General features: G+C 62.0%; 48 protein-coding genes and 2 riboswitches (2 of these 50 running past the window's edge). Of the genes, 22 read left to right on the forward strand and 26 right to left on the reverse strand.

What is annotated here, in order from left to right; genetic code table 11:
* From dusA to GSQ88_RS26780, 5 genes are all read right to left on the reverse strand, one after another.
* On the reverse strand, positions 1-824 hold the 5' portion of the coding sequence (gene dusA, locus GSQ88_RS26760; RefSeq protein WP_174248112.1) for a tRNA dihydrouridine(20/20a) synthase DusA. The gene continues 166 nt to the left of window position 1, outside the view; the window shows 824 of its 990 coding nt (coding positions 1-824); the start codon lies at positions 822-824; its stop codon lies beyond the left edge, outside the window.
* 566 nt (positions 825-1,390) lie between these two features.
* Positions 1,391-1,732 carry a hypothetical protein gene (locus tag GSQ88_RS26765; RefSeq protein ID WP_159010761.1) on the reverse strand — a complete coding sequence of 114 codons (342 nt, stop codon included), beginning with the start codon at positions 1,730-1,732 and terminating at the stop codon, positions 1,391-1,393.
* A gap of 148 nt (positions 1,733-1,880) precedes the next feature.
* Complete coding sequence (locus GSQ88_RS26770) at positions 1,881-2,489, reverse strand: hypothetical protein (protein ID WP_159010980.1); 609 nt, start codon at positions 2,487-2,489, stop codon at positions 1,881-1,883.
* Positions 2,482-3,156: a DUF2135 domain-containing protein gene (locus tag GSQ88_RS26775; RefSeq protein WP_159010979.1), complete on the reverse strand. Its 675-nt coding sequence runs from the start codon at positions 3,154-3,156 to the stop codon at positions 2,482-2,484. The genes GSQ88_RS26770 and GSQ88_RS26775 overlap by 8 nt, the downstream gene beginning before the upstream one ends.
* The gene (locus GSQ88_RS26780; RefSeq protein WP_159010762.1) at positions 3,146-3,904 is read right to left on the reverse strand and encodes a MotA/TolQ/ExbB proton channel family protein; all 759 of its coding nucleotides are present in this window, start codon (positions 3,902-3,904) and stop codon (positions 3,146-3,148) included. Before GSQ88_RS26780 ends, GSQ88_RS26775 begins: the two co-directional genes overlap by 11 nt.
* On the opposite strand from GSQ88_RS26780, the gene GSQ88_RS35055 reads away from it, so the two are divergent.
* Genes GSQ88_RS35055 through GSQ88_RS26790 form a run of 3 tightly spaced genes read left to right on the forward strand, consistent with a single transcriptional unit; the run spans position 3,864 to position 6,152 of the window.
* Entirely contained in the window at positions 3,864-4,073 is a 210-nt protein-coding gene (locus GSQ88_RS35055) for a hypothetical protein (RefSeq protein WP_174248103.1), read from the forward strand. The two genes, GSQ88_RS26780 and GSQ88_RS35055, sit on opposite strands and share 41 nt — an antisense overlap.
* Positions 4,074-4,115: 42 nt before the next feature.
* Entirely contained in the window at positions 4,116-5,486 is a 1,371-nt protein-coding gene (locus tag GSQ88_RS26785; protein WP_159010763.1) for a histidine kinase, read from the forward strand.
* Between the two features lie 15 nt (positions 5,487-5,501).
* On the forward strand, positions 5,502-6,152 hold the full coding sequence (locus GSQ88_RS26790; protein WP_159010981.1) for a response regulator: 651 nt from the start codon (positions 5,502-5,504) through the stop codon (positions 6,150-6,152).
* 778 nt (positions 6,153-6,930) lie between these two features.
* Here the strand turns inward: GSQ88_RS26790 and GSQ88_RS26795 are convergent.
* Positions 6,931-8,049 carry a glycosyltransferase gene (locus GSQ88_RS26795; RefSeq protein WP_159010764.1) on the reverse strand — a complete coding sequence of 373 codons (1,119 nt, stop codon included), beginning with the start codon at positions 8,047-8,049 and terminating at the stop codon, positions 6,931-6,933.
* Here GSQ88_RS26795 and GSQ88_RS26800 point away from each other — a divergent pair.
* On the forward strand, positions 8,023-10,206 hold the full coding sequence (locus GSQ88_RS26800; RefSeq protein WP_159010765.1) for a hypothetical protein: 2,184 nt from the start codon (positions 8,023-8,025) through the stop codon (positions 10,204-10,206). The two genes, GSQ88_RS26795 and GSQ88_RS26800, sit on opposite strands and share 27 nt — an antisense overlap.
* A gap of 390 nt (positions 10,207-10,596) precedes the next feature.
* On the opposite strand, the gene GSQ88_RS26805 is transcribed toward GSQ88_RS26800, so the two are convergent.
* Positions 10,597-11,622 (reverse strand): histone deacetylase family protein, encoded by a 1,026-nt coding sequence (locus GSQ88_RS26805; RefSeq protein ID WP_159010766.1) that lies wholly within the window; start codon positions 11,620-11,622, stop codon positions 10,597-10,599.
* 72 nt (positions 11,623-11,694) lie between these two features.
* Positions 11,695-12,399, reverse strand: a complete 705-nt coding sequence (locus GSQ88_RS26810; RefSeq protein ID WP_246785022.1) for a GntR family transcriptional regulator — start codon at positions 12,397-12,399, stop codon at positions 11,695-11,697.
* A gap of 128 nt (positions 12,400-12,527) precedes the next feature.
* Between GSQ88_RS26810 and GSQ88_RS26815 the strand changes: the two genes are divergently transcribed.
* From GSQ88_RS26815 to GSQ88_RS26855, 9 genes are all read left to right on the forward strand, one after another.
* Positions 12,528-13,301, forward strand: a complete 774-nt coding sequence (locus tag GSQ88_RS26815) for a class II aldolase/adducin family protein (RefSeq protein ID WP_159010767.1) — start codon at positions 12,528-12,530, stop codon at positions 13,299-13,301.
* A 56-nt stretch (positions 13,302-13,357) separates the two neighbouring features.
* Complete coding sequence (locus tag GSQ88_RS26820) at positions 13,358-14,908, forward strand: ABC transporter substrate-binding protein (RefSeq protein ID WP_159010768.1); 1,551 nt, start codon at positions 13,358-13,360, stop codon at positions 14,906-14,908.
* Positions 14,909-14,995: 87 nt separating this feature from the next.
* Complete coding sequence (locus tag GSQ88_RS26825; protein WP_159010769.1) at positions 14,996-15,967, forward strand: ABC transporter permease; 972 nt, start codon at positions 14,996-14,998, stop codon at positions 15,965-15,967.
* A complete protein-coding gene (locus GSQ88_RS26830) occupies positions 15,964-16,803 on the forward strand; it encodes an ABC transporter permease (protein ID WP_159010770.1) in 840 nt (279 codons plus the stop codon). The genes GSQ88_RS26825 and GSQ88_RS26830 overlap by 4 nt, the downstream gene beginning before the upstream one ends.
* Complete coding sequence (locus tag GSQ88_RS26835; protein WP_174248113.1) at positions 16,800-18,449, forward strand: ABC transporter ATP-binding protein; 1,650 nt, start codon at positions 16,800-16,802, stop codon at positions 18,447-18,449. Before GSQ88_RS26830 ends, GSQ88_RS26835 begins: the two co-directional genes overlap by 4 nt.
* Before the next feature lie 2 nt (positions 18,450-18,451).
* Entirely contained in the window at positions 18,452-19,387 is a 936-nt protein-coding gene (locus GSQ88_RS26840) for a 2-hydroxyacid dehydrogenase (protein WP_159010772.1), read from the forward strand.
* Positions 19,388-19,413: 26 nt separating this feature from the next.
* A complete protein-coding gene (locus GSQ88_RS26845; protein WP_159010773.1) occupies positions 19,414-20,478 on the forward strand; it encodes a phosphotransferase in 1,065 nt (354 codons plus the stop codon).
* A 5-nt stretch (positions 20,479-20,483) separates the two neighbouring features.
* Positions 20,484-21,773 carry an aspartate aminotransferase family protein gene (locus tag GSQ88_RS26850; RefSeq protein ID WP_159010774.1) on the forward strand — a complete coding sequence of 430 codons (1,290 nt, stop codon included), beginning with the start codon at positions 20,484-20,486 and terminating at the stop codon, positions 21,771-21,773.
* Positions 21,774-22,751: 978 nt separating this feature from the next.
* Positions 22,752-25,070, forward strand: coding sequence for a molybdopterin guanine dinucleotide-containing S/N-oxide reductase (locus GSQ88_RS26855; RefSeq protein ID WP_159010775.1), 2,319 nt, complete (start codon positions 22,752-22,754; stop codon positions 25,068-25,070).
* A gap of 129 nt (positions 25,071-25,199) precedes the next feature.
* Here the strand turns inward: GSQ88_RS26855 and GSQ88_RS26860 are convergent, their stop codons facing one another.
* On the reverse strand, positions 25,200-28,181 hold the full coding sequence (locus tag GSQ88_RS26860; protein ID WP_246785023.1) for an autotransporter domain-containing protein: 2,982 nt from the start codon (positions 28,179-28,181) through the stop codon (positions 25,200-25,202).
* Positions 28,182-28,469: 288 nt separating this feature from the next.
* On the opposite strand from GSQ88_RS26860, the gene GSQ88_RS26865 reads away from it, so the two are divergent.
* Positions 28,470-29,393 (forward strand): LysR family transcriptional regulator, encoded by a 924-nt coding sequence (locus tag GSQ88_RS26865; protein WP_159010777.1) that lies wholly within the window; start codon positions 28,470-28,472, stop codon positions 29,391-29,393.
* A 172-nt stretch (positions 29,394-29,565) separates the two neighbouring features.
* Here the strand turns inward: GSQ88_RS26865 and dcuC are convergent, their stop codons facing one another.
* From dcuC to GSQ88_RS26900, 7 genes are all read right to left on the reverse strand, one after another.
* Entirely contained in the window at positions 29,566-30,942 is a 1,377-nt protein-coding gene (gene dcuC / locus GSQ88_RS26870) for a C4-dicarboxylate transporter DcuC (protein ID WP_159010778.1), read from the reverse strand.
* A gap of 19 nt (positions 30,943-30,961) precedes the next feature.
* Positions 30,962-31,786: an alpha/beta fold hydrolase gene (locus tag GSQ88_RS26875; protein WP_159010779.1), complete on the reverse strand. Its 825-nt coding sequence runs from the start codon at positions 31,784-31,786 to the stop codon at positions 30,962-30,964.
* A 293-nt stretch (positions 31,787-32,079) separates the two neighbouring features.
* Positions 32,080-33,324: a Zn-dependent hydrolase gene (locus tag GSQ88_RS26880; RefSeq protein ID WP_159010780.1), complete on the reverse strand. Its 1,245-nt coding sequence runs from the start codon at positions 33,322-33,324 to the stop codon at positions 32,080-32,082.
* A 4-nt stretch (positions 33,325-33,328) separates the two neighbouring features.
* The gene (locus GSQ88_RS26885) at positions 33,329-34,210 is read right to left on the reverse strand and encodes an alpha/beta fold hydrolase (protein ID WP_159010781.1); all 882 of its coding nucleotides are present in this window, start codon (positions 34,208-34,210) and stop codon (positions 33,329-33,331) included.
* Between the two features lie 13 nt (positions 34,211-34,223).
* The gene (locus tag GSQ88_RS26890) at positions 34,224-35,369 is read right to left on the reverse strand and encodes a pyridoxal phosphate-dependent aminotransferase (protein ID WP_159010782.1); all 1,146 of its coding nucleotides are present in this window, start codon (positions 35,367-35,369) and stop codon (positions 34,224-34,226) included.
* A 12-nt stretch (positions 35,370-35,381) separates the two neighbouring features.
* On the reverse strand, positions 35,382-36,161 hold the full coding sequence (locus GSQ88_RS26895; protein WP_159010783.1) for an SDR family oxidoreductase: 780 nt from the start codon (positions 36,159-36,161) through the stop codon (positions 35,382-35,384).
* Positions 36,162-36,228: 67 nt separating this feature from the next.
* Positions 36,229-36,942 carry a GntR family transcriptional regulator gene (locus GSQ88_RS26900; protein WP_210253897.1) on the reverse strand — a complete coding sequence of 238 codons (714 nt, stop codon included), beginning with the start codon at positions 36,940-36,942 and terminating at the stop codon, positions 36,229-36,231.
* A 267-nt stretch (positions 36,943-37,209) separates the two neighbouring features.
* Between GSQ88_RS26900 and GSQ88_RS26905 the strand changes: the two genes are divergently transcribed.
* The 6 genes from GSQ88_RS26905 to GSQ88_RS26930 are packed head-to-tail and all read left to right on the forward strand — an operon-like array spanning position 37,210 to position 42,773.
* Positions 37,210-38,037, forward strand: coding sequence for an ABC transporter ATP-binding protein (locus GSQ88_RS26905; protein ID WP_159010983.1), 828 nt, complete (start codon positions 37,210-37,212; stop codon positions 38,035-38,037).
* Positions 38,034-38,828 carry a class II aldolase/adducin family protein gene (locus GSQ88_RS26910; RefSeq protein WP_159010784.1) on the forward strand — a complete coding sequence of 265 codons (795 nt, stop codon included), beginning with the start codon at positions 38,034-38,036 and terminating at the stop codon, positions 38,826-38,828. The genes GSQ88_RS26905 and GSQ88_RS26910 overlap by 4 nt, the downstream gene beginning before the upstream one ends.
* Positions 38,829-38,856: 28 nt before the next feature.
* Complete coding sequence (locus GSQ88_RS26915) at positions 38,857-39,891, forward strand: ABC transporter substrate-binding protein (protein WP_159010785.1); 1,035 nt, start codon at positions 38,857-38,859, stop codon at positions 39,889-39,891.
* A complete protein-coding gene (locus GSQ88_RS26920; RefSeq protein WP_246785025.1) occupies positions 39,888-40,709 on the forward strand; it encodes an ABC transporter permease in 822 nt (273 codons plus the stop codon). The genes GSQ88_RS26915 and GSQ88_RS26920 overlap by 4 nt, the downstream gene beginning before the upstream one ends.
* Positions 40,706-41,464 (forward strand): ABC transporter permease, encoded by a 759-nt coding sequence (locus GSQ88_RS26925; RefSeq protein ID WP_159010786.1) that lies wholly within the window; start codon positions 40,706-40,708, stop codon positions 41,462-41,464. Before GSQ88_RS26920 ends, GSQ88_RS26925 begins: the two co-directional genes overlap by 4 nt.
* A gap of 4 nt (positions 41,465-41,468) precedes the next feature.
* Positions 41,469-42,773 carry an LLM class flavin-dependent oxidoreductase gene (locus tag GSQ88_RS26930; RefSeq protein WP_159010787.1) on the forward strand — a complete coding sequence of 435 codons (1,305 nt, stop codon included), beginning with the start codon at positions 41,469-41,471 and terminating at the stop codon, positions 42,771-42,773.
* A gap of 1,046 nt (positions 42,774-43,819) precedes the next feature.
* Here the strand turns inward: GSQ88_RS26930 and GSQ88_RS26935 are convergent.
* From GSQ88_RS26935 to GSQ88_RS36015, 3 genes are all read right to left on the reverse strand, one after another.
* Positions 43,820-45,364, reverse strand: a complete 1,545-nt coding sequence (locus GSQ88_RS26935) for a GMC family oxidoreductase (RefSeq protein ID WP_159010788.1) — start codon at positions 45,362-45,364, stop codon at positions 43,820-43,822.
* 37 nt (positions 45,365-45,401) lie between these two features.
* Complete coding sequence (locus GSQ88_RS26940) at positions 45,402-47,027, reverse strand: ABC transporter substrate-binding protein (RefSeq protein ID WP_159010789.1); 1,626 nt, start codon at positions 47,025-47,027, stop codon at positions 45,402-45,404.
* A 271-nt stretch (positions 47,028-47,298) separates the two neighbouring features.
* A riboswitch (glycine riboswitch) is annotated at positions 47,299-47,414 on the reverse strand.
* Between the two features lie 3 nt (positions 47,415-47,417).
* A riboswitch (glycine riboswitch) is annotated at positions 47,418-47,527 on the reverse strand.
* Positions 47,528-47,766: 239 nt separating this feature from the next.
* Positions 47,767-47,892, reverse strand: a complete 126-nt coding sequence (locus GSQ88_RS36015) for a hypothetical protein (RefSeq protein ID WP_283810705.1) — start codon at positions 47,890-47,892, stop codon at positions 47,767-47,769.
* Positions 47,893-48,469: 577 nt separating this feature from the next.
* On the opposite strand from GSQ88_RS36015, the gene GSQ88_RS26945 reads away from it, so the two are divergent.
* Entirely contained in the window at positions 48,470-50,464 is a 1,995-nt protein-coding gene (locus GSQ88_RS26945; protein ID WP_246785026.1) for a TonB-dependent siderophore receptor, read from the forward strand.
* 215 nt (positions 50,465-50,679) lie between these two features.
* On the forward strand, positions 50,680-51,852 hold the full coding sequence (locus GSQ88_RS26950; RefSeq protein ID WP_159010791.1) for a PepSY-associated TM helix domain-containing protein: 1,173 nt from the start codon (positions 50,680-50,682) through the stop codon (positions 51,850-51,852).
* Positions 51,853-51,898: 46 nt separating this feature from the next.
* Here the strand turns inward: GSQ88_RS26950 and GSQ88_RS26955 are convergent, their stop codons facing one another.
* The 7 genes from GSQ88_RS26955 to GSQ88_RS26985 form a co-directional block, all read right to left on the reverse strand.
* Complete coding sequence (locus GSQ88_RS26955; protein WP_159010792.1) at positions 51,899-52,141, reverse strand: hypothetical protein; 243 nt, start codon at positions 52,139-52,141, stop codon at positions 51,899-51,901.
* 39 nt (positions 52,142-52,180) lie between these two features.
* Complete coding sequence (locus tag GSQ88_RS26960) at positions 52,181-53,206, reverse strand: aromatic ring-hydroxylating dioxygenase subunit alpha (RefSeq protein ID WP_159010793.1); 1,026 nt, start codon at positions 53,204-53,206, stop codon at positions 52,181-52,183.
* A 30-nt stretch (positions 53,207-53,236) separates the two neighbouring features.
* A complete protein-coding gene (locus GSQ88_RS26965) occupies positions 53,237-54,598 on the reverse strand; it encodes an amidohydrolase family protein (protein WP_159010794.1) in 1,362 nt (453 codons plus the stop codon).
* The gene (locus GSQ88_RS26970; RefSeq protein ID WP_159010795.1) at positions 54,595-55,395 is read right to left on the reverse strand and encodes an ABC transporter permease; all 801 of its coding nucleotides are present in this window, start codon (positions 55,393-55,395) and stop codon (positions 54,595-54,597) included. The genes GSQ88_RS26965 and GSQ88_RS26970 overlap by 4 nt, the downstream gene beginning before the upstream one ends.
* Positions 55,392-56,246, reverse strand: a complete 855-nt coding sequence (locus GSQ88_RS26975) for an ABC transporter ATP-binding protein (RefSeq protein ID WP_159010796.1) — start codon at positions 56,244-56,246, stop codon at positions 55,392-55,394. Before GSQ88_RS26975 ends, GSQ88_RS26970 begins: the two co-directional genes overlap by 4 nt.
* Before the next feature lie 8 nt (positions 56,247-56,254).
* Positions 56,255-57,235: an ABC transporter substrate-binding protein gene (locus GSQ88_RS26980; protein WP_246785027.1), complete on the reverse strand. Its 981-nt coding sequence runs from the start codon at positions 57,233-57,235 to the stop codon at positions 56,255-56,257.
* 223 nt (positions 57,236-57,458) lie between these two features.
* A protein-coding gene (locus GSQ88_RS26985) for an isopenicillin N synthase family dioxygenase (RefSeq protein WP_246785028.1) crosses the window boundary here: on the reverse strand, positions 57,459-57,671 show its 3' portion. It continues 765 nt past the right edge of the window; only the last 213 of its 978 coding nucleotides appear in the window; its start codon lies off the right edge, out of view; the stop codon is at positions 57,459-57,461.

Genomic DNA, 57,671 nt, shown 5'->3' on the forward strand with positions numbered 1-57,671 from the left:
TGCAGCCGGACGCCTTGCGCGAGCTGACGCTCGATGTAAGGCGCCATCGCCTCGAACACGTGCTTCATCGCGGTGTGCGGCGCGCTCTCGCCAAACAGTTCGGAATCGACCGCCAGCAATCGCCAGGGGTCGTGATAGGCAGCGCGTCCCAGCATGACGCCATCGACATGACCAAGATGTTGCTTCGCCTCATCGAGGCTTGCGATCCCACCATTGATGATGACCGGTACATCCGGCATCGCGGCTTTCAGCCGATAGACCCGGTCGTAATCCAGCGGCGGGATGTCGCGATTTTCCTTCGGCGATAATCCGTTCAGCCAGGCCTTGCGGGCGTGGACGATCAGCGCGTCGCAACCCGCGGCAACGACATCGCGCGCCAGCACATCCAGCGCCACTTCCGGATCCTGGTCGTCGATGCCGATCCGGCATTTGACCGTGACGGGAATCCGCACCGCTCGCTTCATCGCATCGACGCCGCGCGCAACAAGGCCAGGCTCCGCCATCAGGCAGGCGCCGAAGCGGCCGTCCTTCACGCGATCCGACGGGCAGCCGACATTGAGATTGATTTCGTCATAACCAAAATCCTCACCGATCCTGGCCGCGATCGCGAGGTCGCCCGGATCCGAACCGCCGAGTTGCAGCGCGACCGGATGTTCGCTCGGATCAAACCCGAGCAGCCGCTGCCGATCGCCATGGATGATCGCCCCGGTCGTCAGCATCTCGGTATAAAGCCGCGCCCGCCGCGTCATCAAGCGATGGAACACCCGGCAATGCCGGTCGGTCCAATCCATCATCGGGGCCACGGAAAAGCGGTGAGTTAACATATTGATTTAATTTAGTTTTATGGCCTAAGGCCGTCCAACCGATTTCTCGGCCGACAAATGACCGGAGCGATAGACCTAAAGCATTTTCCTTTCTTTTCAACTGGTTAAACTAGCTCCCGGCTTCTTCACGTATTTCGTCTTCGTCGATCCTTCCTCGATCCAGTACTGCATTGCCGTACCGGTTGGGCCCGTGCAGTACCGCGGTGTTGCGCGCTGCCGGCTACGACTTCGACCACCGCGGTCTCAATAGCATCGCACAAGCGAAAGCCGATCAAGTCAGAAGCAAAGTAGCCCTGCGCTTTGTCGGTGCCTAGGCCCGCAATGCTCGGATCGTAGTTTCGGCGGTCACGTCGTATGACAAGTTGCACTCGGGGCGCACGATCATACGGACCAAACGTCGTGGGTTGAAACCTCCGACCCGCAACAGACGCCCCCACAGACTTAAGCCGATCGTAATTTCCTTGAGCATGAGGCGATTACTTGGGGGACATAAGAACATCGGCGCAAGTGCCGTTCGCCAGGTTTCAGAACCATCCGACCGGCTGCCAGCAACGCCTGACTGAAGTTCAGTGTGGACCGGGAACGTACTCCGCATGAGGCACCGGTCTGATTTCTTCAGGCCGCATGCGTGTCGCTTCGCTGAATTGCCTGAAGTTCATCGGCATACGCTTCATGGCATAGCCGGTAAGTTCCTTCCGAATCGCCTTGTTTAGTTTGTCTTTCTCCAGTCCGATGCCTTCGCTTGCGACAGTCGGCCTGATAAGCTCCAGTGCTACATTTCCATGCGGCACGACAAAGCCAAACACGCCTTCGGGGGTCACCGCCTCATCCATATATTTGCCGTTGAATATCATCTGGTAGGCAACTGAATAAAAGGCCGAGCGCGAGAAGTGGACGATCGTCAACACTTACAAGGATGCGGGAATGCCCGGCGCCAACAATTCGACGTCGTGTTGGCGGAAGCGCGAGCTAGATCACATCAGTCGCGATCAGGCGGATGTCGCCACGCGGCTGCCGTCTATAGCAGTTCATCGTGGAACTCGCCGATATTTCAGTCTATTGCGCGTCCTTGGGCGGCATGCGTGGTGGAAGAAGCGGTGTAAACGATGGCTCACTGCCAGCATGCGGGGTCGCGGCCGATCCGGCTCCGGGGGAAGGATCACCCCCGGACATCTCCATGACAACGCTCGGCGTGATGTATTCCCTTACGGCTTCGATAAGGCCGCCTTCGCCGTTGCCAAAATCGGCGGCGCGACCGCCCTGCGGGTGGCCGGCGGCGACTTCACTGGCAGCCTTGTCGGTTTTTTCGGCAAGCGAGTCGCTGTATGGAATGCGGTAGGCCCTGGGGATGCCACTTGGCCTATTGGTGTCGTCGAGCGCCTCGACCCATAGATAGATCGCTCCTGGATCGCCTTCGAGCGCATGCGGCTCCACGATGCGCGACTGCAGCAATTTAAAGGTGGCAGGCAATTGATCGACGCTGGCCCATCCCAGCAATCCGCGCACGCCGATAAAACTGACGAGGTAGAATGCGCTGGTCACGACCACGGCCAAAGCCTTGGCCGACCACGGCACGCGCGCATATGCCAGCACGACGAGCAACAGCGCACCGACGACCGCGTAGCTGAGCGACAATGCGAGAACGACCGATTGAAGGCTATTCACGGCGCGGCATCCTGACGCGTGTTTTCGGATCGAGATCCGCGCCGTTGTTGCGCTCGTTATGGAACGTTTCCAGCAGTGATTTCTGCCGATGCTGGACATCGATTACCTTACCTTCGGCATCCAGACTGAAACGCAGCGCGGTCTTTTCCTCACCGGTGTGATCGAGCGTCAACTTGTCGTCGAAAATCACTTGCGCGGTCGGATTGAGCTTCTGGACCTTTACCGTCGCTTCCACCGGCTGCGCGGTGGTCGCCTGGAAGTGCGAGACATTCACGGTATATTCGCCGGGGACGATGCCGCGGACGGTGACGATTTCTTCCCGGATCGGCGACGGGATCTTCCTGCCGTTGACCACGACGAAATCGTTGCCGCCGCCGCGATCGTCGCGGTCGAGCGTCAGGAAGCCGGCCTCGCGATGGCGATACCAGACGATATTGCCGACAGGGTCCTGCACGAAGAGATCCAGATCGTCCGGATGGCTATCCGGCCAGTCCATCGTGATGATGAATTCGGCTTTGGAATCGATCTTGCCGTCCTTCGAGTCCGGCGACACCGCGAGCAGCACAATGAAGAACATCAAGGAGATCACCTGCAACGCCTTGAACAGCATCACGCCAAGCGGGTCGAACGGCTCTTCGCGCGGATAGAGACCGAACTCATCCATGATGCTGACGTTCCAGGACCGGGGTGACGCGCGTCTCGGTCAGCGTGACGGCATCGGAAAACACCCGCCGGGTCGCAGCATCGAGCATGTAGTACTGAATTCTGACAAGGATGGAGCCGACGAGACCCGCCAGCGTCGTGTACATGGCCACCGCCATGCCGTCGCTCATCAACCCCATGGACGATTTCATGGCGACCTTGTCGGTCGCGTCTAGCGAGGCAATCGGGGCCAGCATGATGATGAAGCCGACGATTGTACCCAACAGGCCGAGTTTCATGAGCGTGTCGGAAGCGAATGCGCCGAACCCGTTGGAACCGCGCAACCGATCGGCCAGCGCGCGCAGCAGCAGCGTCTGGTCCATACGACCGACGCCCTGCGCCTTGGCCTTGGTAACAAGACTGCGGATGTGGTCCGTCACCATGCCGGCCGGCATCACCTCCGCATCGATCGTCGCCTCGATGCCGTCGGCAACCGGCAGGAACGCGCGGCAGCGCCTTGCAGCCTCGCCCTCCCGCGCAATCGCCCATGTCCGCCGCAGGCAATGGCAGGAGGTGATGAGGTAGAGCGCGGCGATGACGCTGGAAATATAGGTCCGATCGGAAGTGACCATCATTCGGATCAAGCCGTATCGCCACAGCAGGACCACGGCGAACACGCAAAGGCCGGTAAAGATCATCCAAAGCAGCAACGCTCCCCCTCCAGGAGCGTCGATGCCGGGCACGCCGTTTTTCGCGCGACGGATAGAACGCATCTGCCTTGGCTCCCTGAAACGGCTTCTTTCGAGCCCGGACCGCGAACAAGCCTCTGGTCTTCAGTTAAATCAGAGGCAGCAGATGCAGTCCAAAGAGATATGCCCGCGCCTTGTCGGGAAAATTGCCCAATTCCCGCCGGGCATCAAGCTTGCAATTGGCACCGAATAGGACTGTTGTTACGTTGATCCGCAACTCCTTTGGGATGATCGCATGCGCCTTGTGGTTCAGCTCGTCGCCCGATTGCTTGTCGTCGTCGTTTTATGCCTGGCGGCAGCGACCATCTGGGTAACGATCGACGCCTATCGCAGCGTCGATCGAGCGACGGCCGCATCCGCCCAACGTGTCTCCCAGGCGCTGGAGGCGCTCTACTGGCGCGAATTGCTGTTGCGCGGCAATATAAAGCGCGACCATCTCCTGCCGGTACCCGAATGGCGGACCATCGAAACGATGCAGCTTATTTCGCCGGGAATCTGCATCGATTTCGAGCTCAAGAGTGAGTTCGAGAAACCGCTCTGCGGCCAGAGCAAGGGCATCGGCAAACCAGCGCCGCCCTGGTTCGCGGCGGTAGTGCAGAGCGTTCTTGGGAGCCACGCTGCGGTCGCCCAGCCGATCAGCGTTCGCGCGACCACCGCGGGTTCCGTCACAGCCGTCGCCGATCCCGACGCCGCGATAGAATTGGCCTGGGAACATATCCTGGGCATCGTCACCGTCGCACTGCTGATGGCCCTGGCAATCGCCGTCCTCGCCTCGGTCGCGATTGCCCACACCCTCGCACCCGCACGGTCGATCGTTGCCGCACTGCAACGGATGGCGCACGGTCACTACCGAACTTCGCTCCCGCGCTTCCGATCCATGGAGTTCTCCATGATCGGGCAGGCCGTCGGCGATCTCGGGGTCCGTCTGGCACAGGCAACCGAGCAACGAGCGGACCTGACACGGCGGCTGCTTGAAATCCGCAGCGACGAGAGGCGTGCCCTCTCCCGCGAATTGCACGATGAGTTCGGACAGAATCTGACAGGGATTCTCGCTTTCGCCAGCACCATCGAAGCGAGCAGCGCGCAGGATCCGGAGCGGACGGGCATCGCGCAGGATGCGCGAATGATTTCGCAAGCCACCTTGCGCATCATGACATGCCTGCGGGATACGCTCGACCGGTTGCGCCACCCGCCCGCCGAGGAACTCGGACTGGAGGCCAGTCTGGTCGGCCTCGTCGACCGCTGGCAATCACAGGATGCGAGGCGACCGATAATACAGCTCGAACTGCAGGGCGATCTCGCCGACGTGCGCGGCATCGTCGCGACCACGGCCTATCGGGTCGCACAGGAATGCCTGACCAACTCGCTGCGCCACGGCGCAGCGCGCGAGATCGTGCTCCGGATCGAGCGACGCAGTGGGATAGAAAATGCGCTTTTGATCCGTGTTGAAGACGATGGCGGCGGAGATGCCGTCAGCGTCGCGCGGTCCGCCGGCTTTGGCCTTACCGGCATGCGAGAGAGAGTGGCCGCCGTCGGCGGTTCGCTGTCGATTGCGCGCGCGCGCCATGGTCTGAGCGTCGCCGCAACCATCCCGCTCGCCGCCTGACGCTGCTGGCCCATGATGGCTGCGCCGACAGAAGAAATTTCGATCCTGCTCGCCGATGACCATCCGGTCGTGCGGCAAGGCTACCGCCGCGTACTGGAGCATCAGGGCGGCTTCCGCGTGGTCGCCGAAGCCGATAACGCGGCAAGCGCTTACAGCGCCTTCAAACAGCATTCCCCGGATATTGTGGTGCTGGACATATCGATGCCCGGCGCAAGCGGCCTTGAAGCGATACGGAACATCCGGTTGCGTAACAGCCGCGCGCGCATTCTCGTCTTCAGCATGCACGCCGAAGCGGTGATGGTGAAGGCCGCCTTCGCTGCCGGAGCCAACGGCTACGTCACGAAGGGCAACGAACCGGCGACGCTGATCCGGGCGATCCGTGCCGTTGCGCGCGGCGAACGCGCGATGAGCGACGACGTCGCCCACATCCTGGCTACGGAGAGCTTGGCCCCCTCGCGATCAACGCTTGATCATCTGGGAGAGAGGGAAATCGAAATCCTGAGGCAATTCGCTGCCGGCTCGACCAAGGAGCAGATAGCGTCAAATCTCAATCTCAGCGTGAAGACTGTTCAGAATTATCACTATCTCATAAAGACCAAGACCGGCATGCGAACGGATGCCCAACTCGTCCGGCTTGCCGCTGAATGCGGGCTGACCGATCTGTAACCAGGTTTGGCACAAATGAAAAAGCTCGCCAGAGATTTGAAACGTCCGGAGAATTTTCTCGCGACACCCTCCTCCAATCCCACGCTCAGAAGCTACGCGCGGTGACTGGGGGTAAAATCGCGGAACTAGCCGCGACAACCTTTGTCGCGCTGCTCGTTGTTTTGCTGTCGGTTCGAACGATCGGATACAGAGGAGAACAGTGCGGTGGCGGAGAGAGTGTCAGTCAATCCCACTTGAAAGATAAGGCAATTTAGACCTTGCTGGGCTGAAACCCACCAGTTGAACCACGGCCGAGAAATGGGGCTTTGCCTCCGACAAAAGCCTGTTTCGCCAATGGGCAAACCATTGTCTGCAAAGGCAGCACGACCGAATAGATCCAGTAATCCATGCGGACCCTCCGTGACCCCGAGCCTTTCGAATGGTTTCTCGGAATCGGATCGTTAGGAGCCGCCAAAATCCAGCGAATTATTCGAGGAAGCTGCGAGGTTCGGCATCCGCTATGGATTCCCGATTGGCACGCGTCACACAGTCGCGACTTATCTCAAAAGCGCCAAGACTAAGCCTGGCGTAAGGACAACTGCGCGGGCGGTGGCTCAGGCAACGGCATCCAGATTGATAGATCACAAAATAGAGCCCGCTTTAATTTAGGACGCCCCGCCAAGTGCAAGCGGGATGCTGCCACCTGTCCGGCCTCTGATGCGGCGATGGAGGCCCCGTCCCCGCCGCCAACGATTTCGTGAACCTTTGCCTTGATTGCGAGCCCTCGCAGCTTGCGGCCTCATTCGGGCAGGATCGCCAGCAACCGCGCCGCCGAGTTGGCCCAGCTAAAGGCCTGCACGATGCGGTCGCGCGGCGAGGGAAGCGGTGGCGCACTCCCGTCAACGACCGAACGAATCACCGCGATCGCCGAGTCCAGGTTGGGTTCCCACCAGTTCAACCCTTCGAACCAGATCCGGTCGGCCGCCCGAATCCGGCAATCGACCATCGCCGGTGCGAGACGCGCATCGATCCAATGTGCCGATTGGTCGTCGAGATAGCTGAGATAGGCGGTGTGACGCGGCGCGATCAGGACCAGACCGGAAGCAGCGGCTTCCATCATCGGCATGTCCCAGCCCTCGCCGCGCGACAGGGAGACATAATGGGTCGCCGCTGTATAGAGCGCGGGCATTTCGACATTGCCGAGCGGATGGCCGAGGATGAGCATTGGCGCCGCGTCACCAAATGACCGCCCGGTCCGCTGCTCGAGTGCGGAGAGTTCCGCCTGGAAGACCGGCCAGACATCTGGCTGAAACGCGTTGTTCTTGAGGATCAGCACGGCATCATCCTCGCGCCGCGTCGCGACGAGCCAGGTTTGAAGCAGTCCCAGGTAATGCTTGCGCGGGGAGAGATCGGTGACATTGAGGAGCCGCACCGCAAAACCGCCGACCGGCCGCCCCGCCACTTCCAGCGCGAGCGGTTCAGCGCAGGCCGCGAAGCGCGCGCCATCGACGCCGAGCGGCGAGACCCGCAGCCGATCCTCGGGCACGCCGCTGTCGATCCACGCGCGGCGCGCCGTCTCGGTCGGCAGGATCGTCATGTCCATCTGGCGCGCCGTGGCGGCCCACGCAGCTGGAATGCGATCGGCCTCGAACATCGTATAATTGATATTGGTGTGTCCGGGCTCGCACACCGCAATCGTAGGCATCAGGAAGTGCAGCACGGTGTTTGCTGGCACCGGGCCAGTGAGCCGGTCGAACCAGATTTCGCGGGCATGCGCGGGACGCTCGGCCGACCAGCCGCTGACGTGGCGCATCTCGACATCGACACCTTGGCGCACGAATTCGCGGACGAATTCGCGCGTGTGGTGGTCGTAGCCGCTGAGGCCGCGGACATGGCCTGTCACCTTCAGCCGCCGCATCTAGCGCTCCGCTCGTTGCTGTCATTCGTGCCGCATGGCGATCCGGCTGCCGACACCGACATCATCCCGTTCGCTCCGCGCAGCGGAACGGGGGCGGTCACGCTCGATCCGGCCCGCGACGCCCTGCCCTGGTCCGGCTGGCCGCCGACCGGGAACGTCTACGACTGGGACATCGTGCTCTGCCAGTCGACCGGCCCGCTGTGGGAGCTGAGCCGCACCGAAATCAAGATTAGCGGCGTCACGCTCAGCCTGGCCCAGCCGAGCTACACGCAGCCACAGCTCGATGCCGGCATTTTCCTGAGTTATGTGATCTCCGGCGATCTTTCGACCGGTGCCTATGTATTGTCATTCGTGCCGCACGGCAGCGTGCCGGGCCTAGCGGACACCGTCCCATTCACGGCGCGCTCCGGCTCCGGCGCGATCGCGCTCAATCCCGACACACAGGCACTGCCCTGGTCAACGTGGCCGCCGACCGGCAACTGCTACGACTGGGATATCGTGCTGTGCAGCCAGAGCGGCCAGACGCTGACCGAACTGACGCGCACGCAACTGCTGATCGCGGCTGTCACGCTCAGTCTGTCCAGCGCCACTTATTGGCCCGATCAACTCGAGGCTGGAATTGCGCTCGCCTATCAGATCCAGAACGCGCTTCCGACTGGCGCCTATGTGCTGTCGTTCGTGCCGCATGGCACCGCACCCACGCTCGCCGATACCATGCCGTTCCCGGCCGTCACCGGCAGCGGCACCGTCACGCTCGATCCCAACCAGCAGACCTTGCCGTGGTCGACATGGCCGCCGACCGGCAACACCTATGACTGGGACATCGTGCTGTGCAGCCAGACGGGCGGTGCGCTCGCCGAACTGTCGCGGGCCGGATTGCAGATCGTATCGATCACGCTCAGCCTGGCGCAGCGGGCTTATTCACGCGCGCAGCTCGACGCCGGGCTGACGGTTCAATACGCCATCACGGGAACGCTGCCGCCGGCGACCTATGTGCTCGCGCTGGGCCCGAAAGGCGACACGCCCTCGCTGACCAACACCATTCCTTTCTCCGCGACCGCCGGCACCGGCACCATGCTCCTGACCACGGCGACCTACCCCTGGCTGCCCTGGGCCAACTGGCCGCCGACCGGCAATTGCTACGATTGGGACATTGTCGCGGGCTCGCTGATCGCGCCATCGAGTTTCACACCGCGCAATACGGTCGAGCTCGTGATCGTCGAAATTCCGGCGATCACCGAATTGACCTATGACGGCACGACGATCACCGCGCACTGGACCACGGTCACCCAGAGCGGTCTCACCGGCTACCAGATGCAGCTGCAATACCCGTCTGGACAGCCGACCACCATCTCCTCGGCACAACCGACCGGCAGCATCACCGCGGCCGGGCTCAGCGGCACCAACCTGGTGGTGGTGTCGGCGACTGTGTCCGGTGTCGCTAGCGGATGGAGCGCTCCGACGACCGTGGTCGATCTGACGCCGGCCATCGACAATGTCACGACCACGCAACCACGCGCCGGCAGCTATGATGTGAGCGTGACGTGGCCACTGCTCAATAGTGCCATCGCCAGCGGCTACGCCATGAAGGTGATGGACAATACCGGCAGCACCGTCGGAACCTGGAACGGCGCGGCACCGCCGGGACTCGTTCAGGATCTCGCCTTGCGGTCTCCGGCCACCTATTCGGCCAGTATCCAGGGCAGCAACGGCGTATCGAAAGGCCCGTTCAGCACGGCGGCGACAGTGCTGTTTGCCGTGCCGTCCGGATTGCAGCTCGACTATAATGGTACCGCTCTGGTCGCGAGCTGGGATGCCCTGCCGGGCCCGAGCGTCTACACCTACACGGTTCAGTTGTCCGCCAACGGCAGCGTGGTGGAAACCAAGAGTCAGACAGGCGCCGGGCCGACGCTGACACAAGCCTTCACCACTGTATTCCAAGGCGGCATCATCTACACCTGCGTCGTCAACGCCACGCTTGGCGTCTCAATCGGGCCGCAGAGCGCGCCAGCCAACGGTCCGTACTCGCGCAGGATCGTTTATCAATTCGACGGCCTGAATCGGTTAAAGTCGATGACCGTCACCGGCGGCAACGACGTGACCTATGTGATCGATGACGGCGGCAACGTCCAGACTGCGACGGTCTCTCGGGTTTGACGATGGCATTTGCGAGTCTCTTTGCCCACAACCGCACATCCGACTGAAGAGTGCTCGATCCAGTTCACAACTCCTAGCGGCATGCTCAGCGCTCTTGAAGCTGACGCGCTCGACAATTGGTGCAGCAGGCACCGCCGCGGAAAAACGATGAGAATGACCTACAAGGATGATCCAGCAGTTTTGCATCCGCAATGCATTGTCGCGAGCGTCGCGAGCTGTTTTGGGGTTCCGATCGGATCTGGCTTCTGCGCGAGCGGCTCTCGGACAAACTGACAAAGCCGGACCTCGCTCGCTAAATTAAGATCACTTCGGAATTTCTCTTTGTCCGAATGGCGATCATCCCCCCGTGTTGGTCCTTCCAAGTCAAGGATTGACCGCCTGTTTGCGTGGCTAGCGAGCTTCTCCAAATCCGGCGAGGACGGATGTGAGATTATCTCCCAGAATCTCCGATAGATATCCGCCTTCCTGGACGAACACGGTTGGAAGCCCCAACCGCGCGATGGCGGCACCGATGCGGCGGAACCCGGCGGTAGTGACGGCGAGACCCGCGAGCGGATCGTGCTCCGACGCATCGAGACCGAGCGCCACGACCAACGCACCGGGCGCGAAAGCACGGATCGTCTTTTCCGCGACACCGAGCGCCTGCACATAGCCGTCATCCTTGGTGCCGATCGGCAGCGGAATGTTGAGATTGGCCCCAAGACCCGGCCCCTCGCCGCGCTCGTGCGCATAGCCCCACACGAACGGGTTGAAGAAGGTTGGGTCGGCGTGGATCGAAACCGTGAGAACGTCGGGCCGTTGGTAGAAAATGCCTTGCGTGCCGTTGCCATGATGAACATCGACGTCGAGGATCGCCACCCGCTCATGCCGTAGTCGCAGATGGGCCGCCGCGACCGCGCTGTTGTTGAGAAAACAAAAGCCACTGGCGAGGTCGCGATAGGCATGATGCCCCGGAGGACGACAAAGCGCATAGGTCGCGTCCTCGCCGTCCAGAACCAGTTGAGCTGCCGTCGTCGCCACATCCGTGGCAGCGCAAGCCGCAGCCCAGGTGCCCGGGCCGATCGGACAGGACGTGTCGATCGTATGCCAGCCGAGACGGCCGACAATGTGAGTGGGATAAGTCGCGGCGTTACGGACGGGATGCATGTTGGCAATCATCTCGGGGCCGGAATCGCCAAGCGCTAGCCAGGCGTCCCAGGCCTCGGCGAGGAAGCCGAGATATTCCGGACTGTGAACCCGCGCGCGCGGCCCCTGCCCGAATACGACCGGTTCGACCAGTTCGTGCTTGCCAGCCATGAGCCCGGCCAACAGCCGATCGGCGCGCTCGGGCTGTTCGGTGGTGCGTTTGACGACGCCGCGAACCAGAAAGAATTGCGGATCGTGGCTCCGGTGCAGTTCAGTATGGACGGCCTTCACACCAATACTCCCATCGCTGAAACGGAATTCCCCGCGCGTTCGCCAGCGTGCTGCCGTGCGGGATGGTTGGATTTAAGTCGGACTCTTCACGTGGACTGCGATCGGTGGAATCTCCCGCACCAGCCTTCCGACCTCCCGCCACGCGTGACCGATGTGATGATCGATATGCGCAACGATACGCTCCGGATGGCCTTGCTCGATCGCCGCAAGCACCGGTTCGTGGGTACGGGCGATTTCATGCGGATCGTCGTATAGCCGGCCGATCAGGCCGATGACCATGCGCAGCTCCGACGCCAAATCGTCGAACAAGCGCAACAAGCGCCGGTTGCCGGCGATCTCGCAGATCAGGCGGTGAAACCGGTAATCCTCTTCGACCTGCCGGGCCGAATCATCCAGATCAGCGGTCTGGTGCAGAACATCGATCTGTCTCCGTAATGCGTCCCGCGTCTCCGGCGTCAGATTCCGCGCCGCCAGCACGCCGGCATGCCGCTCCACGCAGAGGCGCAGATCATAGATATCGTCAATATCGTCGGCGGCGAATTGCCGGACGAAAAAGCCACGGCGCGGGCTCGCCACAAGCAGCCCCTGGCTTTCCAGAAGACGTGCGGCCTCACGCACCGGCGCCCTGCTGACACCCAGCTCCCTCGCAATCCCCGCCTCCACCAATTTGGAACCAGGCGGCATCCGCCCCTGAACGATGGCTTCGGTCAAAAGACGCGCGACCTGGCCGACGAGATCCGTCTCGGCGAGAGCTGGCAATCCGACCGGCGGGGACATTGTGCGCATCAAAACGGTCCGTTTTGGCCATTGAGCAATATTTAGTCGTCGATTGTCGACAGTTTAGTCTTGCATGACAATTGCTGCGATGCAACCTTAGAGCCAGTTGAAAACAGGTTTACCTCGAAATGACAGCGCACGTACCGCCCCCGGCCATCAAAGACGAAACACAGCAGACCAGGATCGATCTCGCCGCCGCTTACCGGCTAATCCATCGGCTCGGTCTCGATGACAGCATCTACACCCACATCTCGGTCCGGCTGCCGGGCCGGCACGACCGTTTTTTGATCAATCCGTACGGCTTGCGCTTTGAAGAGGTGACGGCTTCCAACCTGGTGACGGTCGATCTCGACGGCAATGTTGTCGATGACCCGATGGCGCTTGGCATCAACCCGGCCGGCTTCACCATTCATAGCGCCGTGCACGCGGCGCGGACGGATGCGATGTGCGTACTGCACACCCATACCGCCGCCGGCGTCGCGGTCTCCTGCCAGAAGCAGGGGCTGCTGCCGCTCAATCAATGGTCGATGCAGTTCACCGATCGCCTCGCCTACCATGACTATGAAGGCATCGCGCTCGACCTCGATGAGCGCGCGCGCCTTGTTGCCGATCTCGGTGAAAAGTTCGTCATGGTGCTGCGCAATCACGGCATGCTCACTTGCGGGCGATCGGTCGCTGAAGCCTTCAAGCTGATGCACAATCTGGAACGGTCGTGTCGCGCCCAGCTCGCGATCCAGGCTGCCGGTGCCGAGATCGCCCCGCTCTCCGCAGCCGTCGCCAGCAAGACCGCGGGTCAATACGCCAGCTTCTACGACAAGATCGAACTCAAGGGCGAGCCGGATACCGAATGGGCGGCGTTCAAGCGGATGCTGGAGCGAACCGATCCGGACTTCGTGAACTAGGCCGCGCGCCGGAATCCAATTCAACCGCCGATCAGGCGATTAAAGAGAGAGACGTCATGTTGAAGCGAATATTGATTGGCGTTGCCATGATATTTGGCCTGGGCGCCGCGTCGTTCGCCGAAGAGCCGAAAACAGGCGGTATCGTGAATGCCGTGATCCAGCCCGAACCTCCGGGCCTGATGCTGGGTCTGGTGCAGAACGGCCCGACCCAGATGGTGGCGGGCAACATCTATGAAGGCCTGCTGCGCTACAGCCCGAAGCTGGAGCCGCTGCCGGGCCTGGCCGAGAGCTGGACGGTAAGCGAGGACGGCAAAGTATACTCTTTCAAGCTCAGGAAGGGCGTCACCTGGCACGACGGCAAGCCGTTCACCTCAGCGGACGTGGTATTTTCAATCGAATTCCTGAAGCAGACCCATCCACGGCTCCGCAGCAATCTGGTTCAGCTCGACAAGATCGAAACACCTGACGACTCCACCGTCGTGTTCACGCTGAAGCAGCCGTTCGGTCCGTTCCTCGGCATCTTCGAGGTCGGCTCGATGCCGATGATTCCGAAACACATCTATGAAGGTACGGATTTCAAGACCAATCCGGCCAACAACACGCCTGTCGGCACCGGCCCGTTCATGTTCAAGGAATGGCAGAAGGGCTCGTTCATCCACCTCGTCAAGAATCCGAACTACTACATCAAGGGCAAACCCTATATCGACGAGATCTACTGGCACGTCATTCCCGACGCCGCCGCGCGATCGGTGGCGTTCGAAACCGGCAAGGTTGATGTGCTGCCGGGTGGTTCGGTGGAGAACTTCGACGTTCCACGGCTGAGCAAGCTCAAGGACGTCTGCGTCACCGGCAACGGCTGGGAATTCTTCAGCCCGCATTCGTGGCTCTGGCTCAACAACCGCTCCGGGCCGACGGCCAACAAGAAATTCCGCCAGGCGGTGATGTTCGCCCTCGACCGCAATTTTGCAAAGGACGTGATCTGGAACGGCCTCGGCAAGGTCGCAACCGGCCCATCCAGCTCCTCGATCAAATATTACACGGACGCAGTGTCGACCTACGACTACGACCCGGCCAAGGCGAAGGCCCTGCTGAAAGACGCCGGCTACAACGGCGAGAAAGTCCGGCTGCTGCCGCTGCCCTACGGCGAAACCTGGCAGCGCTGGGCCGAGGCGGTGAAGCAAAATCTGCAGGACGTCGGCATCAATGTCGAAATGGTTGCGACCGATGTCCCGGGCTGGAATCAGAAAACCTCCGACTGGGATTACGATATCGCCTTCACCTATGTTTACCAGTATGGCGACCCCGCACTCGGCGTTGCCCGCAACTACGTCTCGAGCCAGATCGTCAAGGGCTCGCCGTTCAACAACGTCGAGGGATATTCGAACCCGGAGATCGATCAACTGTTCGCAGACGGCGCGGTCGCTTTCCCGGATTCCAAGCGCGCGGAAATCTATGCCAAGGCGCAAAAGATTCTGACCGACGACGTGCCGGTTGCCTGGCTGCTCGAATTGCAGTTCCCCACCATCACCCGCTGCAAAATCAAGAACCTCGTTACCACTGCCATCGGTGTCAACGACGGCTTTCGCGATGCCTGGATCGATAAATAATTCCTGACCACGAAACCACGGCGACGCTCCGGCATCGCCGCGGCCGGACGCTCCAACACCCCGACCTGAACGCAACGGAAATTCGTGATGCTCGCATTCATTGGCCAGAGGATCGGCAAGGCCGTCATCGTGCTGCTGGCGATCGTCGTGCTGAACTTTTTCCTGATCCGGATGGCGCCGGGCGATCCGGCACTGGTGATGGCCGGAGAGGCCGGCGCGGGCGACAAGATTTTCGTCGCCCAGCTCCGCGAAAAATTCGGTCTCGACAAGCCGCTGCCAGTGCAGCTCTATACCTACGTCAAGGGCATCGCTACGTTCGATCTCGGCTTCTCGTTCCGCCAGCAGATGCCGGTCTCGAAACTGATCCTCGAACGGCTTCCCGCCACCCTGCTGCTGACCGGAACGGCGTTTGTGATCTCGCTCGCATTGGGCGTGTTGTTCGGAACACTCGCCGCGCGCCGGGCCGGCAGCTGGATGGATACCGCGATCACGGTCGTGGCGCTGATCTTCTACGCCACGCCGCTGTTCTGGGTGGCGTTGATGGCGATCCTGTTGTTCTCGGTCGAAATGGACTGGCTGCCGAGCTTTGGCTACGAGTCCGTCGGCGCGAATTACACCGGGTTCGCTCATATGATGGATGTAGGCGCCCATTTGATCATGCCGGCGACGACGATCGGCCTGTTCTTCATGGCCACTTACGCCCGCATGACGCGCGCCTCGATGCTCGAGGTCAAACGGCTCGATTTCGTCAAGACCGCCCGCGCCAAGGGGTTACGCGACACTGTGATCCAGCGCCGTCATGTGCTGCGCAACGCATTGCTGCCGGTCGTGACGCTTGCGGGGCTGCAGGCGGGCACGCTGGTCGGCGGCGCCGTGCTGACCGAAACCGTGTTCGCGTGGCCCGGCATCGGCCGCCTGATGTACGAAGCCCTGCTGCAGCGCGACTATAACCTCTTACTCGGCGTCTTCGTGGTGTGCTCGGCGATGGTGCTGGCGTTCAACCTGATCACCGACCTGATCTACCGCTCGGTCGATCCCCGCATCGAGTTCGCATCGTGAAGCAGTTCTGGCGAACCATGCTGCGCAATCCCGGCGGGCTGATCGGCCTCGCGATTCTTGCAGTCGCGATCGCCGTCGCGGTGTTTGGCCCGCTGCTATTTCCGACCTCACCCTGGCGCATGGTGCAGCGGCCATTCCTGCCGCCATTCACGTTATCGGCCGTGCCGCTCGGCACCGACGCGCTCGGCCGTGACGTCATGGCGGGCATCATATACGGTGCCCGTGTTTCGCTGCTGGTGGGCCTCGTCTCGACGCTGGCGGCGCTGGCTGTTGGCATTCCCATTGGCGCGATGGCTGGATATTTCGGCGGCCGCATCGGAGACGCGCTGATGCGTTTCACCGAATTCTTCCAGACCGTTCCGAGCTTCGCGCTGGCGATCGTGCTGGTTGCCGTGCTGCAGCCGTCGATCGTATCGATCGTGATTGCCATCGCCATCGTGAGCTGGCCACCGGTGGCGCGGCTGGTGCGCGGTGAGGTGCTGTCACTGCGCAGCCGTGAATATGTCCAGGCGGCTGTGGTGACCGGGCAGACCAACAGCTGGATCATCTGGCGCGAGATCCTTCCCAATGCGCTCTCCCCCGTCATCGTGCTGGCGTCGCTGATGGTGGCGACCGCGATCCTGCTCGAGTCGTCCCTGTCCTTTCTCGGCCTTGGCGATCCCAATCTGATGTCGTGGGGCTTCATGGTCGGCGCCGGCCGCACCGTCATTCGCCAGGCCTGGTGGATTACCGTGTTTCCCGGCATCGCAATCCTGATCTCGGTGCTGGCGCTAAACCTGATCGGCGAAGGTCTCAACGACGCGCTCAATCCGCGCCTCAACAAGGACGGGCGATGAGCATATCCCAAGAAGACTCCCGAGAAATTTCCCACCACACAGCCGTCACCATCAAGGACCTCAAGCTCACGTTGCCCCCCGGCGGTGACCGGCCCTACGCCGTCGATGGCGTTTCATTCGACCTCACCGCCGGCAAGATCCTTTGCGTTGTCGGGGAATCGGGCTCCGGAAAGTCGATGTGCGCCCATGCCCTGATGGGTCTTTTGCCTGACACCGTGATCTCCGAGGCTGGCGAGATCGTGTTCGACGGACAAAACCTGCTGACCCTCGACGAGAACACATGGCGGGGCTTGCGCGGTCGCCGTATTGCCATGGTGTTTCAGGAGCCGATGACGGCCCTCAACCCCCTGATGCGCATCGGCGACCAGATCGCCGAAATGTTCGAGGCGCATCATCTGTTGTCGCCGAAGCAGCGCAGACAAAAGGCTGTCAGCCTGTTGCGCGAAGTCGGCCTGCCCGATCCCGACAGAACGGTGCGCGCCTATCCGCACCAGCTTTCGGGCGGCCAGCGCCAGCGCGCGATGATCGCCATGGCGCTTGCGCTCGAACCGGCTGTGCTGGTTGCCGACGAACCGACGACGGCACTCGATGTCACCACGCAGGCGCAAATCCTGAAACTAATCCGCGACCTTCAGCGCCGCCGCAATATGGCGGTCATGTTCATCACTCACGATTTCGGCGTCGTCGCCGATATCGCGGATCGCGTCGTCGTGCTCCAGCACGGCAAGGTGGTCGAACAGGGCGCGGCGGATGACGTCCTCTTGCGCCCGCAACATCCTTATACCCGCGCGCTGCTCGCAGCCGTTCCGAAACTGCAGCCACCGTCACGCCCGGCCCGGCCCGACCGGCAGAAGGCCGTCGAGGTGATCGGTCTGGAAAAAACCTATGTCAGCGGCGGCGGCTGGTTTCAGCCGACCCGCAGCGTGCAGGCGGCGAAGGAAGTCAGTTTTGACATCTTTCAAGGGGAGACCCTTGGCCTCGTCGGGGAATCCGGCTCCGGCAAATCCTCCATCGCGCGCCTCATCATGCGCCTGATCGAACCGGATCGCGGCACCGTCCGCCTCGGCGATACCGACCTGACGCGGATCAGCGGAAAGACGCTGCGCCAGCAGCGCCGCCGCATCCAGATGGTGTTTCAGGACCCGTTCGCTTCGCTCAATCCGCGCCGCAAGGTCGGCAATATCATCACCGATGGCCCGATCGCCCACGGCGCCGATCCGGCCGCCGCGCGCCAGCGTGCTCACGAGCTCTTGGGTTTGGTCGGCCTCAACGCCAGCGCCATGGAACGCTATCCGCACGAATTCTCCGGCGGCCAACGGCAACGGATCGGAATTGCCCGGGCATTGGCGCTCGACCCGGAAATCCTGGTCGCCGACGAAGCGGTCTCCGCGCTCGACGTCTCCGTGCAAGCACAGGTGCTGGCCCTGCTCGAAGACCTCAAGGCGCGGCTTGGTCTGTCGATGCTGTTCATCACCCACGACCTGCGCGTCGCGGCGCAAATATGCGATCGGATCGCGGTGATGCAGCGTGGCTCGATCGTCGAAATTCGGCCTGCCGCCGCGCTATTCTCGGCGCCCGAACACCCCTACACGCGCGAACTTCTAGCCGCGGTGCCGGGCCAGATATCATCCTCCAAGGCGGCCTGAACATGCGTTGCGCTCTCGTCAGCCGCACACTCGATCTGCGCGGCTATCTCGGTGCGGAAATCGGGCGCTTCGCCGACCGCATCGAAATTGTCGATCACCGCAGCGACGGGAAAGACGCCGATGTTCGCCTCGCGGTCGCGTGGCATCCGCCAGACGACGCTTTCGAGCGATATCCGAATCTGCAGGCTGTTTGCTCGATCGGTGCTGGCGTCGACAACATCATTGCGTGCCCCAGCCTCCGGCCCGGCATCGAGGTCGTTCGCGTCGTGGATCCGGCGCAGGCGCAAATGATGTCGGGCTTTGTCGCATGGCATGTGATCGGACATCAGCGACGCTTTGCCACCTATCTGGGTCAGCAGCGCGACCGAATTTGGCAACGTCTCAGCCAGCGTCACGCACAAGACGTTCCCGTTGCCATTCTCGGCTACGGTGAGATCGGCCAGCGGGTTGCCGCCGATCTCTCGCAGCTTGGTTTCCCGGTCTTGGTATGGAGCCGGACGGCAAAGCCGGCGCCGCCTCCGATCAGGGGATTCCACGGGCCTTCGGGGCTCGCCGCCATGCTCGATGAGACCGAAGTGCTGGTGAATTTGCTGCCGCTGACGCAGGAGACCGAGGGCATTCTCAACCGCGAACTGTTCAACAGGATGCGGCGCGGCGGTTACCTCGTTCAAGTCGGCCGCGGCGAACATCTGGTCGACGAAGATCTACTCGCCGCGTTGGAAAGCGGTCAGCTTGACGGGGCCGCACTCGACGTGTTCGCAACGGAACCACTGGCACCAGCGCATCCGTTCTGGCGCCACCCAAAGATCGTCGTCACGCCGCATGACGCCAGCGATGTCCGCATCGAAGCCGTCGCGGCGACTCTCGTCGCGGCCGCCGACGCGATCGGAGCCGGGCAGCGCCCCCCCTACGCGATCGACCGCAACCGCGGTTACTAAGCTTTTGCACGCCGAAGGAACACCCGGTGCCAGACTCCTCGCCCGCCATTGATGTCGAACATCCGATCGACGGTCTTCGCGCGGCAACCACCATTCCGGAAGCGCTAGCCCAAGAGCTGGCCGCCGAACATTACGGCCTGCCGGTCGCGGCGCATCGGCTCGACAGCGAGCGCGATCAGAATTTCCGGCTGCGAGCGCTGGATGGCCGCGAATATGTCCTGAAGATCGCTAATCCCACAGAGGACCGCCCGGTAACCAATCTGCAGACGCAGGCCCTGCTTCACCTGGCTGCCGCCGACCCCGGTTTGCCGATCCCTCGCGTCTTTCCGGCATTAAACGGTATGCAGGAGCTTGATATCACCTTCGACGACGGCTCGACCCGAGTCGTTCGTCTGTTGTCCTTTATGGCCGGAACTCCGATGCACGCGGTCGAAGGATCCACCAGGTTGCGGCGTGATCTCGGTCAATGCGCGGCGAGATTGGCGCGGGGTCTGCGCGATTTCAACCACCCCGGCGCCAACCACAAACTGCTCTGGGATCTCCAGCACGCCGCCGAATTGCGTCCGCTGATCGACGCCGTCGCTTTCGACCGGCGCGATCTGGTCAAGCAATTTCTCGATCGCTTCGAAACGCGTGTGCTTCCAGCACTGGCGAGCCTGCCCCAGCAGCCCGTCCACAACGATCTCAATCCACACAACATTGTGGTCGATCGGGGCCTCAACGAACGCATCTCGGGGATCATCGATTTTGGCGATCTCGCTTCGACGGCGCGGGTCAATGACCTCGCCATTACGGCGGCGTATCAGGTTGCGGACAGCGATGATCCGCTCGCCCCCGCATGCGAGGTTATCGCAGCCTATCATGCGGTCACGCCGTTGAACGCAGGCGAATTCGATGTACTGTTCGACCTCATGGCCACGCGCATGGTCATGACTGTCGTCATCAGCAGCTGGCGCGCTGCTCGTTACCCCGAGAACCGAACCTATATCCTGCGCAATCATCAATCGGCCTGGGCGCGGCTCGGCCGGATGGCCGCGCTCTCGCCGGCAGAGGCGATGCAACAGATCAGACGCGCCTGCAATTCGGAGTGAAGCACATGTCAGCAAACGACGCTGTTGTCTCGACCCGAGACATCATCGCGCGCCGGAACCGCCTGCTCGGGCCAGCCTATCGGCTGTTCTACGAGCAACCGGTGCAGTTCGTGCGCGGCGAAGGCGTGTGGCTCTACGATCCCGACGGCAATCGCTATCTGGATGCCTATAATAATGTGGCCGCTGTCGGGCACTGTCACCCGCACGTCGTCCAGGCGATCGCGCGGCAGGCGGCCGTCCTCAACACGCATACGCGCTATCTGCACGAGACCGTGCTCGATTACGCCGAGAAGCTGCTGACGACCTTCCCGGCCGAGATCGGCCACGCCATGTTCACCTGCAGCGGCAGCGAGGCGAACGACCTCGCCTTGCGCGTCGCTCGAACCTGCACTGGCGGCACCGGGTTCATCGTGACGCAAACCGCGTATCACGGCGTGACAGTTGCGCTGGCCGAGCTTTCGCCCTCGCTCGGGCTATCGGCCGAAAAGGACAGCCATATGCGGTTGGTGCCGGCGCCGCGTTCGGCCGGGGACGACACCGGCGAGATCTTTGCACGTCAGGTCCGCGCCGCGCTGGACGACATGGCGCGAAACGGGATTCGCCCGGCGGGATTGCTGGTCGACACGATCTTCTCAAGCGACGGCGTGTTCGCCGACCCGCCGGGCTTCCTGCGCCCGGCGGTCGAGGCGATACGCGCGGCCGGCGGCCTGTTCATCGCCGACGAAGTGCAGCCCGGCTTCGGCCGCACCGGCGAACAGATGTGGGGTTTTGCCCGCCACGATCTCGTTCCCGATCTGGTCACGATGGGCAAGCCGATGGGCAATGGTCATCCGGTCGCCGGGATGGCGGCGCGTCCGGATCTGCTGGCGGAGTTCGGCGCGAGGTCGCGCTATTTCAATACCTTTGGCGGCAACCCGGTATCCGCAGCAGCAGGGATCGCCGTACTTGAAGTGATCGAGTCCGAGGGATTGATCGCAAACGCGCGGCGCACCGGCGGCTATCTGCTCGATCGTCTCAAGCAGTTGCAGGCCCGGCACGAATTGATCGCCGAGGTGCGTGGTGTCGGATTGTTCATCGGTGTCGAGCTGCGGCGCGCCGGCATCGCCGGGACGCCTGCCACGCGCGAAAGCGCAGCGATCGTCAATATGCTGCGCGAGCGGCGCGTGCTGATCAGCGCCGCCGGACCACATGCCAATGTTCTCAAAATAAGGCCACCGCTGGTGTTCGCCACCGATCACGCCGACATGCTGGTCGAGAACCTGGATCAAGTGTTGCAGGCATTACATCAGGCCTGACCCGATGAAGTCGGCAAGTGACTGCGCGACAGCCAAAGCGAACGAACCTTCGAAGTTAGCGCGCAGAGCTGACCACAGGGGCCCCCGGGACTTTCTTGATACACCAGGAATTAAAACACCGGCAATATTGGAAACGCGTTCAACCCGGTTGCCGAGATGAGCGACTGGTTAGTTGCAGATCCCATCAGGTTTGCTAGCGACGCCGCTCGGCTTGCGGCTGCTCCCCCATCACGTCCTGAGTGCAAAGGGATCGCGCTCTTCTCCCGAGAAATCAATCAAAGCGGCGTCGCCATTTTCGCCGTCGTCTAGCTTTTCCAGACTTCCTCGCGATAAACATCCCTTAAAGCTGGATCAACGCATAGGTCGGAGCGCGCCCATTCTTCAAAGAGCTTGCTGCTCACGAGCTGCGCGCTGTGGTTATTGACAAACAGCCGTCGATCAATGTGTTTTGCGTTCGAGCAGAGCAAGCGTGCGGTCGGACAGAAAAAGTCCGTGCCCCAGAAGCTCTATTGCCGAGACTGTTCCATCCGAGCCGAGCACCGGCCAACCTTCGAACAGCGGTTCGACCCACGGAAATTCTTCAAGCCACCGCAGCGATGATGACGACGCCGCGGCGACATGAGCGAAAAGTCGCGGCGCGCACGCTCCCGGTGCGGCCGACCGCTTCGAACGCGCGGAGCGCAATCAAGGACGGCAGGCGTAGTCGCATCATTGCTGAACCGGCACCGCTATCACGGATTCCCCGCACTCCATCTCTCTGTGTCGGCTGCGGCGATTGCCCGATGCGCCCCCCGGGATGTCTTGCGCAAATGGAACCGATCATGACAAACAAGCTGCTTGTCGCGCGGCTTCGCGCCGGTCACAAATACGTCGTATGCTGGAGCCGGCCTTCGGAACCGCGTTGATCGCCCGACGGGACGGCATTCGGGGCGGCATTACTGGGTGCGATGGCCGGTCGCACGGCTTGCGGAGCGGTGGATGGATCAGGACGACGCGAAGCTGACATGGAGCCCGCATAGCGCGCATTGGGGCGCGTTTTCGGCCCGCTGGAGCGGTGAGGAACTTGCGGTCCGCGCCTATTCCGGCGATCCGTCGCCGTCCCCGATCCTGGGAAATTTCACCAACGCCCTGCGCCACAAGGCCCGTGTCCTGAAACCGATGGTGCGGCGGAGCTGGCTGGAAAAGTCGCCGGACCACCACCGCACGCTGGACGGCGCGTTTGTCGAAATGCCGTGGAAGGAGGTGCTCGACCTGCTCGCCGCCGAACTCTCCCGCGTGCACACCGAGTATGGCGCCGGCGCGATCTATGGCGGCTCCTATGGCTGGGCCAGCGCCGGCCGGTTTCATCACGCGCAGAGCCAGATTCACCGTTTCCTGAACGTCGCGTTCGGCGGTTATGTGCGTTCGGTCAACAGCTACAGCGCGGGCGCATCCGCGGTGATCCTACCGCACGTGCTGGGGCCGTACGAGAGCGTCTCGCGGCACAACGTCACCTGGGATCAGATCAGCGAACATACCGACGTCGTGCTGGCGTTCGGCGGCATGGCGCTGAAGAATTCGGCGGTCGCAAGCGGCGGCATCAGCCGGCACATCGAACGCGATGCGATGCGCAAAGCCGCGCAGCGCGGCGCCAAGTTTTACTGCGTCAGTCCCCTGCGCGACGACCTGCCCCAAGAAGCCTCCGCCAGATGGCTGCCGATCCGGGTCGGCACCGATGTCGCCCTGATGCTCGCGCTGGCGCAGACGCTGGTGGTAGACAATCTTTGCGACCGCGACTTCCTCTCGCGCTATTGCACCGGTTTCGACCTCTTCGAGCGCTATTTGCTCGGCGGCGACGGCGGCTTTCCAAAGGATGCGGCTTGGGCGGCCGAGATCACCGGCATTGCGGCTTCCACCATCACGGAGCTTGCGCGCGCGCTGACGCGCGGCCGCTGCCTGATCACCGTGTCGCACTCGCTGCAGCGGGCGCAATATGGCGAACAGCCGGTCTGGATGGGCGCGGTGCTGGCCGCGATGCTCGGGCAGATCGGCCTGCCCGGCGGCGGCTACAACTATGCGCTCGGCGCGCTCGGCCACACCGGCCGCCGCGTCAATGCGGTGCCGATCCCGACCATGCCGCAAGGCCGCAACGGCGTCGACGCGTTCATCCCGGTCGCGCGCATCAGCGACATGCTGCTCAATCCGAACCAGCCGTTCGACTACAACGGCCGAACGCTGCGCTATCCGAATATCAAGCTGATCTACTGGGGCGGCGGCAATCCGTTCCACCATCACCAGGATATCAACCGGCTGCGTCGGGCCTTTAACGTGCCGCAAACCATCGTGGTGCAGGAAACCGCGTGGACGCCGATGGCGCGCTTCGCCGACATCGTGTTGCCAGCGACGATGACGCTGGAGCGCGACGATATCGGCGCCGCCGCCACCGATCCGCGGCTTGTTGCGATGCGCAAGGTGGCGCCGCCGATCGGGGAAGCCCGCGATGATTTCGAGATCTTCGCCGATCTGGCGCGCCGGTTCGGGGTGGAGCAGGCGTTCACCGAGGGACGCGATAGCCGGCAGTGGCTGGTTCACCTCTACGAGACTACACGCACAGCGCTCGCCGCGCGCGGCCTGGATGCACCGGATTTCGACCAGTTCTGGCGCCGGGGTGAACTTGCATTGCCGTCCCAGCCGGACGATGGCGGCATCCTGCGTGCGTTCCGCGATGACCCCGAAACCCACCGGTTGCCGACGCCGAGTGGCAAGATCGAGATCTTTTCGCAGGCGATCGCGGACTTCGGCTACGACGATTGTCCCGGCCATCCCGCCTGGCTGCCCTCGACCGAACCGCCGTCACAGCGCCACCCGTTGACGCTGATCGCCAACCAGCCGGCGACGCGCCTGCACAGCCAGCTCGATTTCGGCAGCTACAGCCAATCGCAAAAGATCGACGGCCGCGAGGTGGTCCGGCTCAATCCCGCCGACGCGCGGCGGCGCGGCATCGCAAACGGCGATATCGTTCGCCTGTTCAATGATCGCGGTGCCTGCCTGGCGGCCGCCATGCTTTCCGATCAGGTGATGGAAGGCGTGATCCATCTGCCGACCGGCGCATGGTACGATCCGGAACTCGACCCGGACGGACAACCGCTCTGCGTGCACGGCAATCCGAACGTCCTCACCCGCGACGTCGGCACCTCGAAGCTGGCGCAAGGTTGCTGTGGTCAGGTGACGGTGGTCGGCTGCGAAAAATATACAGGCGTGGCCCGACCGGTGCAGGCCTTCGATCCGCCCGAACCGTCGACTCGCAAGGTGACTTGAACCTGCAAGCCAAATCACGGGAGTTTTTGCGGGCGATTTCCAGCAGCGAGGGGCCGGATTTCACGAAGTAGAAGTTGACCCGTTTCACGCTCGCAAAAAATCCGCGGCTTCGGCCAAATTATCGCCGCCTCACCACACGTATCGCGCCACGGCTTTGCCTGCGTAGCTGCGGGTGACATTGGAGAACTCGCCTTCGAAGGTACCGCTGAGCGAGAAACCGTTGGTCCATTTGCGCTCGATGGAAGCCGTGGTGAGCGCGGAGTCGGCGGCCTGCGATGCGCCGCCCACAACGAAGGAGGCACCGGGCAGCGCCTGGAAGGTCGCGGCGACACTGCGGTCGGGATCGTAATCGTGCGACCAGGCGAAACGGCCGAGCAGCGTGAGCATGCCGTCCGATAGCGCAAAGGATTTGTCGGTGCGGAAGCCGAGTTCGCTGCGCACATCCGCGGCGTCGCGGCCAGCATAGGCCAGAGCGAAATTGTTCGTCCCAATGACGGCCTGTTCGGCGTAGGACGGAAGATCGAAGGTCACAAATTGCGCGGCGGCATATGGCGTGATCCCGATGCCGCCGTTCCATGGTGAGACGAAGCGATAGCCGCCTTCGAGACGGCCCGACCACGCATTGGCGTTGAACTCGGCGCGGAGTTGGTCGAGGCCGGCGATCATGACCGTGCGATTGTCGGTGATGTCCTGCCAGCCATAAGCGAGTGCGGCGGAGACATACGCCGGACCTTCGTTGTGGCGCGCATAGGCGCCCATCTGGAACAGGTCCGAGCGGCCCGATCCGCCATTGGCGACGGAGAAACTGGTGCCGCCGCCAGCAAGCGCAAAGCCGGCAACTGTGCTGGGCGAGAACAGATAGTCGGCGCCGACGGCAGTACCCGCGATCATGCTGGTCGTGTTGTTCGATCCGACCGCTGTGTTGCCGGATGTCGATTGTGACCCGCCAAAGGCGGAAGCCCACACGCTCCAGCGCGGATCGTAAGCTTTCGACAGCGGCGCCTTCGCGAACGCAAATGCGTCGGTTGGATTCGATTTCGCAGCATAAGCACTCGCCTGATCTGCTTCATCGGCAAATCCGGTCGCGCCCGGTGTCGCGTGGAAACCGCCGCCCCGGTTCAGGAACGGATCGGTCAAGATTCCCATGAACTGGCTCATCGCATTAAACGTCGTCTGCTGTGCACCCGTTGCGGTCTCGCCAGAGGCTTGCGACAAGTTGCCGGGGGTCAGCGCGGAATAGAGCAGCGGAACGCTGCCATTGCCGTTGAAGAAATTGCTCAGCGCGTTGCCGACGGCCTGCTGATTGCCGTTGAGTGCGCCGGAAGCGGCGAAGTTCAGGCTTAGATTGAGATAGGCATGATTGGCGTCGTAACTCAGCGCGGTCTGGACGTTCGAAGGCAGATTGCTCGACACCGTCGGGGCGAAACTGCCGGACACGCCGCCAGCCGCCGTGAGAATGGTGTACTGCTTGGAAATGGTGCTTGCCGAGAGGACATTCACGGTTGCGCCTGCCAGGGTGGCCGTGCCCGTGACGTTTGCAAACGAAGCTGCGGGCGGACCGATCTGGACAAGGTAGGCCGCGCCGGACTGGAAGGCGAGATTGCCGGCGATGGCCATGGAGGATCCGGCCGTTCCGTTGCCGGGCGCGAACAAGCCGCCGCTGTTGACCATCGTGTTGCCGACGGTGCCGTTGCCGGTCAGCATGGCGCCGCCGCCCACCGTGGTCAGGCTGGATGACGCGATCGAACCCATCACCACCAGCCCGCCGCCGGTGATGTTGGTGGCGCCAGTGTAGGTGTTCTGTGCCAACAACGTCACAATGCCCGGACCATCCTTGAGCAGCCCACCGCCGCCGGGAAGCGAGGCCCAAATGGTGCCCGTCTGGAGTTCATACGAGGAGACGGGGCCGCCAGCCCTGACGGTATCGGCGGCAGCGATCGCCAACAATTGAGCCTGATTGGCCGTAATGCCCAATGCGTTCGCTGCGGACGACGCGAACAGCGGGCTGTTCGGATTGGTCTCCGAGATCAGCGTGATCGGGTCTTGGCCGGTAATGCTGTAGAAGAGCGTGAGCGCATCGAGATAGGCGCCGTAGGCGCTGGGATGATAGCCGATCGACGTCGTGCAGCATGCCGTGAGGGGATTGGTGTCCCAAAGGCTGAACTGACTGGCGGGGTTGGTCGCCAAATAGGGATTCTGGACAGCGATGCCGAGATTGATGGCGCTCACCCACGAATCGCCTGAATACGCGACGCTGATGTGGGAGCCGGTTGGGTTCGACGCATTATATGTAGTGGCCGCGCTGGTATATGCGTTGTGCAAATCCGACGCCATTTGGGCGATTGGGTTGGCCGCGCCGACATACGGAGCATAGGCCGGGTTGCCGCCTTGTTGCGACGGAGTGCTGGTGCCGAAGATCGGCAAATTGGGGTTGCTGCTGGTGTAGCCGTAGGATGCCAGCGGTTGGGTCTGTTCGAGCGTGATCGCTGCCTTCGGCTTGCCGGCCGCGGCGTCTGCGGCGTCGATGGCATTGACCAGGCCGGTCACGCCGGACTGGAATCCCGCGGGATTGCCGCGCGTCGGCACGCTCACGCCATTGACCGTAACGGTCGTGGGCAGGGGCCGGAAGCTCTGATCCTGCATAATGACTTGGCTGTATTTTGAGTTGGCGATCAGCGGAAGATCGCCGGCTTCGCTACCCGTATTGCCGAGATATCCCGACAGCGTGGCGCTGGAGACCGAGATCAGCGAGACGTCGTAATGCAGGCCCGCTTCCTTGGTGAATTGCAGGAAGACACCGGCCACACCCGCAAACGGCCCCACCTCCGAGTACTGAGCCGACGGATGGCTTTGCAGATAGGTCAGTTGCTGCGACACGGTGGCGCCGGGCGTATTGGCGCTCGTCGGCGTCACCGGCGCTACCGCCTCGGCGCCCGAGGTACACGCTCCGGTCGCGCTGGTTGACGGGCACAGCAAGTCGTGAACGACGTTCGGATTACCGACGGAAGCAGCGTTGCCCGCATTATAGTTAAGCGCGGGAGGGTATCTCCCGTGTGTGAAGCTGTTGCCGACAAACAGAAGTTCGATGGGATTGGCGGCCGTCTGAGCCATCGCGGGGCTCTCAGCCAGAGCGGGCATCATGGCGATCGTGGCCACGAGAAGCAACCGGACGCGCGCGACCCGGCGATCTCCGTCTGGCTTGACTCGGCACGCAGCAAGACCGGCGCCACTCCAACAAATCGGCATAGCTATCCCCCCTTTGTAATCGCCGCTCTATTGGCAGCCGTCTTTTTTGGAGTTCGTGTGCGAACCCGGATTTCGTTCTAATCGGGCAAGAGAGTGATTGTAAAATATATTGTGATCGCATAATCCATATCTTAAACATATGGATCGGATTCCATGGAACTGCGTCATATCCGGTATTTCCTGGCCGTCGCCGAAGAGCGGCACATGACGCGAGCGGCGGCACGGCTCGGGTTGCAGCAACCTCCGCTCAGTCTGCAAATCCGCGCGCTGGAGGACGAACTGGGCACCAAGCTGTTCACCCGCCTGCCGCGGGGCGTAGAGCTCACTCCGGCGGGCGAGGCATTCCTGGAAGAAGCGCAAACGGTGCTGAGCGCGGTCGAGCGTGCGAGAGCGCGGGCTCGCGCCGCTGCCATGGGCCAGCGCGGCCGGATCTCGATCGGCCTGACGACTTCAGCTTCGCTGCATCCGGCGGTGACGCGCACGTTGCGCGCCTATGCCGACAGTCACGCCGCGGTAGCGCTCGATCTGCGTGCGAGCAGCGCGGCTGGCCTGACCGAAGCACTGCTTCGCCAGGATGTGCAGGTCGCAATCATTCGCGCGGCCGTGGCGCGACCGGCGGATCTGATTTTTAAGGAATTGGCCCGGGAAAATATGTTGATCGCACTGCCGGCTGACCACCATCTCATTCGCCGCACGGCTTCGGGCGCGAACGCGCCAATCCCCCTCAGCGCACTGGCAGGCGAGCGGATGATTCTGGTGCGCCGCCATGCCGCTCCGGGCATGTACAGCAACGTCGTTGATGCCTGCCACAAGGCCGGCTTCGAACCACTGATTGTCGCCGAGGTGGAACAGATGCTGACCAGCATCAACCTGATCGCCGCCGGCGTGGGTATTTCGCTGATACCCGCCTCGATCCGAGAAATCCGTCAGGAAGGCATCGCCTATTGTCCGATATTGGATGCGCCGTCGCTGGTCGCACCGCTGACTCTTGTCTGCCGGCGAGGTGAGGTTCGACCGATCGTTACGGATTTCATCGAGCTTTGTCGAAAACTGGTCAAGAGCGAGCGTTCGGATTGATTTGTGAGTCCGCCGCCGTAACAAGCCAGAGCGTTTTCAAGCCAACGGGTCGCGCGAATGCGCGCCCGATGACAGGCTCCGTGGCCACCGGTTCGCGTCAAGAAAACGCGTCAAAACAAAAGACTAGAGCCCCGTTCCGATTCCATCGGAACGGGGCTCCAGTCCCTTCTAATCATCCGTTCCGGAGATAGTTGACCAGTATCATCGTGACCATCCCGCCGATTGACGGGATGATGGTGCGTCCGACGATTTCGAATGGCCGGCATTCGCCGGCCTTGCTGACCGCAATGATGACGCCGGACACGGGTGAAATGGCTCGTCCCATTCCGGCCATCAATTGCATAGGAAGAAGCATGGTGACCGCACTGACCCCGAAATTTGTCGCGATGCCGGGAGCCAGGCCCGAGAATGCAAAGAAAGCCGCGACGCCGGAGCCGGTAATCATAGCGGTTACACCGACCATCAACGTCATGGCGAGGGCCATCACATTGATTCCGAAGCCCGCATCGCGCACCGAGCCGATCATGTAGTCCACCGCCCCAACAACTTCCAGGCCGTGCGCAAACACATCAGCGCAGACCAGCAAGGACACCACACCGGCAAAGCTCGATCCGATACCATTGAAAAAAACCTGGAAACCCTTGAACGCCGTCCGGATGTCGCGCTTGACGAGCAATTCGCAGATCAGGCCCGCCACGGAGCCAATGACCATCGCGGTAACGACATCCATCGTCACCTCGCCGACGAGGAGCGGACTGAACACCAGAATCAGCGTGATCGGAACGAGCGGCAGCAAGGCATAAAAGCCAGGAGCATCATCGCGTACCTGCTCGTCGATTGCAGGTTCGGGCTGAGCCCGAAAGATGCTGCCGTCTCTTCCTCTGTCAAGATACCGGGCAGAAAAAAACAGCAGGATCGCGACCACCCCGACGACCCATACGACGACCGGAATCTGATCCCGAACGAAATATACCGCCGGCGGAATACCGGCTGTCCTGGCGGCAAGGTTCGCCGTCCCCACGGCAGGCCCGATATCCATAAAAGAGCAAAGCGCAATCATCGCAGCCGCGGCTGGTTTGCTGACACCGAGTGAAACCATCATCGGAAAAAACGTAACAAGCAAAAGCATGGCGAGCCCGGCGGCGCTCGGGATGGCGACGTGAAGACATTGGCCGAGAACGTAACCTGACGCCAGGATGAGATACGGCGCCTTGATCAGCCTGAGCGGCTTGATGCAGAATCTCACCATGCTCGCGGTTGCGCCAATATGGTCCATGTAGTCGGCGAACGCTGCCGAGGCCATGATGATCAATCCGATCCCGCTGATCTGCGCGATCAGCGATTCCTTGACGAAGGCGAAAACGTCAAATCCCTTCCACCCGATCGATTTGGCGTTCTGATACAAGATGGAATGGTCGGGAAAAACAAGCGAGGTCAATGCCAACAGGATCAACCCGGTCACGAGCAAAACAGTTTGCGGCTGATAGTTCCGGGCGATCAAGGTTGCAGCAACGGCAACGACCGCAACGCCGATCAAAAGGCCCAACAAGCGCGGCTCCTTGCTTGTGCTATTTTCCCGAGAGGAAGTCTTCGATCAGGCTGCTGTAGTAATCTGGCGCCTCGAAATAGGGAGCGTGACCGAGACGCGGCATTTCCACATGTCTTGTGGCCGGTGTCAGCCTGAGCAGGTCGGCTTTCAGGTTTGGGTGAACGTCAGTATCCATTTCCCCGGTTAGAATCAGCGTCGGAATTTTGAGTTTGGGCAAGAGTGGACGATTGTTGGCACGCTGTAACATTCGCGTCGCCCTGCGCAAACCTTCCGGATTGGTTTCGGAAGCAATCTTTGCAGCATAGTCAAATACACAAGCTGGGACAGAGTCGGGTAAAATGTCCCGCGCCCGGTTCAATCCATATGCAGCGTGGCCGATTTCGTTAAACTCGCGCATCCGGCGCTCGAATTTCGCGGACATCGGCGCGGTTTCCGGATCGCCATAGCCGGCGTGCGAACACGACAACACCAGACGCGAAACCAGCTCTGGAAACGTTGCCGCAAAGCATGCGGCAACCGTTCCACCCATTGAATGTCCGACAAGAGAAACCTTCGGCTGGCCGATCTTCGTAACAAATTCGCGCAACGCTTCGACGAATGCTTCGATCGAGGCTGAGACCATGTCGGATTGCCCATACCCCGGGGCATCCCACGCGACTACGCAGTAATCGCGGGAAAGGCGGTCAAACTGGAACGCCCAACTTTTGGAACTGCCCAGCAAGCCGTGCAGAAAAAGGATCGTCTCTCCGTCTCCACGCGAACGGAACGATAGATGACCACTGGACTGCCTTGAGAGCTGCAAGGGCGGACAAACTGGCACAGAGGTCGGAACGCTGTAAGTCATAAGGGCATCTCAACACTGAAAAGACGCGACGCCAATCAAATGCACACCTCGCTCTACCGAAGCAGGCGCCATCTTGCGCAGGGTCCTCGTGAAGGCTGGTCGCGTCAAGACTGGAATTGTCGGCTCGTACAGACTCGATGCAAAGGCTTGTCCTTGCGGATCAGAGCTTTATTTTTGTACGGCGCCATGGCCCCTCGAATCCTTCATTCATTCAACAAAAGTGCATCTTGTTGTGCCGATACGTCAAATATCAAAGAAGGGGTGATGCGATACGATTTACATATGTGAAGCGCTCAACGCCCGGCGAACGCAAGCTCGTGCAGCACCTGCGCCAGAACCGACGCACCCGCGGCGACATCGGCTGGTTCGGTCCATTCGTGCTCCACATGGCTTGCGCCATCCCGGCACGGGATGAAGATCATCGCCGCCGGACACACCTTGGCCAAATGGCGTGCGTCGTGCCCGGCAGCCGACAGGATGACCATGGCCGGAAAGTCCTGGTCGCGTGCGGCCTGCGCAATCCGCTCGCGCAAGCTCGCATCGAACTGGTTCGAGTGGGCGTCGACCAGCGGCGTCACCGTGACCATGCAAGGCGATGCATGCCGGCTGCAGAGCAACCCGACGCGCGCGCCCGCTTGGTTGAGCACGGAATTGTCCGGATGACGCAGATCGATGCTGAAGGTGACTCGCGAGGGCACCACCGACGGCGCGTTCGGTTCGGCCATGACGCGGCCGATGGTGAACTTGATTTCGGCATCGATCGCGCCGATCTCGGCGTGGAGCGCGGTCGCCATCCGGGCAAACGCGGCGAGCGCGTCGCGCCTTTCCCGCTGAGGCAAGGTTCCGGCGTGCCCCTCAACACCTTCGACCACCACCTGAAAGGTCTTCTTGCCCTGGATGCCGGTGACGACACCGATCGTGCTCGCCGCCGCTTCCAGCAATGGGCCCTGCTCGATATGCAGTTCGACATAGGCGTCGACCGCAAAGCCAAGCGGCTTGCGGGGCAGATCGGGAAAGGCCGCATGGAGCCGGTCCAACGCTTCACCGACGCTGATGCCGCTGGCATCGCGCGTGGCACGGATCGCCGAAATGCCTCGCTCGCCCGCGAACGTTTCCGAGCCCATCATGCCAGGGGCGAAACGACAGCCCTCCTCGTTCATCCAGGCGACCACGATGATATCACGCGCCGGTATCTCGCCCCGCTCCGTCAGCGAGACCGCGGCCTCAAGCGCCGCCATGACACCCGCCGCACCATCGAACTTTCCACCGGTCGGCTGGCTATCGAGATGACTGCCGATCAGAATGGGCGGCGCCGTAGGATCGCGCCCGGCAAGCGTCAGAAACAGATTGCCCGCCGGATCGGTCGCCGCCGTCAAGCCCGCTTCCCGCGCCCAATTGATCACGCTATGCCAGGCCGCAATCTCGCCGTCGCTTAACGCCTGCCGGTTGACGCCGCCGGCCGGCGTCGCGCCGATCTCCGCGAGCGCCATCAAGCGCCCCCAAAGCCGGTCGGCATCGATCCAAGAGACGGGAGCCATCGAACTATTTGGTGCGCATGATTTGGCCCGGCAGTGCGCGCGGATCGCGCGGCAGCCAGTGGCCGGCTTCGACCTGGGCGATGAATTCGGCCAACAGCGCGTTGAACGCCGCCGGTTCCTCGAGATTGAGGGTGTGACCGGTCTTGGGGAAGACCGAGAGCCCGCAAGCCGGAATCGTCTTCTTCAGGAAGATGCCGGGCTGCAGGCAATGGTCGTCCTCGTCACCAACCACCACCAGCGTCGGCACCTGCATTTGCTTAAGTCGGTCTTCGAGATCATAGAACGACGGCCGGCGCGCCTGCACGCCGCGCATGGTATTGGCCGCCCCGCGATCGGAATGGGTGGCAAGGCGATCGGCGAACTCCTGCCAGCCGCGCGGGTCCTTGTTCTGAAACTGCACCCGGCTCGCGCCGAGCGCGTACACCTTCGAGAATTCCTTCGCGCCCTGCCGTTCGAAATTGTCGGCAACTTCCAGCGAAACGCCGCGAAAATACTCTTCGTATTCCTTCTCGCAACCATAACCGGCGCCGGCGACCAATAGCGACAGTGCACGCTGCGGCGTGCGCAGGCCAAAATGCACAGTGCAGAAGCCGCCCATCGAGAGCCCCACGATGTGCGCCTTGTCGATTACGAGGGCGTCGAGCACGGCGACGGCATCGTCCGCGGCGATGGCCTGCGAATAAGAATCGACGCTCTCCGGCACATCCGACGGTGGATAGCCGCGCGCGGCATAGCTGATACAGCGATGGCGGCGGCTGAAAAAACGCAGCTGCGGCTCCCAGCTTGCTTGATTACCGCCGAATTCGTGAATGAAGAGGATCGGTGTGCCTTCGCCCGTTTCTTCCACATAGAGCTTCACGCCATCCCTGGTGGTGATCATCGTCATCGACAAAACTCCTTCAGAATTGCGGCGGCAGATCGTTCAGCGTGCGCGCCTGTGCGACCATCTCGGGCAGCAGCGTGCAGAACTTTTCCACCCAGTTGGCGGGGACGGAGGTACTGACCTTCACGAAGCGATCGCCAAAGCGTTGCGTGTGGTAAGTACCCTGCCGGATCATGATGCCCTGCCGGCGATAGCATTCGACCAGCGCTTCCGGGCGAATGCCGGCAGCCACGGTTTCCAGCACCAGAAAATTGCCGTGCGAGGGAAAGATCGGCAGCGCAAGCCCCTCGATCGAGGCAGTAGCTTCCCGGATCATGACTTTGTTCGCATGGTCGACGGCGCGGACCTTGGTCATCCATTCGGTCTTGACGGCAAGCCCGGCCTGCGCGGCACGCTGGGCAACGACGCTCGCGCCGAGCACGCTGGTCGAGGTCTGCGCCAATTCATCGAACAGCCCGGGTGCCGCAACCAGCGCGCCGATGCGCAAACCTGCGAGGCCGAGCCATTTGGAAAAGCTCATGGAGACGACTGTGCCTTCCGGTGCGACATGCAGCGCCGGCGTATGTCCATCGGCGAAATCGCGATAGGTGCAATCGTGCACCAAGAGTGCGCCGCAATCGCGCGCGATCGCGGCAAAGCTCTCGATCTCCTCGCGGGTATAGCGGATGCCCAGCGGGTTGTTGGGATCCACGAGATAGATGATCGCCGTGCGCTCGTCGACGTGGGCCTTCAGCGCTTCGGCCGTCAGGCGGTAATTGCAGGCTGGATCATAGATCGGGATCTCGATCACCTCCGCGCCCTGCTGGCGTGCGAACAGGCACGGCCATTTCCAGGTCGGGTCGGTGGTGACCAGCGTGGTACCCGGCTTGCAGCGCGCGCGGCAGATCATCGCCAGCGCATTGACGCCGCCTTCGGTCACCAGCGCTTCGGCGCCGGGCGTGCCGAGATCGGTCACGATCGCGCTGCGTAGAGCCTCGAAGCCAAGCGGCGGCGCATAGGCATTGAATTCGCCGGCCTCGATCGAGCGCAACATCGCGTCGCGCACGGCAGGATGGCTTTCGATGTGGTTGGTGTTCTGGCCGAGCCAGTAGAGACCCGGCGTTGCCGAAAGCTCATCGAAATAGCGGTTGCGGATCAGGGCGGCAGATTGAGGCTTCGACATCGGCGTACGGCCCTAGATCACGGAGCCGCGAGCGGCAATGCCGCCGTCGATCGTCACCACCGTGCCCGTGATGTAACCGGCCTTGGGCGAGGACAGGAAGGCGACGAGATCGGCGACTTCTTCCGACGTCGCCGGACGCTTGCCGGGATATTTGTCGAACAATTCTTCCCAGCGGCTCTCGTCGCCGAGCATATCGGTGGCCTTGAGTTTCATGATCTTGAGCATGCGGTCGGTCGCGACCGGACCTGGATTGACCGCGACAACACGGACGCCGTGATTGAGGCTGGCGCCGCCGAGCGCTTTGGTAAAGGACATCAGCGCCGCATTGCCGGTCGAGCCGGCGATATAGCTCGCATCCCAGTTCTCGCCGGAATTGCCGATGATGTTGAGGATGACACCGTCCTTGCCTTTCATCCGCGGATAATAAAGCCGCGACAGGGTGATGTAGCCGAACACCTTGAGATCGAAACCGCGGCGCCAGGCGGCGTCGTCGAGGATCTCGAGCGAGCCGGCCGGGATGTCGCCGGCATTGTTGATCAGGATGTCGATGTCGCCGACCTCGGCCGCGAGCTTTTCCATCGCCGCCGTGCTCGACAGGTCGAGCGCGTGGGTGGTGACTTTGACGCCATGGCGGACTTCGAGGACTTGCTTGGCTTGCTGCATGGCCTCGCCGTTGCGCGCCGCCAGATGCAGATGGCACCCTTCCGCGGCCAACACCTCGGCCACCGCAAGCCCGATGCCCTTCGAGGCGCCCGTGATCAGCGCCGTCTTGTTCGTTAGCTTGAGTTCCACGCGATGTCTCCAGGATGCAAATCAGATATACAAGACCTAGCAATTTGCATACCAAGAGACGTCGACGTCACTTGAAGGCGGCGAGGAAGTCCAGGAGATTGTCGCCCAAGAGATTGACGTGATCGCGCATGGCGCTATGGGCCCGCTCCGGATCGTGGGCGAGGATCGCCTGCATGATCGCTTCGTGCTCGCGAACTGTGTCGGCGATCCGGTTCGGCATGCGCGTCACCCGGCGGCGATAGGCCGCCACTTGGTTGCGCAGTTTTCGCGTTTGATCGGCGACATAGGCATTGCGTGAGGCATCATAGATGGCTTCGTGGAACTCCTGGTTGACGTCGTAAAACAGATCGATGTTGCCGGTCTCACCCGCAACGATAAGCCGCTGATGAATAACTGAAATTTCATGCCCCCAGGTCTGCGGTGCGCGCCGCGCGGCGAGCCGCGCACAGAGGCCTTCCAGCTCAGCCATCACCTGGAACATCTCGATCAGCGCCTCGGCCTTGATGGCGCGCACGATGGCGCCCTGGCGGCCACGCAACTCGACCAGATGGTTGGCGGCCATCAGCCGGAACGCCTCCCGCACCGGTGTCCGCGAGACACCGAAGCGCTGTGCGATCTCCTGCTCATCGAGGCGGCTGCCGGGCTCGAGGCGGCCGGCCGCGATCGCCTCTTCCAGTTTTTGGCGCAGACTCTCCGCGAGCGTTATGCCGGGGCTCGCAGCAAGGGAATCGTGCCCGTTTTTGGTACTTTTGCCTTCGATATGTGCACCTGAACCCGCCACCATGTTTCTCCAACTTCTATCTAAGTATACAAATATGAATGCGCAGGTTCAATGGAGCCCCACATTTCGCCCAAGACACACCTGATTCCAACGTATTGGGACGCCGAGACCCGGCAAATTTCATGCCCAGTTTGCTCAAAACGGCTCTGGCACACGAGTTGCTAAGAGATTTCCGATCGGTCCCATCTCCGTATGCGCGAGATGGCCGTCATTATACAAAGGGATCTCCCCTCCGTGCAGGCCGCGCTTCAAACCAGTGTTACGCCGATTGCCGCCGGATCGCCGGAGGCCGCCGCCAAGCCCCTGCTCGAATTACGCGCGGTGACCAAGAGCTTCGGACCGGTCACGGCGCTGGCGGACTTCGAAGCGAGCGTCGCCCCCGGCGAATTTGTCACGGTCGTGGGTCCCAGCGGTTGCGGCAAGAGCACGCTTTTCAATATCGTGGCGGGCCTGGAAGAGCCGGACGCCGGTGGCATCCTGCGCTTCGAAGGTAACAGCTGCCACGCGGCAGACCTGCTCGGTCGCGTTTCGTTTATGCCCCAACAGGATCTGCTGTTGCCCTGGCGCAATGTCGTGGACAACGCCATCCTCGCGCTCGAGGTCGAGGGCATGCCGCGCGCGGAGGCACGCGCCAAGGCGCTCAAGATGCTGCCGGAGTTCGGCCTCGCCGGCTTCGAGAAGCAGTATCCGCATCAATTGTCCGGCGGCATGCGTCAGCGCGTGGCGCTGATGCGCACCTTCCTGTTCGAGCGCGACCTGATGCTGCTGGACGAACCGTTCGGCGCGCTCGACGCCCTCACCCGAGCGATGATGCAACGCTGGCTGCTCGACGTCTGGCAGAAATACCGGCGCACCATTCTTTTCATCACCCATGACGTCGATGAGGCGATCTTCCTCGGCGATCGCGTGCTTGTCATGACCGCCCGCCCCGGCTCCGTAAAACTCGAACAGGTGGTTGACCTGCCGCGTCCGCGCCGGCCCGAGATCGTCACCGCTCCGGAATTCGTCCGCCTCAAGCGCACGCTGCTCGATGCCATCGAGGAGGAGAGCATGAAGTCGTTCCAATCCGCGGTCGCCGAGGAGAAGGCTAAATGAACGTGCAATCGATAAGCCCGCCGTCGTCTGCCGCGGCGCGCCGGATCGATCCAGCCGAATGGGAGGCCCGCGTCACGCTCGCCGCCTGCTATCGCATGGTCGCCAGGCTCGGCATGGACGACATGATCTACAATCACATTTCGGCGCGCGTGCCGGGGCACCAGGACCAGTTCCTCATCAACCCCTATGGTCTGTTGTTCGACGAGATCACCGCGTCGAGCCTCGTCAAGATCAACACCAAGGGTGGCAAGCTCGACGAGACCTCGCACAACGTCAATGTCGCCGCCTTCGTCATCCATGCCGCGATCCATACCTCGAACCACGACGCCGTCTGCGTGCTGCACACCCATTCGGACGCCAGCGTCGCCGTCTCCGGCCAGGAAAAGGGCCTGCTGCCGCTCAGCCAATTCGCGATGCGCTTCTATGACCGCCAGGCCTTCCACGACTATGAAGGCGTCGCCATCGATCTCGACGAACAGGCGCGGCTGGTGCGCGATCTCGGCCCGCACAAGGTGATGCTGATGCGCAACCACGGCATCCTGACCGTCGGCCGCACGCCCGGCGAAGCCTTCATGCTGTTGTACTATTTCGAGCGCGCCGCGCGCATCCAGCTGCAAATGCAGGCAGCGACGGCCGCCGGCGCCGGATTGGTGATGCCGCCGCACGAGGTCTGCGAGAAGGCCGCACGGCAGTTCTGGGAATTGCAGGGCGATATTCTCGTTCCCGGCGAACGCGAATGGCCGGCGCTGATGCGCCAGCTCGACCGCACCGATCCGTCCTATCGCAACTGATCCTCAACCCGACGCCAGGAGCCCGATCATGTTCAAGCCGACGTTGAGCCGACGCCATGCCCTCGCCGCCGTTGCCGCTGTGGCGCTGACGGCCGGCTTCCCGGCTGCATCCGTTTCCGCTGCGGCCGAACCTCTCGCCAAGGCGAGCCTTCGCTTGAAATGGCTGCCACAGGCGCAGTTCGCCGGGTTCTACGTCGCAGCGGCAAAGGGCTACTACAAGGCGGAAGGGATCGATCTCACCATCAATCCCGGTGGCCCCAATCTGCTGACGGAAAATCTGGTGGCGACAGGTGCCGACACGTTCGGCCTGTCCGGCGGCACCGACAGCGTGTTCGCCGCGCGCGACAAGGGCTTACCCGTCGTCTGCATCGGCGTCTCGCACCAGATCACACCGTTCATCTTCGTCACCCGCAAGGACGGCCCGGTGAAGACGCTGCAGGACTTCAAGGGCAAGACCGTCACCACCTGGTTCACCGGCGCCAACCATGTGCTGAACGGCATGCTGGCGAAGGAAGGCATCAAGGCCGACGAGGTGAAAATCCAGCCGCAGCAGGTCTCGGTGACACCGTTCGTCGACGGCAGCGTCGACGTCATCACCGCGACCTATTACAACGAATTCTATACGATCCAGTCGCGCATGCCGAAGGACAGCCTGAAGACCTTCGTCGCCGAGGACTACGGCATCACTTTCCCCCGCGATACGCTGATCGTTTCGGAGACGACCGCCAAGGAAAAGCCCGACCTCGTCAAGGCGTTCCTGCGCGCCTCGCTGAAGGGCTGGAAGGATGCTTTCGCCGATCCGAAAGGCGCCGTCGACACCGTGATGGCCGTTGCTCCGACGCTCGATCGCGCGCAGCAGGAGTTCATGCTCACGGAGGTGAAGCGCCTGATGATGGCGGGCAAGGCTGGACAAGACGGCTTGTTCTGGATCGACCCTGACGCGATCAAGACGGCTCACGACTTCTTTTTGAAATACGGCGTGATCTCCAAGCCGCTCGACCTCGCCGCGGCCTATGATTCAAGCTTCATCCAAAGCGTGCCGCTCCCGGAACGGATGCCGTGAGCATCGGCTCGACGGCATCGCTCGTCGAAGATAAAGCCGCCGCGGGCTTGCGGCCGGGCCGTCTTCCCGGCTGGATGCGCAAGACGGCGCGGTTGCTGCTTGGCCTCGCCGTCACGGCGCTGCTCTGGGAAGGCTCGGTGCAGCTGTTCGGCATCCGGCCCGCCTACCTGCCGCGCCTGAGCGCAATCCTGGCGGCGATGGCGGCAACGCCCCGCGCCTATCTCGACGGTTTTTTGCGGACGCTGGCCGAAACCTTGATCGGGTTTGCGGCAGGCGGCGCCTTCGGCGTGCTGATCGGCATCGCCTTCTTCCGCCTACGGGCGCTTCGCGAGATGATCTTCCCGATCTTCGTGGTATCGCAGACCATACCCGTCATCGCTTTTGGCGCACTGGTCGTGCTGTGGTTCGGCAACACGCTGCTCGCCAAGGCCGTGATCGCGTTTTATCTCACCTTCTTCCCGGTCACGGTCAACACCCTGCTTGGTCTCGAGACCGTCGATCCCAAGCTGGTGGCGCTGATGAAGAGTTTTGGCGCGTCGAACCGCCAGTTGCTGCTGCGCCTGCAACTTCCCACCGCACTGCCGCACATCTTCGTCGCGCTGCGTCTTGCCTCATCGCTTAGCCTTGTCGGCGCGATCGTCGGTGAATGGTTCGGCGACACCACCGGCATCGGCGTGCTGCTGCTGCAGGCCATGTACACCGAGAACGTGGTCGCACTCTGGGGCGCGCTGCTGGCCGCAGCCCTGCTCGGCACCGGCTTCTACGCCGTCGTTGCCGCGGCCGAACGGCGGCTGGTGTTCTGGAGCGCCGAGCAATGAGCGCCGCCCTGCCCTCTTCATCACTTGCCGTCCAGCGGGGCGTGCTTGGCGCGGTCCTGCTGGTGTTGTGCTGGGAGGGGCTCGCGCGCGGCCTGCATCTGCCATCCTATGTTCTGCCTGCGGTCAGCGACATTCTAGCCGGCGTGTGGTCCAAGCGCGCGCTGCTGAGCGAGGCGGCCGGCTATACGCTGCTGGAAGCCCTGGTCGGCTACGGGCTGGGCTGTCTGGTCGGTATCGGCCTTGCCGTCGCGATCACCATGCTGCCGGTGCTCCGCACCGTGATCCTGCCGGCAGCGACCGCCATCAACGCGGTGCCCGTGGTCGGCTATTCGCCGCTGATCCTGCTCTGGTTCGGGATCGGCGTCGTCTCGAAGATGGTCATGGTGGCGATGGCGGTTAGCTTCACCGTTTTCCTGTCCACCCTCGCAGGCCTTGATCGTGTCGATCGCCGCGCGGTCGATTTGATGCGCAGCTTCGGCGCGGGCCGGTTGAGCATCCTGTGGCGCCTGCGGCTGCCGACCGCCTTGCCGCTGCTGCTGGCCGGGATGCGCGTCTCGACGGTCCGCAGCGTCATCATCGCGATCATCACCGAGATGCTCGGCGCCTATGGCGGGCTCGGCTGGGTGATCTACCAAGCCGTGCTGCAGATTGATTTCGTGCAGGTCTGGTCGGCGATCTTCGTCGCGTCGGCGGCCAGCCTGAGCTTCTTTGGCCTGATCGGCTTGCTCGAACGCAAGATCCTGTTTTGGAAATGATCCGATGAAACGACAGATGCATCTCGGCCTGTTCATCCTGGGTACCGGCAGCCATGTCGCCGGCTGGCGTTATCCCGGCGCGGTGGACAGTTTTCAGGATTTTCCCGCCATCCAAGAGATCGGCCGCATCGCCGAGCGCGGCAAATTCGACCTGATCTTCGTGGGCGACAACCTTTATGCCGACGCCGCGGCCCACCCCTCTTATACGTTGCGGCTCGAACCGCTGACGATGCTGGCCGCGCTCGCGACCTCGACCAGCCATATCGGACTGGGAGCCACCGTCTCCACCACCTACAGCGATCCGTTCACAGTGGCGCGCGTCTTCGCTTCGCTCGATCACATCAGCAACGGCCGCGCTGCGTGGAATGCCGTGACGACGGCCAATCCGGCAACCGCCGCCAATTTCGGCACCACCCATCCCGATCACGCCCGCCGTTACGAGATGGCCGGCGAGTTCCTCGATGTCGTCAAGGGCCTGTGGGACGGCTGGGCGGACGATGCCATCGTCGCCGACCGGACAAGCGGGCTCTACATCGATCCCGCCAGGCTGCGCGCGATCGATCATGAGGGCACGTTCTTCAAGGTGAAGGGACCGCTCAACATTGGCCGTAGTCCACAGGGTCATCCGCTGGTGCTGCAAGCCGGTGGATCCGAGGCCGGACAGGCGCTCGCCGCGCGCACGGCGGACATCGTGTTCTCGGTCGTGCAGGACATCGACGAAGCCAAGGCCGGCTACGCCTCGCTCAAGAACCGCCTGCCAGGGTTCGGACGCAGGGCGGAAGACGTCACGGTGCTGCCGGGCGTTATGCCGATCGTCGGCCGCACCGACAAGGAGGCATTCGAGAAGCTCAACGTGCTGCAGAGCTTCGTCAGCGGCAGCAACGCGCTCGCCATGCTCTCCGAACGCTTCGGCCGCGACATGTCGGCCTATGATCTGGACGGACCGGTTCCCGATCTTGAGCCGTCCGACAACTATCACAGCTTCGCCAGCGTCATGCTCGCCAAGGCACGACGCGACAACATGACGTTGCGCGATCTCTACAACCTCACTGCGGCCGCGCGCGGCCATTGGGTATTGTGCGGCTCGGCCGAGCGCATCGCCGACACCCTGCAGCATTGGTTCGACGAACGCGCAGCGGACGGCTTCAACGTGATGCCGCCATATTTCCACGAAGGCCTTGAGGATTTCGTGCAACTCGTGGTGCCGATACTTCAGGAGCGCGGCCTGTACCGCACCGACTATCAAGGCACGACATTGCGCGACCATCTGGGTCTGCGGCGACCGGAGAACCCGACGTTCCGAGCCTGATGGGCAAGTGTCGGCGAAGCACGACGCGTTTCTCGATTCAATTTTCAGACAGCCAATCATCCAATTCCGTCATTGCGAGCGCTAGCGAAGCAATCCAGAGGCAGCAGGCTTTCAGCTTTCGTCGTCCCGGCCTTGCGCCGGGACCCATAATCCCTGGCCTTGGTTGTTAGAAAAGGTATCCGCTTCACTGCCGAAACGAGAACACACGGCGTATGGGTCCCGGCGCGGAGGCCGGGACGACGGCGAGGTATAACTCCGCGTTCTCGCGACGCGCTGCGCCCGAGGTTTGCAAATTCGTTCGCCCCAAAAAAGAGAGGGCGCAGGGAAGACCGGGTGCGCGCTGCACCCGCGGTCTCATGTGCACGGGTAGATAGAAAAACGCACATGAGCATACAGGTTCAGCGGAAGCAGTCCGGCCTTCCCTGCGCAATGGTGTTACGACTTATCTTCGTGCTCTCCCCGGTGAGACCATAGCTTGCTTGTCACCGTCATTCCCAGGAAGCGTGAGCTTCTTGCGAACTTGACACCAGCCATTGGGGCGTCAGGACCACACGACTTCGCCGTCCGCTTCAGCCACGCTCGTCAGTCGCAGCTTTTGCGTCCATCGCACCCCGACCCGCGTTTCGTGACGAATGCGCATACGCCCCTCTGGTGGGACGGGATGGCACAAGAAGTGAAGCTGATTTGCCTTCGCGATCAAGCGCGATCGCTGCGACACATTGGCACGACGGGCAACTCACCTAAATGCTGTCAAGCTTTATTTGATGGCTCGACGAATTTTTCTTAGCAAAACGTCATCCTGAGGTGCGCGCTCTTTCTTGCGCGCCTCGAAGGATGGCCGCACGCACAGTGCTGAACATCATCCTTCGAGGCTCGCAAGGGCTCGCACCTCAGGATGACGGCACCGCTGCTGTGAGTGGTAGTCACCTCGTCATTGCGAGCGAAGCGAAGCAATCCATAGCGTCAAACGAAGAATGGATTGCTTCGTCGCTGTCGCTCCTAGCAATGACGGCTTAGTCGGTGATCGAATCTCATCTCATCACGCTTTAACGCATCATCATGCGCGCGATCGCCTCACCGATCACCACCGTAGTGAAATGCGTGTTGGCCCGGCAATCGGACGGCATGATGGAGGCGTCGGCGACGCGCAGACCGGCCAGGCCTTTCACCGTGCCATCCGGATTGACCACACCGGCCGTATCATTGAAGCCGGTCATCCGGCAGGAGCCGGCCGCATGCTGGATGTCGCCGGTCTCCTGAAGCAGCAACGATTCGAGTTCGCGCTCCGGCAACGCCGCGGCCGCCGGCAGTGTCAGGTCGGTATCCGTGAACCGGATCCAGTCCGCGATGCCGGCGAGCGCTGGTTGCACGGCAAGCGCGGCCAGTCTCCTGACCGCATCCTTCATGCGCAGCATGTCGCGGGGATCGGCCAGCATGTTCTCCTCGACGATCGGATCGACCTCAGGGTCGACCGAGGCCAGCTTGAGCGAGCCGCGCGAATAGGCATTAAACAGTCCCGCGCCGATCGCGCCGGGATTTCCGATGCCGCGATGATTGAACGCGATCATGATCATGTCACGCTTGCCGCCGTCCGCGAGGCCGGAGGAATAGGTGACGCAGCAGTTGGTGTGGCGGGTATCCGGATCGGTCGGGCGCAACTCTTCGCGCAGCTGGATCGTCGTGCGAAACAGCGGATGATCGAAGAAATTCCGGCCGACCGGCAAATCGCGCTCGACCGCAATGCCCATGGATTGCAGCTCGTCCGCCGGACCGATGCCCGATCGCAGCAGGATCGCCGGGCTATGGATCGCGCCGCCGCACAGCACGATCTCGCGCGCGGCGATCTCGCTGGTGCCCTGCCCTTCGATGTGCACGCGAACGCCGGTGGCCTTGCCGTCCGTGATCACGACCCGGTCGACCAGCGCGTTGCCGCGGATCTCCAGATTGGCGCGGTCGCGTGCGGGCTCGAGATAGCCTTCATTGGTGGTGATGCGCCGGCCGTCACGGCTGTTGATCGGATAACACGCAACGCCTTCGCCATCGGATCCGTTGAGGTCGTCGCACCAGCCATAGCCGCTGGCGAGCGCTGCGTCCCGCAGGCCGCGATCGATCGGCCCCCATGTCTCTGAAGGTGCGCGGTAGACCGGCAGCGGTCCTCCACGTCCGTGCCCCGGGGCGTCGCCAAACTCCAAATCGTCCTCGATCACAGAGAACAAAGGCATGATCTCGCGCGCGGACCAGCCGGTGCAGCCAGCGGCGGCCCATTCGTCGAAGGCGTGAGCGACGCCGCGAATAGCGATCTGGCCATTCATCATCGAGCTGCCGCCCAGCCCCTTGCCGCGCCAATAAAAGCGCGGCTCCTGCCCTGCGACACGGCGGGTCAGGAGATGCGGCCACTGCCATTTCTCCTGGAATTCGCGACGGTGAATGATGGGAATCGGATTGGGCGTCTTGATTTCCCAGGGCGCCTCATCGGCACGCCAGTCGAGGCCCGCTTCCAGCAGCAACACCCGCCGGTTTTGATCCTCGGACAACCGCGCGGCAATGGCGGCGCCGGCAGAGCCGCCGCCCACGACAATCACATCATACATGGCATCGCTTCATTCACGGTATCGGTTCGGTTTGGCATCAGTCGACTTTATCCATGTTCCAGAACACCGGCGTTGCCGGACCGTCCAGTACGCCGGTCAACTCCTTGCGCCAGACGCTGGTCGCAACATACTGGCCCAAGGGAATATAGGTCGTCTGATCGAAGGCACGTGCCTGAATTTGGGCCGCGATTTTCTTCTGGTCCTCGGAGGAGGTCGCCCGTGCGAAGGCATCGCGCAACGCTTCCATCTGTGGATCCTCCGGCCAGCCGACCCAGCCGCCCTTGCGGCCCTTGCCGTTCAAGGGAACGCTCGCGATGGGATTCATGATGTCGGCGATGCCCCAGTTGGTGAAGAACATATTCCAGCCGCCTTCCTTCGGCGGCTTCTGGCTTGCGAATACGCTGTTCTCGGTCTGCCAGTCCATGGACTGGACGGTCACCTGGAAGCCGGCCTGGCGCAGCAGTTGCGCCGCGACGATGGGTTGCGGCTTGAGCGAGATGACATCGGTCGGTGCCAGAATCACGACAGGCGTTCCATCATAGCCGGATTCGGCGAGCAATTTTTTTGCCTCTGCGACGTCGCCACTCTTGAGCAGGGTGTCCGCTCCGACGTCGGTTGCGAGCGGCGTACCACAGCCGAAAAAGGCGCCGCATATCTTGTAGTATTGCGGATTTCCAGTCAGCGCGTCGAGGACGTCCTTCTGGTTCATGGCCATCAACGCGGCGTGGCGAACCTTGATATTATCGAACGGCGGATAGAGGAAGTTCATCCGCCCGATGGTCTGGAAGCCGAGGCCGTTCATCACACCCGATGTCAGATCCTTGTCCGCCTGCAATATCGGAATCATATCAAACGACGGCCGCTCCAGCAGATCGATGTCCCCGGACTGCAGGGCGTTGGCCGCCGTTTGCGCGTCGGGCATCGTAATCCATTCGACCCGATCCACTTTCACCACTTTGCCGCCCGAGGTCCAGCTTGGCGGCTCGGAGCGCGGTACGTAATCCTTGTTCTTCTCGTAGACCGCCTTTACGCCCGGCTGGAATTCCGCTTGAATGAATTTGAACGGACCCGAGCCGATCTGCTCCGTGATGGGTTTCTCCGGCGGCGTATCGGCGAGACGTTTCGGCATCATGAACGGGACCAACGAAGACGGCTTGCCGAGCGATTCCAGCACCAGGCCGTAGGGCTCTTTGAGCTTCAGCGTGATCGTTTTGGCGTCCGTGGGCTCCAGGCTGGCCGTAAAATCCATCAGCTTCTGGCCCATGCCGTCGACGGCGGCCCAGCGCTTCAGCGACGCAACACAATCTTCCGCGGTGACCGGCTTGCCATCATGCCACTTCAGCCCGTCGCGCAGCGTGAAGACATAGGTCAGTTTATCGTCCGACACTTTCCAGTCAGCCATTTGCGGCTGAATCTTGAAATTGGCGTCCATCGCCACCAGCGTGTCGTAAACCATGTAGCCGTGGTCGCGCGTGATGTAGGCCGACGAGAGGATCGGATCCAGCGCCCGCAAATCCGAGTGCATCACCGCTCTGATCGTCTTGGCGTGCGACCATGTCGGCCACGCCAAGACCGCTGCGACCAAGACTGCTGCGATCACGAGGCCTCGCAGCGCTGTCTTCCGGTAAATCGGTGAGTCATCGTCTCGCAGAGCAAGGGACATCATATTCCTCAAGTGAACGTTGGACGGAGTGCCAGGTGAAATTGATGAGCGCGTTGATCGAACCGATACCGTTGGTCGGGTCGCGCCGCTCCAATCACCGCATGGTGAAATGCGCCTGAAGGCGACGCAGGGCTGACGCGTTTCCGCGACGCACGGATCAACATTGCGCCGACGGAGCCGGCGCCGAAGACTGCAAAGGTGGGCATCGTCTTAAGACAGCTCCCGCAGGTTGGAATCGCCCCAACGCCGGCATGGCCGACGCAGGCGCCCCATCTGTCACGGTACCTGAGAGCTTGATCCGCTGGAGCCATTGCGCGATGCTTGGCTCGATGACGGATATCCCCTTCGGTGGACACCGTATCGTGGATACGGCGTCTCTCTCCAGATCATCCTGACGACACGGTCCTTTTGCCTGAGAGTTTCCGGGGCGGTTGCTCCGTCGGCGCCGAACACGAAAACAAGGCGTTTGCTTTCGCTTCGATCTCTCCCGCATCGTCGCGTTGGATTGCCCGCACGATATGGTCTGCTCACAAAGCGAGCAAGGCCAAATTTCGCTCAGCTCTGCTTAGATGGTATGCGGTCAATGCAACCATCGCCAGCGGCCAGTCGGTATCCTCTCGATGAACTAGGACGCACCGCCATCTTGCCGCAACCTGAAATTTTAACTGCGCCCGCGGCACCGGCCTGGCCCCGAAATCTGGTTCGCGCATTCGATCCTCTTGACCACTGAAAGTCTGACTCAAAAAGCAGCCAACAAAATCAGGCACCTTCGGCAAAGCTCGTCATGCCCGGCCTTGTGCCGGGCATCCACGTCTTCTTTGAAGAAAGCAAGAAAGACGTGGATGGCCAGGTCAAGCCCGGCCATGACGAAAAATGATTCATTTTCAGTAGATCACCACAGGATTATCCGACACGTTGGTTTCGCACAATTCTCTGATTTTCTGCAGTAACCGCTTGACTGCATCGCAATGATGAATTTGTGAACGTTGGTGCACAGCACGCCGGTTCTTAGAGAGATTCAATTCCCGCACTGTTCTTTTCATGCGCGCCGACTGCTAGACGCAGCCGTCGTAAATATTGTTTGTGCATGGAAATGAACCGAAGTGACGATCAACACCAATTGCCGGCTCACGAAAGACCATCGAGATCGTGAGCGGGGCCACGCGCATTTTCTCATCGGTGCCGCATTCTTGCTGACCGATTTATCGGTCTTCACGACGATCGCAAGCGCGCAATCGAGCGTCGCGTTGCCGGACTTGACGGTGGAATCACCGACGCAAAAACGGAAGCCGCCGCGCGCAACCGGGGCGACTGCGCGCCGGACTCAGGCCGCAGCCGCGCGCCAACGCGATCGAAATGCCACACAAGCGCAGCCAACCGCGTCAGAGCGGGCCGCCGCCGCTGCGGCCGCGCTGAATGAGGCCAAGCTCGGCTATCGCGCGATGCCGAGTTCGACCACGCTGCGCAGCGGCGCCTCGCCGCTCGACACCTCACAATCGGTCAACGTCGTGCCCGAGCAGGTGCTGAAGGATCAGCTTCCGCGCAATCTCGACGACGCGCTGATCAACATCAGCGGCATCACCCAGGCCAACACGCTGGCCGGCACACAGGATGCCGTCATGCGCCGCGGCTTCGGCGACAACCGCGACGGCTCGATCATGCGCAACGGCATGCCGCTGGTGCAGGGCCGCAGCCTCGATGCCGCGGTCGAAAGCGTCGAGGTGCTGAAAGGCCCGGCCTCGCTGCTCTACGGCATCATGGATCCCGGCGGCATCGTCAACACGATCAGCAAGCGGCCCGAACTCTATCAGCACGGCTCGGTCACCTTGCTCGGCTCGAGCTTTGCCGGCCCGAAGACCGGTGCCGACGGCACGGTCGACATCACCGGCCCGATCGGCAAGGACGGCCTCGCCTATCGCTTCATCGGCTATGGCGTCAGCGAGGACTATTGGCGCGATTTCGGCCGCCACCGCGAAATGCTGGTTGCGCCGTCGCTGGCCTGGTATGGCGACGACACGACGGTTCAGCTCAATTACGAGCATCGCGAGTTCATCTATCCCTTCGACCGAGGCACCGCCTTCGATCCCATCACCAAGGCGCCGCTGGCGATCCCGGCGACGCGCCGGCTCGATGAACCCTTCAACAACATGTGGGGGACCTCGGACCTGATGCAGGCCTCGGTCGAACACCGCCTGAACCAGGACTGGAAGGTCTTTTCGGCCTACAGCTACAACACCGAGACTTTCAGCGCCAACCAGCTCCGCATCACCGGCATCAACACCAAGACCGGCGTCGAAACGCGCAGCGATGACGGCACGCAGGGATCGCTCAGCAATTCGAGCTACGGGACGTCTTATGTGCAGGGCGGATTCTGGCTCGGCAACATGCGCAACGACGTGACCTTCGGCGGCGACGGCCAATATCGCACCATCTACCGCGACAATCTGATCCGGCAGGCCACCCCGACCTTCAATTTCTACAATCCGGTCTATGGGCTGATTGGGCCGGGCGCGACGGTGTCCGCACCCGACAGCGCCCAGACCGACAAGCTTGGCCAATGGTCGCTGTTCTTCCAGGACACGCTGCATCTGACCGAACGGTTCGCGCTGGTCGGCGGCGTGCGCGACACGGATTACGACCAGATCGCCGGCAAGGGACGGCCGTTCGTCACCAACACCAATCTATCCGCAGACAAGGTGCTCCCGCTCGGCGGCGCCATCTTCAAGCTCACCGACCAAGTGTCGCTCTATGCGAGCTACACCCAATCGCTGAAGCCGACCTCGACCATCGCGCCGCTCACCGGCGGTGTCGTGATCGGATCCAACATTGCGCCCGAGGAAGGCACCCAGTGGGAGACCGGCGTCAAGTTCGATTTTGACAAGCGGCTGTCCGGCACGCTCGCTTTATATGACATCGACAAGCAGAACGTGCTGGTCTCGCAACTCAACGCCGCAACGAGCATTGTCGAATATCGTACAGCCGGGAAGGTCCGTTCGCGCGGCATCGAGCTCGACGTCACTGGCAGGCTGACCGACCATTGGAGCATGATCGGCAGCTACGGCTACACCGATGCGCGGGTGGTCCAGGACCCGGTATTAGCCGGCCTGGAGTTGCAGAACGTCGCCCTGAATACCGGCTCGCTCTATCTCGTCTACGATTTCGGCACCGCCTTGCCGGGCCGGCTTCGCCTCGGCGGTGGCGCGCATTACGTCGGAGACCGCCCCGGCGACGCAAACAACAGCTTCGTGCTGCCGTCCTACGTGGTCGAGGACATCTTTGCGACCTACGAGACGCAGTATCAGAGCCTGCCGGTGATCTACCAGTTCAACGTCAAGAACCTGTTCGATAGCGTCTATTATCCCTCCGCCGTCAGCAATCTGAACGTCGCTGTGGGCGATGCGCGGCGCGTATCGCTATCGGCCACGGTGAAGTTCTAGGGGTGGGGTCATCGACGTGACGGGCTCAACAACAGATCAATCGGAAACGCGAACCGATCTAGAGCTATTACAAACTGCGCGTACGCGGGTTGATTGGCACGGCGAATATCTCTTCGGTATGGTCCGGCGTGCTGTCGAACAGGCGGCGATTGCGAAGAGCCTCCGATGCCGCCTTTGATGCCGACCCTGCCCCACGCGACATGTTGCTTTCGTCCATGAGCAAGTCGTCAATCAAGGCCGCCTTGTTGCAGGTCCATTCCATCATTGGCCTTGCGATTTCGCTGCTGTTGACCGTGATCGCGTTGACCGGCGTGACGATGAGCTTCGAGGATGAAATCCAGGCCTCCCTGAACGTCGAGATGACGCACGTCGAAGCCCTTTCAGGGCCGATGCTAGCGCCGGATGAACTGATCGCGCGACTGCAGGCCGGCCACGACTATGGCAAGGTTTCCGCCATCACGCTGACAAGCGACCGGTCCGCAGCGGTGCGAATCCGGTTTGCCCGCAGCGAAGGCGGCTCGCGACCATCCTCGGTCTATGTCGATCCATATAACGGCCACCTGCTCGGTGCGCCACGTGGCGAAGACTTTTTCGCCACCGTACGCAGACTGCATCGTTGGCTGCTGTTGCCGGGCGATGCCAACGGGTATGGCCGACAGATCACCGGCGTGGTCGCGATCGGCCTGATCGTGTTGCTGATATCAGGGATTGTGCTGCGATGGCCGCGCCGCGCCGGCAGCATGAAAATGTGGCTGAAACCAAGCTTGGCATTGCGCGGCCGCGGTTTCCAGCGATCGCTGCACTCCGTCGCCGGCACCTGGGTGCTGGTCATCTATCTGGTCATGGCGCTCACCGGCCTCTGGTATTCGTTCGACTGGTACCGGAATGGCGCCACCTGGCTGCTGTCGCGTCCTTTAACGGCCGCTGGACCGATGCAGCCAAAATCGCCACGCGGCGTTGGCGCAGCCGACGCCGGGCCTCTGCTACTTGATCGTGTATGGTCAACATTCCTGCGCCTACAAGGCGACCGTTTCGCAACGGCCCAATTGACGCTGCCGGCCGGCACGGGGACCCTGGTGCGAATCCGGTCTTGGGCGCGAGATGCCTCGCATGACGGCGCGCGCGACGAATTCCGAATCGACGCCGTCACCGGCCAGCTGACGTCGTCGGAGATCTATGCGGACAAATCAACCGGCGAGCGAATACTTGCGAGCGTACTCGATATTCACCGCGGCAGCATCTTTGGATGGCCCGGCAAGTTGCTGTTCATGTCGGCCGCAGCCCTGATGCCGTTGTTCATGGTCACCGGCTTCATGCTGTATCTTTCGCGCCGAAAGCATCGGCGTGCGTCGCGACCGGCGCTCGGGATCCTCGTTCCGGGCGAATGAGCTGCGCAGAGTCTTCATCCCTCATTCCGCAACGCAGACGACAATATCAGTCCGGTCTGAGGTGATATCGCCGCTGTTTTTCACGTTCAACGCAGCGAATGGCGCGATCCGCAAGCCTCTTGTTTGCCAGACCATAATCGATGACGCGAACCGAAAAGCCGTCGCCCATATCGCCGAGAACGCCGACGCTTTCGACCGTTTCGCATCCGGGCCAACACCGGGTCTGTTGCAGACAATCGCGCGTGAGGTCTGCGCGGCTGATTGCCACCGTATGTTTCAAGAAACCCATCAACGATTCGCAGCAGTTCGGTGCCGGCCTGTCCGGACCTCAGGCAACTTCATCGCGTGGCTGTTCTTCTTCGTTGTGGGCATGCAGCAGATCAAGCAACCGCTTGCGCATCAGCATCCCCGGCCGGTCTGACGGCATGTGCTTTTCGATCTTCCGGCCCATGTCCACGATGGCGTCGGGATCGGTCGACTCCAGCATATCCCGGTCCTCGGCGATGATCGCGGCATCCCAATCGATCAATTCCTGCGTCGAGCAGTCCGCCTCGGTGTCGTTGCGAAACAGAATCTGAACGACCTGGATCTGTCCGTCGGAAACCGGCGTCGCGCAGTTGAAGATGATGTGCCGGATCCCCGAAGGGTATTCCATGTCGAGCCGGCGGCAGAACGGCATGAACCATTTGTTGCGCTGATGCCGCCGCGTGGTGGGATCGGTCGTTCCCGAGATCCGGGCCGCGTTGGGCGGATTGCGAATGGTGATGATGGTCTCGGCGTCGAAGCCGTAATCGGTTTCAACGATTTCGTATTTTTCCGGCTTGGGCTGATTGATGTCGCCGAAAGTGCCCTTGTGGACAAAGGCGAAATGAGCGTTGTCGAACGAGTTCTCCATCAGCCGAAGTGCCGCGGTGTTCCATTTGTCATAGAACTGGTGGATGCGCCGGTAGCCGGGATCGCGGTCTTCGGGAACGTCGGGAATATCGTTCAACGGCTCATCGAGCGCGACCCAGACGTAACCATAGCGGGTCTGTGCCCGGAACGCGCGCGCCTTGGCGTCCGGGATCGGCTGCTCGAACGGAAATTGCGGAATCATCACCAGCGTGCCGTCGCGGTCATATTCCCATCCATGATAACCGCAGACGATGTTGCCGTCCTTGCACCACCCCTTCGACAGCTTCGCCGTGCGATGGCAGCAGCGGTCTTCCAGCGCCGCCGGCTCGCCCTTGGCGTCGAGGAACAGCACGATCGGTTCGCCAAGCAGCGTGAACGGCTGCGGGCCAGCCTTCAATTGTTCGAGCGGCATCACCGCGTACCAGAAACGGCGAAGCACGGGCTGTTTGGTGTTCAACATGATTTTCTCCGTTGTCAGGCGGCGAGGTTGTCAGGCGGCAAGACGCGCGACGACACGGGACGCATCGGATCTGAGTTTTTGAATATCGAGGCCGGGAATAGCGCCATTCTCCACCACGATCCGGCCGCCGACCAGGAGATAGCGAAGCTGGGCCGAACCGGCGCAGGTCACCGGCGCGATCAGCGGATCGTGCATGCCGAAATGCCGCGGCTGATCGAGATCGAAGATGGCGATGTCGGCTTGCTGCCCAGGCGCCAGCGTGCCGATCTGCGGCAGCCCCAGCACGCGGGCGCCGCCTGCCGTGGCCCAGTGCACGACGTCTTCGGCGGTGACGGCATCGGCGCCTTTGACGGCGCGATGGGTGTGCCAGCAGCTATGCATCTCGCTGATCATGTCGGCGGATTCGTTGGAGGCTGCGCCGTCGACGCCGAGCGATACCGCGCCGCCGAGCCGCGCCATCGCATCCGCGGGCGAGACGCCGGAGCCGAGGCGGCAATTGGATTGCGGGCAATGCGCCATGCCGGTACCCGTGCTTGCCAGAATCCGAACCTCGTTCGGATCGAGATGCACCAGATGTGCGAACCACACATCCGGTCCTAGCCAATCGTGGTCGGCCAGCCACTCGACCGGCCGCTTGCCGTGAACCGACAGGCAAAAATCGACATAGTCCGTGCTTTCCGACAGATGGCTGTGCAGACGCAGCTTCATTCGCCGTGCGGCGGCAATCACTTCCTTCAGCTCGCCGGGATCGAGCGACCAGGTCGGCGTGGTCGGCGCCAGCGCGACCTGCGTCAGGCTGCCCGGCGAGGTATGGTGGAAGCGCTGCGCGCAGGCTTCAACCGATTTGAGCATGTGCTCGAGCGATTCGGTCGGCATCGGTGGAAACTCGTCGGTGTCAAAGTGACGTCCCACCGTGGCGCCGCCGCGGCAAAACACCAGCCGAAGGCCGAGGCTGCGCGCGACTTCGAAGATTACCTGCGCGGGGTCGAACCTGAAGGTGTCGCTGAAGAGATAATGGTGATCGGCCGCCGTCGTCGTGCCCGACAGCAGCAACTCGCTGAGCGCGATGCGCGCGGCAACCGCCAGCGCTTCCTCATCGAGTTTCGACCAGTAGGTATACGGCACCGAGCGTAGCCAGCCGGCCAGCGGAAGGTTGATGCCGGCGCGAACCCCCTTCAAGACGCTTTGAAACAAATGATGATGGGTCGAGATCAAGCCGGGATAGATCACGCAGCCCCGCGCATCGAGCCTGCGCTCGTTCGGCTCCAGTGGCAGCGCCCCGATTGCAGCAATCACGCCATCGCGAACCCGGATCGAGCCGCTGCTCCGCATCGCGGCACCAGGAAGCCCGGTGAAAATGCCGGTTGCGTTCTCGATCAGGAACGAGGTCATGTTTGCGCTCCGATTTCGCTCTCGTGCCAATTCGACAGCGCAAGCCGGGAAAGTACGACCATCGCCGCAAACAGCGCGACGCCGGTCAGCGTAATCAGAAACAACGCGGCGAACATACGCGGAATATCCAGCGTGAAGCCGGCATCCAGAATCTCATAGGCGAGGCCTGAGGAGCGGCCACCGGTGCCGGCGACGAATTCGGCCACCACCGCACCGATCAGCGCGAGCCCGCTGGAAATCCGCAATCCTCCGAAGAAATACGGCAGCGCACCGGGGATTCTGAGTTTGATCAGGGTTTTGAGGCGCCCTGCGCGATTCATCCGGAAGTAATTCGCCAGCCCCGGATCGACGCTTCGTAGTCCAAGCGTGGTGTTTGAAATGATGGGAAACAGCGCGACCAGGGTCGCGCAGATCGTCAGCGACGCCTGCGTATTCTTGACCAGAATGATGATCAGGGGCGCGATGGCAACGACCGGCGTGACCTGAAGCAGGACCGCATAGGGAAACAGACTGACCTCGATCGCGCGGCTCTGCACGAACATGAACGCGATTAGGGTGCCGAGCACAACGGCCGCCGCAAACGCCTGCAATGTCACCCGTAATGTCACCATCAGCGCCCGCAGCAACGACGGTCCGTTGTGGATCAGGCTAGTGAAGATGTCGCTCGGCTTTGGAAACAGATACACCGGCACCGACGCCAGCCGGCAGCCGGTTTCCCATAGAGCGAACAGCACCACGCCGACCGCCAGCGGTGCGGCGATTCGTACGAAGGCTTCCGACTCTAGCAGCGGCTTCATGACGTACCTCCGGTGGCAGAGGGCAACGACGCCTCGGCGAGCCAGGTCGACAATTCGCGGCAGTAGGCAGCGAATTTCGGGCTATCGCGAAATCCCTCGTCGCGCGGCTGCGGCTGGTCGATCGTCATGGTCCTGAAGATACGACCGGGATTGGCTGCCATGACGATGATCCGGGTCGATAGAAATACCGCTTCATAGATCGAATGGGTCACGAAGACATTGGTCAGCTTGCGTTCCCACCACAGCCGGACCAGATCGGCGTCGAGCTTGTTGCGGGTGAATTCATCGAGTGCCCCGAACGGCTCGTCCATCAGCAACAGATTGGGGTTGGTCGCAAGTGCGCGCGCAATCGACACCCGCATCTTCATTCCCCCGGATAACTGACGGGGATAATGCCGGGTGAAGGCCGACAGGCCGACGCGCTCGATCGCGTCGGCGACAACAGGCGCGGCCGCGGCGGCGGAGACATTGGCGAGTTCGAGCGGCAGCCGTACATTGGCATCGACCCGCGCCCACGGCATCAGGGTCGGCTCCTGGAATACGAAGGCAAACCGCCTGCCCTCCCGACCGACCTGGGTAAAGTCGCCACGCCACCACAACAGCCGGCCGTCAGATGGCTCTATCAGATTGGCGATCAACTTCAGGAGCGTGCTCTTGCCGCAACCGGAGGGCCCGATCAGGGTCAGGAACTCACCCTCTGCGATGTTCAGGCTGATCGGCGCCAACCCGCGCGTGCCGTTGGAGAAGACTTTCTCGGCCGAGAGCACCTCCACCGCCGGCGGCGGTTCGCTGCTGGCGATCATCGGATTGGTGCTCTCGTCTGTCGGCTGGCCGGGCAACAGCGCGTTCATGACCGTTCCTACTTGACCCCGATTTTCAGGTCCTTGACGAATTTGACATCGATGGCCTTCTGCCAATCGGTCTTGGGATCGATCAATCCGCCAGCAACCAGGAAGTCATAGATCTTCTTGTAGCGGTCCATCGTGATGACCCCGATGCCCTGGGTTGCCGCATCGCCGCCATCGACCGCCTTGTTCTCCTTCAGTTTCTCGATCGCGAACGCGATCTGGCCGTCGGTCATTTTCGGGTTATCGACCTTGATCAGGGCGTTGCCCGGCGCCGGATCCTTCATGTAGTCGCGCCAGCCTTCCAGCGACGCCTTGACGAACCGCGCCACCACATCGGGCTTTTCGGCGATCATCTTTTCGGTGGTGACGATGGTCGAGCTATAGGGTGGATAGCCACCATCGGCCAGCAGGAAGAACTTTACCTTCACGTTCTGCTCCTGCGCCTGGTAGGGCTCGGAGGACGGATAGGCCTGCTGGGCGACATCCTTGTCGGCAAAGAACGGCTGCAAATTGAAGGTATAGGGCCGAATCTGATCGTCGGTGAAACCGTATTTTTGGCGCAGCCACGGCCAGAACGTGATCCGGGACGAGCCGGCGATCAGGATCGGCTTGCCCTTGAGCGCTGCGATGTCCGCCACGTCATCATGGGCCATCAAGCCCTGCAGGTCGAACTGGAACGCGGAGGCCACCGTCACCAGCGGCTGGTTCTGCTCGCGGCCCTTCAGCACCTGGATATCATAGCCGATGATGAATTCGGTCTCGCCGGCGAGCAACAACTGCGCGCCGTTGATCTGCGGACCGCCCATCTTGATGGTGACATCGAGACCGGCCTTGTCGTAGAGCCCGGTGGCCTTGGCCTCGTAGAAGCCGCCGTGCTCGGCCTGGGCAAACCAGTTGGTCAGTAAGGTCACCTTGTCGGCGGCAAGCGCCGGCGCCAGCGAGCCGACAAAGATGCCGGTTCCGACCAAGGCGGTCACAATGGCGGTCGTCATCATTCGCGAAACAAATTTCATTGCCATCTCGACATCCTCATATCCAGCAGCCTCGCCAGCCCGCAGAATGCACAGCCAGGCTGTCACCCGAAAGCATTTTGATTCGAGCTATCTGTTGCCTTTTAAGCAACGGACGACTTCCTGACCACGCGCAGCATCTTGCAATTTTTCGGCCAACCTGTGCGTTTCTACTGAGGCCGTTGATCAGCGTCGCAGCCGATGGCTAGCTCGGCGGCGCAATATCCATCGACTCCGTCAGCTTCGCGCGAATGTACGCGCCCGCGATCACCGGCTCGTATTGGGCTGGATGCTCGCTGTCACAGCAGCTTGGCAGGCACGCCACTTCCGAATTTTCATTCGGACCCGTGAACGCCACCATGGAAAGACGGGCGGTGGAACCCGTGAGACCGCGGTCGGGATTGGAGACGCGATGAAG

The sequence above is a fragment of the Bradyrhizobium sp. S69 genome (genome assembly GCF_009766005.1).
Lineage (GTDB): Bacteria > Pseudomonadota > Alphaproteobacteria > Rhizobiales > Xanthobacteraceae > Bradyrhizobium.

Coding starts and splice junctions, on each gene's coding strand:
- GSQ88_RS26865 (WP_159010777.1), top strand. CDS start 28,470: ATGGAACTGCGTCATATCCGGTATTTCCTGGCCGTCGCCGAAGAGCGG.
- GSQ88_RS26825 (WP_159010769.1), top strand. CDS start 14,996: ATGCTCGCATTCATTGGCCAGAGGATCGGCAAGGCCGTCATCGTGCTG.
- GSQ88_RS26795 (WP_159010764.1), bottom strand. CDS start 8,049: ATGCGGCGGCTGAAGGTGACAGGCCATGTCCGCGGCCTCAGCGGCTAC.
- GSQ88_RS26835 (WP_174248113.1), top strand. CDS start 16,800: ATGAGCATATCCCAAGAAGACTCCCGAGAAATTTCCCACCACACAGCC.
- GSQ88_RS26855 (WP_159010775.1), top strand. CDS start 22,752: ATGGATCAGGACGACGCGAAGCTGACATGGAGCCCGCATAGCGCGCAT.
- GSQ88_RS26890 (WP_159010782.1), bottom strand. CDS start 35,369: ATGTCGAAGCCTCAATCTGCCGCCCTGATCCGCAACCGCTATTTCGAT.
- GSQ88_RS26975 (WP_159010796.1), bottom strand. CDS start 56,246: ATGAACGCGCTGTTGCCCGGCCAGCCGACAGACGAGAGCACCAATCCG.
- GSQ88_RS26850 (WP_159010774.1), top strand. CDS start 20,484: ATGTCAGCAAACGACGCTGTTGTCTCGACCCGAGACATCATCGCGCGC.
- GSQ88_RS26955 (WP_159010792.1), bottom strand. CDS start 52,141: ATGGGTTTCTTGAAACATACGGTGGCAATCAGCCGCGCAGACCTCACG.
- GSQ88_RS26810 (WP_246785022.1), bottom strand. CDS start 12,399: ATGTCCCCGCCGGTCGGATTGCCAGCTCTCGCCGAGACGGATCTCGTC.
- GSQ88_RS26950 (WP_159010791.1), top strand. CDS start 50,680: ATGAGCAAGTCGTCAATCAAGGCCGCCTTGTTGCAGGTCCATTCCATC.
- GSQ88_RS26980 (WP_246785027.1), bottom strand. CDS start 57,235: ATGACGACCGCCATTGTGACCGCCTTGGTCGGAACCGGCATCTTTGTC.
- GSQ88_RS26780 (WP_159010762.1), bottom strand. CDS start 3,904: ATGCGTTCTATCCGTCGCGCGAAAAACGGCGTGCCCGGCATCGACGCT.
- GSQ88_RS26800 (WP_159010765.1), top strand. CDS start 8,023: ATGGCCTGTCACCTTCAGCCGCCGCATCTAGCGCTCCGCTCGTTGCTG.
- GSQ88_RS26880 (WP_159010780.1), bottom strand. CDS start 33,324: ATGGCTCCCGTCTCTTGGATCGATGCCGACCGGCTTTGGGGGCGCTTG.
- GSQ88_RS26960 (WP_159010793.1), bottom strand. CDS start 53,206: ATGTTGAACACCAAACAGCCCGTGCTTCGCCGTTTCTGGTACGCGGTG.
- GSQ88_RS26945 (WP_246785026.1), top strand. CDS start 48,470: ATGCCGAGTTCGACCACGCTGCGCAGCGGCGCCTCGCCGCTCGACACC.
- GSQ88_RS26930 (WP_159010787.1), top strand. CDS start 41,469: ATGAAACGACAGATGCATCTCGGCCTGTTCATCCTGGGTACCGGCAGC.
- GSQ88_RS26840 (WP_159010772.1), top strand. CDS start 18,452: ATGCGTTGCGCTCTCGTCAGCCGCACACTCGATCTGCGCGGCTATCTC.
- GSQ88_RS26970 (WP_159010795.1), bottom strand. CDS start 55,395: ATGAAGCCGCTGCTAGAGTCGGAAGCCTTCGTACGAATCGCCGCACCG.
- GSQ88_RS26910 (WP_159010784.1), top strand. CDS start 38,034: ATGAACGTGCAATCGATAAGCCCGCCGTCGTCTGCCGCGGCGCGCCGG.
- GSQ88_RS26915 (WP_159010785.1), top strand. CDS start 38,857: ATGTTCAAGCCGACGTTGAGCCGACGCCATGCCCTCGCCGCCGTTGCC.
- GSQ88_RS26785 (WP_159010763.1), top strand. CDS start 4,116: ATGCGCCTTGTGGTTCAGCTCGTCGCCCGATTGCTTGTCGTCGTCGTT.
- GSQ88_RS26875 (WP_159010779.1), bottom strand. CDS start 31,786: ATGACTTACAGCGTTCCGACCTCTGTGCCAGTTTGTCCGCCCTTGCAG.
- GSQ88_RS26860 (WP_246785023.1), bottom strand. CDS start 28,181: ATGGCTCAGACGGCCGCCAATCCCATCGAACTTCTGTTTGTCGGCAAC.
- GSQ88_RS36015 (WP_283810705.1), bottom strand. CDS start 47,892: ATGGCCGGGCTTGACCTGGCCATCCACGTCTTTCTTGCTTTCTTCAAA.
- GSQ88_RS26925 (WP_159010786.1), top strand. CDS start 40,706: ATGAGCGCCGCCCTGCCCTCTTCATCACTTGCCGTCCAGCGGGGCGTG.
- GSQ88_RS26820 (WP_159010768.1), top strand. CDS start 13,358: ATGTTGAAGCGAATATTGATTGGCGTTGCCATGATATTTGGCCTGGGC.
- GSQ88_RS35055 (WP_174248103.1), top strand. CDS start 3,864: ATGCCGGGCACGCCGTTTTTCGCGCGACGGATAGAACGCATCTGCCTT.
- GSQ88_RS26885 (WP_159010781.1), bottom strand. CDS start 34,210: ATGACGATGATCACCACCAGGGATGGCGTGAAGCTCTATGTGGAAGAA.
- GSQ88_RS26935 (WP_159010788.1), bottom strand. CDS start 45,364: ATGTATGATGTGATTGTCGTGGGCGGCGGCTCTGCCGGCGCCGCCATT.
- GSQ88_RS26790 (WP_159010981.1), top strand. CDS start 5,502: ATGGCTGCGCCGACAGAAGAAATTTCGATCCTGCTCGCCGATGACCAT.
- GSQ88_RS26940 (WP_159010789.1), bottom strand. CDS start 47,027: ATGTCCCTTGCTCTGCGAGACGATGACTCACCGATTTACCGGAAGACA.
- GSQ88_RS26815 (WP_159010767.1), top strand. CDS start 12,528: ATGACAGCGCACGTACCGCCCCCGGCCATCAAAGACGAAACACAGCAG.
- GSQ88_RS26965 (WP_159010794.1), bottom strand. CDS start 54,598: ATGACCTCGTTCCTGATCGAGAACGCAACCGGCATTTTCACCGGGCTT.